The following is a 57671-nucleotide window of genomic DNA, read 5'->3' as shown; positions in this document are numbered from 1 at the left end:
TTCGGGCTGCAACCACATCGAGGCCGAAGAAATTGCCCGCGAGGAACTCTGCCGCGGACTGCACTTTTCACCCTACAACACGCTGGTAAACATCCTCTGGAGGGAATTCGAGGCGGAGATTCCCGAGGATACCGCCCGGCAGGCGGCTCTACGCCTGCTGCCCCTCTGCCGCGGGGTGCTGGAGAAGTACGACCTCACGGACGACTTCGCCGACACGCCCGACTACGAACTGTTCTATACCGAACTGACGGGAACCGTCCAAATACTTCTCGAAGATGGCATTCAATAAGAAAACCCACCTCCGCCAGAATATCGACGCGCTGAAGACGGCCTTCACGCTCGACAGGGAACGGCGGGCGCCGACTCCCGAAGAAGAAAGGACACTCGGCGCATACAGCGGCTTCGGCGCCATCAAGGAAGTGCTGGAAAACCCCACCGGGAAACCGGACAAGGACGGCATGGCAACGCTCGTGGCCGAGTTGCACGAGGTCATCAGGGCGAACACCCCCGACGAACGGGAATACAAGCGCTACATGGACGGGATCAAGAACTCCGTCCTGACGGCTTTTTACACGCCCCCGAAAGTGGCAGACGCCATCGTGGAGGCGATATGGGACACGCGGATCGTCCCCAAACGTATTCTTGACCCCAGTGCGGGAACGGGGGTTTTCGTCAGTGCCGTGGATTTCCACGCCCCCTATGCGGAGATCACCTGCTTCGAGAAAGACCCCGCCACGGGGTTGATCCTGAAGCACCTGCACCCCGAAAAACGGGTGCGGGTACAGGGATTCGAGCGCATCGAACCCAAATACGCCGGTTACTACGACGTGGCCGTGAGCAACATCCCTTTCGGGGACGTGGCGCTCTTCGACCCGTTCTTCTCCACCCATACCGACCCCGTGCGGCGGCAAGGCACACGGGCGCTGCACAACTATTTTTTCATGAAGTCCGTCGATATGGTACGCGAGGGCGGCCTGGTGGCATTCATCACCTCGCAGGGAGTATTGAACGCCGAGCAGGGACGCCCCGTGCGCGAGTGGCTGATGAACCGCTGCGAGCCCGTATCGGCCATCCGGCTGCCGAACAACCTCTTTACAGAACACGCGGGGACGGAGGTCGGCAGCGACCTGGTTATCCTGCAAAAGAAAGCCGCCACGGGGGAACTGTCCGAACGGCAGCGGGATTTCATCGAATCCCGCAAGCTGTCGAACGGCATCCGGATAAACAACCTTTTCCAGTCGTTCGACAGGGTGATCCATACCGAGGCCAAAGTAGGCAAAGACCCCTACGGCAAACCGGCGATGGAGTTCACCCACGCGGAGGGCGTGGACGGCATCGACCGGGAGATGCGGCGTATGCTCTCGGAGGATTTCAACCGGCATTTCAACGAGAGTTATTGCCTGGAACATGCTCCGGAACAGACACCCGGTACACCGGAGCGGGAATTGTCCCGTCCCCGTCAGGCGGAACGCCAGCGTGCCGAAAGACACGAGCCCCGCCTTGCCGGAGAAATCGTCAAGGAGATTATCGCCGATGCCCGTAACCTTCAGCAGCAGCGGGAAGAGGAGGAAAAACGCCGCGTCGTCGCCGAAATGGCGGCACAGGGCTACCATGTCGATACCGAAACCGGGGAGATTACCCGAATCGAAAACAAACCCGGACAAGTGTTACCGGATTCTGCTGCCACACCCGCCGGAGAACCGACCGGGGAGGATCTGGCCGACTTCGGGGCCTGGTCGAAAGAGCGGGAGAATCGCTTGTGGGAGCAGCACCCGCCGAAACCCGAAGATTTCGGCATGGCAGATACTCCCGTGCAGCACGTGGGCGGAATAACGGAACCGAAACCGCGGGAGGGCTTCGCCGGGTCGCTTTTCGACACGGTGGAAACGGCGGCTCCCGTACCTGCCACCCAAGCTGCCGAACCGGTAAATGTGCAGCAGGAACCGTTGCTGACGCTCTACGATCTGTTCGGCTTCAGCGCCGAGGAGCGGCGGCAGGCAGAACTCGGTATATCCAAGAAAAGGAACAGCCGCCGGGGAGCAAAGCGGAAGACGCCCCGACAACCCTCATTATTCGCCCCGGCCTCCTCTCCGGAGGAACAGAAGAGCGAAATGCCGAAAACGACGCCACCGGAGCGTGATCCCGAAGACTTGTATGCCTCCCTGAACTGGGAGGACAACCCGCCGATCAACGGCTTTTACGAGATGATGATGTCGCTTACCCCGGAACGGAGGGCGGAATTGCGCCGACAAAGCGCCCGGCAGCAGGAAACCCCGGAACAGCGGGAACGGCAGGCGGTACGCCCCCCGACGGAAGCCCCGAAAGGCAAACGGAAACAAGCCGCCGGTACGCCGAGAACGGGCGGCCTGTTCGACACGCCGGACAATCCAGAGGAGGAAGAACCCGGTAAAGAAATGCCGCAGATACGGGAGGCGGATATGAAACCCCGACCGTTCGAGGGGGAGGTCGCCCCCTATTTCCGCGAGGGAACACTCGTCACGGACGGACAAAACCGGGTCGGCTACCTGCGGGAGACTGAATCCCTGCAACCCATGTTCCACCCGCTGGAACTCACGCCTGCACAACGGACGAAAGCCTCCATGTATATCGAGATACGCGATGCCTATTACCACCTTTATAACAACGAGGCGGAAACGCTGACGGCGAACCCCGCCCTGCGGGAGATGCTCAACCGGCTTTACGACAATTTCACCGAACGCTTCGGACGGCTCAATGACAAACGCAACCTCGACCTGATCAAGATGGACGCGCGGGGGACGGAGATTCTGTCGCTGGAGCGTTACATCGACGGCAAGGCACGCAAAGCCGACATCTTCGAGCGTCCCGTGGCCTTCAATCCCGATGAGATCACGCACGCCGACGACGCTTCGGAGGCCCTTGTGGCCAGCCTGAACAAGTACGGCCGGGTGGAACCGCACTACATGGCCTCGCTCACGGGAACTACCGTGGAGGGAATACTCGGGGAACTGAAAGGACGTATCTATTACAACCCGGAAACGGACGGCTACGAGGTTGCCGACAAGTTCATCGCCGGCAATGTCATCGGGAAAGCCGAACGGATCGAGGCGTTCCTGCGGGAGAATCCCGACCACGCCCCGGCCCGGGAATCGCTGGAGGCTCTGCGCGAGGCGACGCCCAAACCCATCGCTTTCGACGACCTGGATTTCAACCTGGGCGAACGGTGGATTCCAAAAGGTGTTTACGAGCGTTTCGCCTCCTCGCTCTTCGATACGGAGGTGAAGATCACCTTCGCCTCCAACCTGGACGAGTACGGCGTGAAGGCGGAAGCGACGAACGTGAAGATCACGGAGCAGTATGCCGTCAGCGCGCAGACCCGTAAGTACAACGGCCTGCACCTTTTGAAACACGCCCTGCAAAACACTTCGCCCGACATCACCAAGACCGTCCTCAAATGGGTGGACGGAGAACGGCGGGAGGTCAAAGTGCGTGACGGGGAGGCCATACAGCTCGCCAACAGCAAGATAGATGAGATCCGGGGTGCTTTCCCCGAATGGCTGCGCGAGCAGTCGTCCGACTTCAAAGACCGCCTGACAGACCTCTATAACCGTACTTTCAACTGTTACGTGCGCCCGAAGTACGACGGGACGCACCAGGAATTCCCCGACCTCGACCTCAAGGGGCTGGGAATCGACAAACTGTATGACAGCCAGAAGGACGCGATATGGATGGACAAACTGCTCGGCGGCGGGATAATCGACCACGAGGTGGGCGGCGGAAAGACCCTTATCATGTGCTGCGGGGCCTACGAGAAGAAACGCCTCGGGCTGGCCAATAAACCCATGATTATCGGGCTGAAAGCCAACATCCATGAAATAGCCCGGACGTTCTGCACCGCTTACCCGATGGCCAAAGTCCTCTACCCGGGCAAGGAGGATTTCACGCCCCGGAAGCGTGAGCGCATCTTCCGGGAGATACGCAACAACGACTGGGACGCCGTGATCCTCTCGCACGAACAGTTCGGCATGATACCCCAGTCCCCGGAGATACAGCAGGAGATATTGCAGGCCGAGCTGGACTGTGTGGAGGAGAACCTCGAAGTGCTCAAAGCACAAGGCAGGGACGTTTCCCGCGCCATGATGAAAGGGTGTCAGAAACGCAAGGCCAACCTGGAAGCCAAGTTGCAGAAGGTGGCGCACGCGCTGGAAACACGCAAGGACGACGCCGTGGACTTCCGCCTCATGGGTATCGACCACCTCTACGTGGACGAGAGCCACAAATTCAAGAACCTGACTTTCACGACCCGGCATGACCGGGTGGCGGGCCTCGGAAATCCCGAGGGGTCGCAGCGGGCGCTCAACATGCTTTTCGCGCTGCGTACCATACAGCAGCGCACGGGCCGCGACCTGGGGGCGACGTTCCTCTCGGGAACGACCATCTCCAACTCGCTCACGGAACTGTACCTGCTTTTCAAGTACCTGCGCCCGAAGGAACTGGAGCGTCAGAATATCCGCACCTTCGATGCCTGGGCGGCCATATTTGCCAAGAAAACCATCGACTACGAGTTTTCCGTGACCAACGAGGTCGTGCAGAAAGAACGGTTCCGATATTTCATCAAGGTTCCCGAACTGGCCATGTTCTACTCCGAGATTACAGATTACCGCTCGGCGGAGGATATAGGGATCGACCGACCGCAAAAGAACGAGATATTGCACAATATCCCGCCGACACCCCAGCAGACGGAGTTCATAGAACGGCTGGTGCAATTCGCCAAATCGGGCGATGCCACGCTCCTGGGCCGCCTGCCGCTCTCGGAGCGGGAGGAAAAGGCGAAAATGCTCATTGCCACAGACTACGCCCGCAAGATGTCGCTCGATATGCGTATGATAGACCCCGAACTATACAGCGACCACGTGGACAACAAGGCGAGCCACTGCGCCCGTATGATTGCCGGTTACTACCGCCGTTTCGAGGCGTACAAAGGTACGCAGTTCGTATTCTCCGACCTGGGAACCTACAAACCCGGAGCGGGGTGGAACGTCTATTCCGAGATACGGCGTAAACTCGCGGAGGATTACGGCATACCCCAAAGCGAGGTGCGGTTCATCCAGGAGGCGACCTCGGAAAAAGCGCGCAAGGAGATGATCGCCGGTATGAACGCCGGAAAAATCCGCGTACTCTTCGGATCGACCGAGATGCTCGGGACGGGAGTGAACGCGCAGAAACGCTGCGTGGCGATACACCACCTGGACTGCCCCTGGCGTCCCAGCGACCTGGAGCAGCGCGACGGGCGGGGAATACGCACCGGGAACGAGATCGCCAAACTCCATGCCGACAACAAGGTGGACGTGATATTATACGCCGTCGAGAAGTCGCTCGACGCCTACAAGTTCGGGCTGTTGCACAACAAGCAACTGTTCATCCGCCAGCTCAAGACCAACAACATGGGAAGCCGTACCATCGACGAGGGGGCCATCGACGAGAAAAGCGGCATGAATTTTTCCGAGTATGTAGCCGTCCTCTCGGGAAATACAGACCTGCTGGACAAGGCCCGCCTGGAGAAGAAGATCGCCACGCTCGAAAGCGAACGCCAGGCATTCGTGCGCGGCAAATCATCGAGCCGCTACAAGCTGGAGCAGATCACGGAGAAGATAGAGAAGAACAACGACCTGATACGGCGTATCGGCAAGGATCTGGAACACTTCAAGGCCCGCGTCGAGTTCAACGAGGACGGCTCGTACCGCAATCCCGTGAAACTGAACGGGCTGGAAACCTCCGACCCCAAGCTCATCGGGAAACAGCTCAACCGTATCGCCGAAACGGCACGCACGCTCGACAGGCTCGAACCCATCGGGAGCCTCTACGGGTTCGAACTGCTCGTCCAGAGCGAAACGACCGGGAAAGACGGGCTCGACCTGGTGCAGAACCGTTTTTATGTCCGGGGTGAAGGGGATTATCTATACCAGTATAACTACGGGAATATCGCCTCCGACCCGCGACTGGCGGCGATGAACTTCATCCACGCGCTCGCGACCATCGAGCCGACACTGGAAAAATTCCGGAAAAAGAACGAGGAACTGGAGAAAGATATTCCCGTCCTGCGGGAAGTGGTGGAAAGTTCCTGGCGCAAGGAGCCCGAACTGACGGCCCTGAAAACTGACCTGACGGAAATAGACCGCAGGATACAGCAAAGCCTCAAACCGATAGAAGAGAGCGAGGGAAAGGAGGCGGAGGAGGATAACGACGTGTGCCGGGAACGGCATGACACGGCGGAAGAGCTCCCGAAGGAAGACAACACGGCGGCCCGTATTCCTTCCCGGCTGCGGCAGATTGCCGACGCCTCCGGTGGGCGCATCGTGATCGCGGGCGTGGGCAGCCCGCCGGAGAACGGCCCCGCAAAGAAAGGGATTAAGATGTAAGCGAAAAGCCGACGGAAGTACAGATTTCCGTCGGCTTTTTTCATATGCCCATGAGCGTTGTTGTCACACTTCCTGCAAGAGTGTTTGCAGCTCCTCCTGCGTGGGAAGATAGGTCATGTACTGGGCGGCGAAGACCTGCTTTTCATCTTCGGGCAGCGTATAACGGACGACCGCGTCGTTTTTCTCCGCGCAGAGGACGATACCCACCGGAGGGTTATCCCCGGGATTCATCAACTCACGGGTGTAGTAATTGACATACATCTGCATCTGCCCCAAATCCTGATGGGTCAGCTCCCCGGATTTAAGGTCTATTAAAACGAAACAGCGGGCCAGGTAATTGTAAAAGACCAGGTCGATGTAGAAATGCTTGTCGTCGAAGGAGATACGCTTCTGTCGCGCGACGAAGGCGAAGCCTTTCCCGAGTTCGAGCATCAAGCGCTGCAAGCGGCTGATGAGCAGTTGCTCCAGATCGGTTTCCAGAAAATGCTCTCCCTGGGGGATACCGAGAAACTCCAGGATATACGGGTCGCGGATGATCTCTTTGGGTTCGACACGCCCGGGTTCGGTACGGGAAATCTCCTCTTTCACGGCTTTCTTGTCTCGGCTGGCCAGCAAGCGGTCATAGAAAAGCGTGTTGATTTGGCGGTCGAGCTGCCGGACACTCCAGTTTTCCTTGACGCACTCGTGCAGGTAAAAATCACGGGCGGCATCGCCCGACACCTTGAGAAGCGTGCGGCAATGCGACCAGCTCAATTTATCACACAGCGTGTGATATTTCGGGTAGCACTGGTAAAACTGCCTCATGTACCGCAGGTTGGTGGCCGTGAACCCGTTTCCGAACTCCGCCACGAGCCGCCTGGAAAGGGTGTTGATGACAGCCTTGCCATATCCGGCACGGCCGGTTCCCTGCTGCTCGTACTCCACTATATATTTCCCTACCTGCCAGTAAGCCCTCACGAGGGTCGAATTGACATGATGTATCACCTTCGCGCGCGCTTCCTGCAAGATATGGCGCACGTTATGCAGTAGCTCTTCCTCCCCTTTGTCGGCAGGATATATTTTATCTGTTTCTTTCATTGTTCATTATTATATAGGCTTCCAAGTGCAAACATACTGATTTTACGGCAAATATCGAACGGTTGTACCGCCTTGTCGTGCCTTATTCCATGTATCTCCGCGTTTTTCCATGACGCCGGACTCTCGGGACAGGGCCTAACCGGAACCGGCAGGACGATCCTTTTTCAGCTTGCGGAAATTACTGAAGTTACGCTCGATGAACCGCAGGACGTCCGATTCCCGGTAGAAGGTCTTGTGATAGATCATCTCGTAAGGCAGCTCTCCCGAGGTGCGGTAACGCTGGAGTGTGCGCTTGCTGATATTGAGCATACGGCACAGGTCGTAATTGTCCAGAAGACGCTCCCCGTCAGGCAGGATGGAAAGCGGTTGCTCCACGTCCCCCGCGCACAGCTTCTCGATACGTTCCAGCCGTTCCGAGAGCCGCTGCATCCATCCGTCGAAATATTCCTTATCCAGAAACATGGCCTACTCCTTTGGTCGGTTTTTGCGCCGCACGGAACGCTCCTTCAGCACACGGCGGATTTCCGTGAGGGAATAATACAGCTTCCGGTTGATGGCCGAATAGGTGATCACGTGATCCGAGCGGAGGCGTTGAAGGGTACGCCCGCTGATGCCCAGGTAACGGCAGACCTGCTCGCCGTCCATCCATTCGTCGTTTATATACTCCTTATTCCATGCACGCCCCTTTTCAGGGAGAGAGGCGATTGCAGCCTCTATTTTCTCTATACGCCCGACAAGCTCGTTATAGGCTCGCGAACCGATCACTATGATTTTCATACTTCTTTGTTTTTTAGTCTGTTACAAAGGTCGGGCTTATATGGACAGCTTAAAACGAGGTCGGTACGACTTTTTTTTGATAATTTGCAGTGAACTGATTCTCAATGGTTCATGCGGTGAAGAAGGCAGTGTTTTTTACCGAAATCCGCGGCCCGTACTCGGTATTTTTATTGGCAGAAATGCGATAGCATACTGTGATTCAACGCTTAACGGTGTTCTAATCCGGACGGGGCTACAACGGAACACCCGTATCGGCTCCTTATACGGGTGCAAATACGGGCGTTCGGGAAAGTTCCTTTCGAGAGTTACGGGGGAAAACCGACCTCGGTTCTTTTGTTATATACAACGCTGATTATCAGTGTTTCTATAAGGAATAGAGTGCTTTACCGGTTCATGTTCTACTCGGAATTGCCGTTTTTCTTGTTTCGCTTCCACGTCTGCATACGTTTAAGCAGGGCCTCTTTCGCCTTGTCAAGCCACGGTGTCGGGTTGTTTCGGATTTTCATATCGCAGAATGTCCTCGAAAGGTTCATGTCGAGGTGTACGTTGAAAGCGTTGGAAATGTAGCTGGCAAGTTGCGTGAGTGGCACATTGCCGAAACAGCCTTTACTGTCGAGCAGGTAAATAAGTTCCGTCAGATCCGTCTTCGAGTCCTGCCATGTCGGACGCACGTCAGACAATGGCAGAACCATGTTCCGGAGGTTCGTGCTCTCCAGTGATTCCAATTCGCCCATAAGATAAACCGACAACATATCGTTGGCCAGGATTTTCGCCACCTTGAAATCCGCGTTTGTCGAAAACTGCGGGTCGAGTTCATAGTAGAAGGTTTCCAGGTATTGCTCCGTGTCGGTCTGCCCGCGCAGGAAATAGAGGCTGTCCAGGTGTGTAGCGCCGCTGCGGAAATAGCGGATAAAGTCGAGGCGTTTCTGCGTGTACGCGTTGATGGCCCGAACATGGGCGCCCAGGTACTCCCGTTGTGCCTCGATACTTCCTACCGGACGGTTCATCTCGATATTGTAGAGCTTGCGGTAATAGATCAGACGGCAAAAAAGACGAGGTTTGATTTCTTTGAAGAACTTTATTTCCTCGTCATCGTTTTGAAAACGGTAGCCGATGATATATTGTTTCAAACGGTCGAACGCTTCTCCCAGGACACGTGACGCTTCAAGCGACTTTTTCAACACGTCGGTATCCCGCGATTCGATACGTTCGATACTCCGCAGGACTTCGCTGTTTAATTTTTCTATAAATGCAATCATAATCCGTCTTGTTACTTTCGCGTATAAAGTTAGCGAATCGAAAAACCGGCGGATTACGATTTTTATCTTTCTCTTCGTTTTTTTATCACGGAGCCGATTTTAATGTCAGATCCGACCTTCCTGGCGGATGGAAGTGGGATTGCTCCCCATATTCCGCTTGCAAAAGTCCGTAAAGTGGGATTGGGCGGAGAAACCGCACATGTAGGCTATTTCCTGCAACGTGTAGTGTGTCGTCCGCAGCAACTCCCCGATACGTTCGATACGGCGCTGACGTAACCACGAGGAGGCCGAGCAGCCGAAAACCCGCTGGAAACGCCGGCGGAAGGTAATCGTGCTGGAATACCCGCAAACCCCGGCGAGTTCCGTGACGTTATCCGAGGCAAGATAATTCGATTTGACACGGGAGATGAACTCGTAATCGTCCCCCAGGTGCAACAGCTCCTCGAACTCCCCGACATCGGCGGGAGTGAGATGTTCATAAGAGGCGTCGAGCATTTTCAGCATGACAGCAGCGTTACATTCAACGGGCATACCCAATGTCTTACGGGCTTCACGCAGGTAATTCTTGAACCGCAGCCGCAGCGTGTCGTGATGCGGGTAGGAACACTCGGACAGAATGGTGCAAACCGTCCGCAGTTCATCGACACAACAGTAGCCGAAATACCACGTTACAAGACGCTCGACGTAATGGACGACATGAAATTCCTCCGAAAGCATCAGAAGAAGCAGGAACGGGGTGAAATCCTGGTATTCCCTCGTTATGGGACGGGGTGCTTCGTCAAGCAAGGAGGCGATGTCCCGCATCAGCAGAGAATCTCCCGAGTACGCTTTTATTTGTTCGGAACTGCGGGCATAATCCCGGTAACGCGATATGACCGCCGACAAAGCATTGAACTTCACGGCGTGAACGCCTTCTATAAAGGAAGGGCGAAGACTGTTGTAAATGGATAAGTCGGTTTGCATAAGTCATTTCTATAAAACGGAGCCGCATCCCCTTGTTGCCAAAACTCCGCAAGTCGTTACTTATGAACCGCTTGGAACACGGTACGAATCCTAATTACAAATATATCGCATCTGATAATCCGGAACAAATATCAGCAGGTAAAAATGAAAATAAACCTCGTTATTTTTGATTATTACCTGCAATAATATTATATTTGCAAACAAATAAGAGTTGTTTGACAGCATGAGAAATATAGTGTATCAAAGCACTTTACCAATTTCTTATCCGTTGCCCATTCTCATGCGAGTTTCTTTTAATCTATTTGTAGTCAATTAAATACCTTCAGACTACATCAAATATACAAAAAACTTTTATCTCCCGGTAGTTTATCAATAAAATGTCACAGTTGTCAGTCGCATTGCACCACTTTCATCCGATATTTCTAAGGAGATTATCACACGGCTGAAATTATTTTCTATTTTTGTGAAAAATCAAACCATCATAGAAACATTATGAAGAACAAGTTGCTTTTTTCCCTATTATCGGGAATGTTCCTGCTGTGTGCCTGCTCCACCGGCACCAAAGAAAACGCTTCGGAAAAAGTATCGGATTCCCAACCGGTAATCACTCCTTCTGCCGTCATGACCGAAACCATCATGAGCCGGAGAAGCATCCGGAAATACAAGCCACAGACAGTAGAAAAGGAAAAGTTGAACCAGATTGTGACAAACGGCATTTGGGCTCCTAACGGACAAGGACGTGAATCCTGGCAGATCCGTGTGGTAAGCGACCCGAAGCTGCTCTCGGCCATCAACGAACGCTACGGAAAGCCCTTTGCATACGGTGCACCTGCCGTAGTCTTCATCGGTTTTGACCCGCAATACGACCTGTCACAGGTAGACTGCGGACTGCTGGGAGGAAATATGATCCTGACTGCCCAGTCAATGGGAATCGGTTCGTGCTGCCTGGGCGGCATTGTCCGCTTCCTGAAACAGCCGGAAAACAAGGACCTGCTCCAGCAACTGCAGTTGCCCGAAAGTCATGAACTGCTTTATGCCATTGCTTTCGGATACCCCGATGAAAGTCCGAAAGCCAAGGAACGGCATACCGACCGTATCCAGTATATAGAATAAACTCACTTTCGGTAAACCTGCAGTATGCCCAACAGGATACCTGACCACAATAAGCAGGAACCACAATAAAAAAATCCCGCCATTCGCATTCTTCCGAAGCAGAAATGGCGGGATTTCTATTTTATAACGACTGCCTGACTCTAAAGCAACCGCTTAGAAATCGAATTTTTCCATTTTCATTGAAGCCAGCTGTTCAATCTGGGGAACCAATGAAGTGAAATGACTTGTCTTGGAATGGACAGCCAATGACGCTCCCCCCTTCCAGGTTTCACAAATCATCAGTACATCCGGACGGGTTGCACTCTCAAATACATCGTAAGCGATACAGCCTTCGTCGTTCAGAGATGCTGCAGCCAGTTCTTTGGCAAGAGCAATCACCGCTGCACGGTCTTTCTCTTCCTTTACCTGAATAAATACATTCAATCTAATCATAGTTATAAATTTTAATTACCATTCTACAAATTTACCGCGAGCCTTACGTTCTTTCAGGATTGCAGCCAGACGCTTGTTCTTGGATGAAGCAATGTATTTACGACCAAAGATATTCGGAATAGCTACTCCCAAGGCAATACACATAATCACCAAACCTGAATTTACTCCACTTTCAATGGCCTTCATCAGCGGTGTTACCTGATCGATTGTCTGCACGTTCATATTGATCAGACCAAACAGCATGCGGTACATCAATACTCCCGGAATCATCGGAATAACCGAAGGAATCGTCAGTACGTGGCCCGGTACATGGAACCAGTGAACGGCCTTGACAGCAATCAGGCTGACGAGCACTGAACCGGAGAACGAACCGATAACCAGACCCATGTCAAGACCGATGTTGTCGGTACTTGGACCCAGGTTGACGAAGTTACGGGTACAAACGGCAATGATTCCACCGATAGCCACCACCCACAGCAGACGGCGCTGGATATTGAAAATCATAGAGAAGCCCATTGCAGAGATGGCTGCAGCAATCGCATATTCCCAGTAAGCGTGGTGCGGTACCATACTGATGGTCGGGAAGAAGTCGGCAATGTGACAGAGCTTCACCGCAAAGGCGATACCGAACGCCATGGCAGAAACCATCAACAAGGTATTTACCGCCCGGACAACTCCCACCTGAATGTAATTGTCGAGCATATCGTCCACAAAGTTGATCAAAGGCACACCCGGCACAATGAACAGGGCACAAGCCAACAGCGGATGCCAGGGAGTGGAAGTCCATTCCTGTGGAAGCAGCGTGCTGGCCCAAGCCAGAATCGTAGAAACAAAGGCCGCAATGGCAATTCCCATATAGTGATTCAAGCCAGACTCGTTGCATTTATGACGCACACGCATTCCGATGATGGCTGCCAGCGAAGCATAAAGGAAGGCAACCCAGTCGCATCCGAACTGAATACAGAAACCGCCACAGGCAAAACCGGCACCGATGGCTACCTGCCACGGAGTATAATTGCGTTTTTTGGTGCGGATCTTTTCAAGTTCTTCCTCATACTTGTCCAATGTGTAATCTTCTTCAATAGCCCGCCATGAAAGCTTGCTGACTTCCGAAATGGCAGTCATGTTCACTCCATGTCCTTCTATTCTCTGGAATTTAGTAAAAGAATAATCTCCATCGCTCACGTTTACCATCAGCATGGTAAAGCTTACGTTGATATGGAGTTTCTCTTCAGGGATACCCAAATAGGCTGCAGTACGCTTCATATTGCGTACAACGCGGTTGGTATCAGCCAAACTTTCCACCAATAATTTACCGGTGCGCAACAGGAGGTCCACTCTACGATGCAACAGCTGATCGTGAGCTTTCAGTGTAGTCTCTAATCGTTTCTCTAATTCCATTAAACTATTTTTTATATTAAAAGCAAATCAGGTTATTTTTCGGCGTGCAAAGTTAAGAAAAATATCTTTTTAATTCGTATCTTTGTAGCCTGAAAAAGCCCATTGATGAACAATTTATCGCGTATAGAAAATGAGCAGAAAATTATAGAGCAGATGATCAGGCTCTATTGCCGGAAAAAAGAAGGCAACAAAGAGTTGTGCCCGTCTTGCCAAGAATTGCTGGCATATAGCCGGCAACGGCTGGAACGTTGTCCGTTCAAAGCGCACAAAGGCACGTGCCGACTCTGCAAGATACACTGCTACAAACCTGAGATGCAGAAGCGGATCAGGGAGGTGATGCGATACTCCGGACCCAGGATGCTTCTCTATCATCCGGTGGCTGCCCTGCGGCATCTTTGGATGGAACGGGGAGCCGGATAAACACCTTTCTGTGGATTTTTTCTACAATACACAAACTGACTTCCTCAATATACACAATACTAAACAAATACAACAGACGGATTATCAACAAATTAAGAAATACACTGTTTTTGGCACACACATTGCAGGTGTATTCTTGGCATCTAAAAACATTTAATACTTGAACTATATGAAACGCTTCTTAACAAAAAAGGAATTGAAGGTAAAAAGAAAACAAACAATCTACGCAGGTATCTGTATTGTTGTAACTATTGCACTTTATTTGTTTTTTACCCGTGAGAAAACTGTAGAGAATGAACCTCCTGTGGTATGCGTAATGCCTGCCCAGAAACAGGATGTGGAAATCTATGGCGAATATGTGGGACGTATCCGTGCACAGCAGTTTGTAGAAGTACGGGCCCGGGTGGAAGGTTTTCTGGAACAGATGACTTTCGAAGAAGGTACATATGTAAAGCGCAACCAAGTGTTATTTGTTATCAATCAGGACCAGTACCGGGCCAAGGCCGACAAGGCACGTGCCCAGCTGAAGAAGGATGAGGCACAGGCACTGAAGGCACAACGCGACCTGGAACGTATCCGTCCTTTGTACGAGCAGAATGCAACCAGCCAGCTGGATCTGGACAACGCCATCGCTGCCTACGAAACGGCAGTGGCCAGTGTGGGCATGAGCAAGGCCGACCTGGAACAGGCTGAACAGGAGCTGGGTTATACAATTGTACGTTCTCCGATTTCCGGACAGATCAGTGAACGCCATGTCGACCTGGGAACACTGGTGGGCGGAAGCGGAAAGTCGCTGCTGGCTACCATCGTAAAGAGTGATACAATCCTGGTGGACTTCAGCATGACGGCACTGGACTACCTGAAGAGTAAGGAGCGTAACGTGACATTGGGACAGAAGGATTCTACACGTTCCTGGCAGCCGACGGTAACCATTACACTGCCGGACAACAGCATCTATGAATATAAGGGTCTGGTTGACTTTGCGGCACCGCAGGTAAATCCGAAAACCGGAACCTTCTCTGTACGTGCTGAACTCGCCAACCCGGAACATGTGCTGCTCCCGGGACAGTTTACCAAGGTAAAACTGCTGCTGGATGTACGGGAAAATGCTACGGTAGTACCGCAAAAGGCACTGATCATCGAAAAGGGAGGAGCTCACATCTTCGTGGTAAGACGCGACTCTACGGTTGAGCGCCGCTTCATCGAACTGGGACCTGAATTCCAGAACGACGTAGTAGTAGAACGTGGTCTGTCGGCCGGTGAGATGATTGTCAGCGAGGGTTATCACAAACTGACTCCAGGAATGAAAGTCCGCATGACTCCGGACAACCAGGGTGAAGCCACCAAAGAAGAAGAAAAGAATTAACGGACCCCAATCACGAACGAACTTATGAAAGTCAATTTTTTTATAGACAGACCTATTTTCTCGGCTGTCCTCTCCATACTTATTGTGATAGTGGGTATCATCGGTCTGATGATGCTTCCTATCGACCAGTATCCGCAGATTACCCCGCCGGTGGTGAAGATCAGTGCTTCTTATCCGGGAGCAAGTGCCGTAACGGTATCACAGGCCGTGGCTACCCCGATTGAACAGGAGTTGAACGGTACTCCGGGCATGATTTACATGGAATCCAACAGTTCCAACTCGGGAGGTTTCTCGGCGACAGTGACTTTTGATATTTCAGCCGATCCGGACCTGGCGGCTGTGGAAATCCAGAACCGTATCAAACTGGCGGAATCACGACTTCCGGCAGAAGTAATACAGAACGGTATCTCGGTCGAAAAACAGGCCCCCAGTCAGCTGATGACCATCTGTCTGACCTCGGATGACCCGAAATTCGATGAAATCTACCTGAGTAACTTCGCTACCTTGAACGTACTCGACCTGCTCCGCCGTATTCCGGGGGTAGGTAGAATTTCCAACGTGGGTGGACGTTATTATGCCATGCAGATCTGGGTGGATCCGGCCAAGCTTGCCAACTTCGGCATGACGGTACAGGATGTACAGAATGCATTGAAAGACCAGAACCGTGAATCGGCAGCCGGTGTACTCGGCCAGCAGCCGGTAAGCGGCATCGATATCACCATTCCGATTACGGCACAGGGACGTCTGTCTACCGCCAGACAGTTTGAGGAAATCGTATTGCGTGCCAACCCCGACGGCTCACTGATCCGCTTGCGCGACGTCGCACGCATCTCGCTGGAAGCTTCTTCATACAATACCGAAAGTGGTATCAACGGAGGCAATGCAGCGGTGCTCGGTATCTATATGCTTCCGGGAGCCAACGCCATGGAAGTAGCCAACAGTGTAAAGGAGGCGATGAAGGATATCAGCAAGAACTTCCCGGAAGGACTGGAATACAACATTCCGTTTGATATGACTACGTATATTTCTGAATCCATTCATGAGGTATACAAAACCCTGTTTGAAGCACTCGTGCTGGTAATCATCGTCGTATTCCTTTCTTTGCAGAGCTGGCGTGCGACACTGATTCCGGTGGTTGCCGTACCGATTTCGCTGATCGGAACCTTCGGTTTCATGCTGATATTCGGCTTCTCTTTGAATATGCTTACCCTGCTGGGACTGGTATTGGCCATCGGTATTGTGGTGGACGATGCGATTGTGGTGGTGGAAAACGTGGAACGTATCATGGAGGAAGAGCACCTGAGTCCGTATGAGGCTACCAAGAAGGCCATGGACGGACTGGTGGGAGCGGTCATCGCGACCTCACTGGTACTGGCAGCCGTATTCGTTCCGGTAAGTTTCCTTTCGGGAATTACGGGACAGCTCTACCGCCAGTTTACCGTGACCATCGTAGTATCAGTATTGCTCTCTACGGTAGTTGCGCTTACCCTGAGCCCGGTGATGTGTTCACTGATTCTGAAACCGACTGACCCCAACAAGCCGAAGAACCGTGTGTTCAGAACCATCAACCGCTGGCTGGGAATCGGTAACAACAAATACATTGGCTGGATTCAGCATACGGTGAAACACCCTAAACGCGTAATGGTGGGCTTCGGTATGGTAATCGTGCTGATTTTTGTCATGCACAGACTCACTCCGACCAGCTTCTTGCCGATTGAAGACCAGGGATATTTTACAGTCGAACTGGAATTGCCGGAAAGCAGTACCCTGGAACGGACCCGTGAGGTAACCGACCGCGCAGTGGACTTCCTGATAAAGAATCCGGCAGTAGCCTATGTACTGAATGTAACGGGTAGCAGCCCCCGTGTCGGTACCAACCAGGCACGAAGCCAGCTCACCGTTATTCTGAAAGGATGGGAAGAACGCAGCAATACAACCATCGATAAAATCATGGATGAAGTGAGAGCGGAATTCAAGGACTATCCGGAATGTAAAGTGTATCTTTCTACTCCTCCGGTAATCCCAGGTCTGGGTACTTCGGGTGGTTTCGAAATGCAGTTGGAAGCACGTGGTGATGCGACTTTCGAAGACCTGGTACAGGCTACCGATACGCTGATGTATTATGCATCACAGCGGAAAGAGATTGCAGGACTTTCTTCTTCACTGCAGGCTGAAATTCCTCAGTTGTATTTCGATGTGGACCGCGACAAGGTAAAACTGACAGGTGTTCCGATGGCGGATGTGTTCTCAACCATGAAAGCCTATACCGGTTCGGTGTATGTAAACGACTTCAACATGTTCAACCGTATTTACCGTGTATACATCCAGGCGGAAGCTCCTTACCGTGCACACAGAGACAATATCGGTCTCTACTTCGTGCGGGGAGGTGACGGCGATATGATTCCGTTGACTTCACTGGGAACCACCAGTTATACAACCGGCCCGGGTAGCATCAAGCGTTTCAACATGTTTAATACTGCCGTGATACAGGGAACTGCAGCAGCCGGAGCAAGTTCCGGACAGGTAATGGAAATGCTGGAACAGATTGCACAGGAGAAGCTGCCGAACAACATCGGAGTGGAATGGAGTGGCCTTTCTTATCAGGAAAAGAAAGCCGGAGGACAGACCGGAATTATCCTTGCACTGGTATTCCTCTTCGTATTCCTCTTCCTGGCCGCACTTTATGAAAGCTGGACAGTGCCTATCGCCGTACTGATTTCACTTCCGGTTGCCGTATTGGGAGCCTACGTGGGAGTTACCCTCTGCGGACTGGAAAATGATACTTATTTCCAGATTGGTCTGGTAATGCTGATCGGACTTGCGGCAAAGAATGCCATCCTGATCGTAGAGTTTGCCAAAGAAGAAGTGGACAAGGGACGTGACCTCATCGAATCGGCACTGCATGCTGCCAGACTGCGTTTCCGTCCTATCCTGATGACTTCACTGGCATTCATCCTGGGTATGCTTCCGATGGTTATTGCGAGCGGTCCGGGATCGGCCAGCCGTCAGGCAATCGGTACCGGTGTATTCTTCGGTATGATTGTGGCCGTTACAGTGGGAATTTTGCTGGTTCCGTTCTTCTTTGTAATGATTTACAAGGCAACCAACAAACTGAAGACTAAAAAAGCAAACTAACTCCAATAAGTACGAATTATGAAGTTCAACATATCAACCTATCCGATTATCCCGATCTTATTTGCAGCGCTCTTCCTGAGCAGCTGCAAAATAGGGAAACAATATACGCGCCCGAATCTGGAACTTCCGGAGACACTCGACAGCATGAGCATTGACTCGACTTCCATCGGTGATTATCCCTGGGAAGAACTGTATACCGATACCATTCTGCAGGGCCTCATCCGAAAGACATTGACCTACAACAAGGACATGCTGATAGCGGCTGCCCGCATCAAGGAACTGGCTGCGATGAAACGGATTGATTTTGCCAATCTGTTCCCGGCATTCGGCGTTAAGGGATATGCAGAGAAAGAAGGAGAAAATTACGGTGGTAACAATTATAAGAGCAGCAATGAGGTAGACCTGAAGTTCGGAGTGAGCTGGGAAATCGATTTGTGGGGTAACCTGCGCTGGGCGAAAGACAAAAGCATGGCAGAGTTCATGGGGTCTGTTGAGAACCAGCGGGCACTGAAAATGAGTCTGGTGGCTCAGATGGCACAATCGTATTTCGAACTGGTAGCCCTGGACAATGAGCTGGCCATCGTCAAGAAGACAGTGGACGCGCGCCGCGAGAGTCTGCATCTGGCACGTATCCGTTATGAGGGAGGACTTACCTCGGAAACGGCTTACCGGCAGGCTCAGGTGGAGTTGGCAAGAACCTCTACCTTGGTTCCTGACCTGGAAAGAAAGATTACGCTGAAGCAGAACGAGATTGCTTTCCTGACCGGTGAGTATCCTCACGAAATCCAACGTGCCAGTCTGCCGGAAGACGTACTGCTTTCTGCCACACTGCCCATGGGACTTCCTTCTTCCCTGCTGGAACGGCGTCCAGACATCCGCCAGGCTGAACAGGCGGTAATCGCAGCAAATGCAGCAGTGGGAGTCGCTTTTACCAACCTCTTCCCCCGTCTTACCCTGACGGCTTCGGTAGGTAGTGAAAGTGCGGAGTTTGCAGACTTCATCAAGTCGCCTTATCACCTGCTGAGTGCCACTATATTGCAGCCTGTATTTGCAATGGGTAAAAACCGGGCACTGGTGAAAGCCAAAAAGGCTGCATGCGAACAGGCTGCCTACAATTACGAGAAGGTAGTGCTGACAGCATTCAAGGAGGCTTATAATGCAATTGCCGAATTCAACAAGATAAAGGAGATTTATGAAACCCGCCTGCGGTTGGAGCAGTCTTCGAAAATTACACTGGATCTGGCCCAGCTGCAATACTTGAACGGAGTAATCGGCTATCTGGACTTGCTGGACGCTCAGCGTGGTTACCTGGATGCACAGATCGGATTGAGCAACGCAATCAGAGACAAGCAGATTACACTGGTCAACTTATATAAAGCACTGGGAGGCGGCTGGCAAGAATAAGACAGCAGGCTGAGTGCCGTAAAACAGTCGTTCTATACAGACATTATCATTATTTCATGCACACTTGAAGAATAACCATCCGGCGGATGGCTTATTCAGATTTTCACAGAAAACCCCGGAAGCAGCTTAGTGTTACTTCCGGGGTTTTATTATGAGTCATCTTTGGCTGTCGGGAAATTCTCCCATCCACTCAAAGGGAAATTAGTCTTTCTTTCCAAAAATCAGCAACGAATCACGGGCGGCAGCCTTCGTCGTCCAATCTTCGGGAACAAACTTCCAATGATTCAGCGGTTGCGGTTTCAAGGTACCGGCCTTTTCAATACATTCCATCAAATAATAGCGCAAATCTTTTTCCGTAGAGAACAAGATACGTTTTGAAAGTTCTTCCTTGGGAATACCGGCTCCCTTGGTCAGCAAATCACCTCCGCCGTTTCCACGATACGAATTGACAGCCACCGTATAACGCTTGTCCAGTGAGAATGGCGTACCGTCGGCCATTCCTGAAATCACGATTTTTTCTCCCTGTGGCTTTGTCACATCCACTGTATAAAGAATGCCGGCAGCCGAATCAAAGTTGAAACTGGGGTTCTTGAACCATCCGAAATGATCGGGTTCGTCGTTCAGCAACAGCAGATGATCGTCCGCAGATTCCATCCGGTTGGTCCACAAGGTGTACGACATTTCCAGGAAATCCTTGATTTCCTTTCCGGTCAGTTCCATGGTATACAGCAGATTCTCAAACTTATACAGGTTGAACATATCGCTCATGTAGATATCTCCTTCCTTGATTTCTGCCGTAGCCGACAACGGAGCACAAAACGAAATGTCGGCTCCCGTGATATCCAGCTGAAGCTGATGGATTAAATCAATAAAGGCAGAAGGACCGAAAAAGGCATCTTTTGACGAAATCGTATGGTCGATGGAACCGATTTTACGGGAAACAAACTGCAGGGTAGCCTCATACTGCGACTTGAACTCTTCCATGAATTTCTCATCTGCGCCATACTGTGTCATATCGACCAGATTACCCTCCAAGGACTTGGAAGCAATCTTTCCGTCCTTGACCTTCAGGCGCACGGTTACGTCCGACACCAGTCTCGCAGCATTCGACGGGTCGATGATCAATACTGAGTCTCCCACTGCATTCACAATTTTCTCACAGCGCTTCACGTGGTCGTGTCCCATGAAAATCACATCAAAACCGGGTACGTTACGGGCTACTTCCCCTGAACCGTTTTCTATGATACCATCCAGCTTGTTGCTTTCCGGACCTGCATGAAAGAGACCGACCAGCACATCGGGCTTCTCATCACGCTGAATGATTTCCACCCATTTTCTTGCACAGGTCTCCATATCCTCGAAACGCAGTCCGCTCCACAGATTCTCGGGCAACCACGAAGGAACTCCCGGAGTAATCATTCCAAGGACAACGACCTTTACTCCTTCCCTTTCAAAAACTTTATAAGGAGGAAGATATGGTTTCCCGGTATTGACGTCAATCACATTGGCCCCCAGAATCGGGAAGTTACACTGACGGATCCAGCGGTCATACACTGCATGCCCGGTCTCAATGTCGTGATTTCCTACCGTTCCCACATCGTATTTCATATAATTCAGTATGGCAGCATTCACATGCACCGAGGTCGTATCAATGTAGTTATAATAATAAGCCACCGGCTGTCCCTGGAGAATGTCTCCATTATCCATCAGAAGCAAACGGTCGCCATATTCCTCCCTCAACTCATTCACATAAGAAGACACAGAAGCCAGACCTCCCTTCAAGGGGCGGTTTCTGATAAAGTCATAAGGGAAATAACTGCCGTGTACGTCACTGGTCTCCACCATCTTCAACACGATTTCCTTCTCATCGGATGCCGCACACAAGGTGGCACCCAAGCTTAACAAAGCTGCCATACAAACTGCAAGTTTCATTTTTCAAGTTTGGTTTAGTTTAGCTACAAAAATAACAAAGTATCAATTTTCCTCCAACTCCGATACCGGAAATTGCCAGTAAAAAAATCATGAATATCAAAAAAATACCGGAAAGAATATGCATTCCTTCCGGTATGTCTCCCTGTTCTACTCAAAAGAAACTTCCAACTTCCGGTAATCAGTTGAACAGTTTGAATCCGATAAAATAGGTACGTGGCTGACTCGGGCCGTACACGTACTTCGAATCACGGGTAGCCCCGGCATCCAGGTCTTTCTGATACGAATTGAAAATATTCTGTACCCCTCCATTCAACTGAAGTTTCAGGTGATCGTTCAGCACAAAAGTATAGTTCAGTTTCAAATTCAAATCCATAAAGTCCGGTGTACGCTCCATCCGGTCTTTCTCAATATATCCGGCCATATGAGGAACCCACATTTTTCCGGTATATACTCCCGACAAAGAAGCATCGAAATTCTTCAGCGGAGAGGTCGAGAAAGTAAAGTAACCGTAATAATCCGGCGTACGGGTCATGGTGGTAATCAATGAAGCATCGGGATCCTCACTCCATTTTACTCCCTCTGTGTATCGGCTGCGCTGTGCCGTGAATCCCAGCTGCAACTGTGCCTCACGCCCATGGGCAATCTTATAATCGATGTTCGCTCCATATACCCGGGCACCACGTCCGTTGCGGCGTTCGTGCACTTCTGCCCTGGCCTCATCGTCATAGCCCACAGGTTCCAGATAAAACACATCATTCAATGCTGTATAGAAACCTTCAATCAACAGATTCGACTGGAAGTGACCGAAATTGAATCCCCAGTCGATAGAACCGCTGAAACTGTTGGAACGCTCCGGCTTCAACCCTTCTGCCACACGGATCAGCACCATATTTCCTCCTACTGCTGCCACATGAAGGTCCTCATCGTAAGCCTGAGGGGCACGGAAACCTGTCGACCAGGTCAGGCGTCCCTGGAATTTCTCTGAAGGCTTCCACAACGCATTGATACGCGGACTGAAAATCAGTTTTTCCACCAGATTATGCTTGTCCAGACGGAATCCGGCCAGAATCGTGAAGTAATCCATCTTCCACTCATTCTGCAGGAACGCACTTCCTACCTTCACATCCTGCTTCAGGTCACGCTGATATCCCAGCATCTTATCGTGCAACGAGTTATACTGGTACTCCACTCCACCGGTAAACGTAGCCGGAGCAAAAAAACAACGGTCCATATTGCCGACATACATCGCACCTCCCACAGCCGTCAGGTCCTTGGTACTTCCATAAGCATTCAAATCCATGCCACTGCCATAATAACTGTTGCGGTCAATGTGCTGCAACGAGGAATATACCGACAGTTTATGCTTGTACTCGCGGAAGAAAACATCGTAAGTCAGTCCCCCACTGTTGATAATATGCTTGGTCTGCTCCGTAATGTCCGTTTCATGAGGCTGCAAGTCGAACTTGTTTCCTCCACGGCGGAACTCGTTGGTAGTATGATACTCCAGACTGATACGGCTGAACTGAGTAGGACGGTAATACGAACGCAGTCCGAAAGTATTCATATTCAGTTTACCCAGTTCTGAAAAACCATCACCGTTGGCATCGTACGGATTACGGTTCCGGTAAGCCTGATATACGGCAATACCATACGAATTGTCAGAAGAAACCAATGAGGCATTGGCCGATACATTCTGTTCCCAGGTTTTGGCATCCAAGCCCGACAACGTAGAAGCAACCTGGAAAGAGTTATTGACCGGGTCTTTCGTGATGATATTAATCGTACCGCCTACCGCATTGGCACCGAACAAGGCAGATCCGCCACCGCGTACCACTTCCACACGTTCAATCATGTTGGTCGGAATCTGTTCCAGACCGTATACTCCCGAAAGGGCACTCATCACCGGACGGCTGTTGATCAATATCTGCGAATAAGGACCTTCCAGTCCGTTGATACGGACCTGCGAAAATCCACAATTCTGACAGTTATTCTCCACCCGCAGTCCCGACTGGTAATTCAGCGATTTAGACAAGTCGGTCGAATTGACCATCTCAAACAGTTTGTTATTCATTACATTAACCACCACAGGAGCTACCTTCCGGCTGGTTTCATTCCGGTTGGCAGAAACCACCACCTCATCAGTCAGGATACTCTCCTCCTCCATCACGAAATGCATGTCTACCGTAAACTCCTTGCTCACCGTCACCTTCTTGGTCTGAGTGCCGTAGCCCATCACCTGAGCCTTCAGCGTATACTTGCCTGCCGGTACGTTCTTGAATCTGAAATAACCGTCCTGGTCCGTCACAGTTCCGTCTCCGATTTCTACTATCAGTACAGCCGCATAAGGAATTCCTGCTTCCGTACCCTTTTCAATCACATGTCCGGTAATTACATTCCCCTCCTTCACCGGAGATGAGATTTCCGGCATAGCCAGTCCTACCAGGCTACAGCATAAGCCCAGCAGACAAGCAATATATTTTTTCATCTTTAATTATCTGATTTTATAAATAATAATACAGCGTATTCCTTTATTTCCAGAACAGCCATGACAGTGTCTGGCATCATTTCCTGATACCTTAAACAAACCATACCTCAATCCGCCGGTTGACCTGCGGATTAATCGGAATACGACATCTGGTCATTGCCTGCCATCAGGAACGACCTATAAAACAAACTTTTATCAAATAAGAAAAGAGACGGGAGGGGCACGCAGACTGATGGTCCCGACCAGACCAGTGGATACCTGCTGTGCAGTCCATGCCTCATCCAGCGAATATAAAAGAGGAAGTGACACATGTGCAAGCTCCAGCGTTTCGGGTTCCAGAGAACCGAATACCGAAAAAGTCTGCAATACCAGCAGCTGGCCTTCGGTATGAGTGTGTGCCTTCTTGAAAGGATGGGAGTGAACCAACATCACGCCATTGATCACGTGCACGTGTGCAAACAACGTTATGCTTGCATAATAGATGGCAAACAGACTCAGGAGTCCCATTGCCCACACGCGAAAATATGTACGGACTTGCTTCAACATCATCGGTTGGCAAAAATACGAAAATTCATTGAGATGGTAAAATTTTCAGCATCTTTTCAAGCGTAACTCTCAGATACACAAATACCAATTTTTAGGTATTGCCCTGCTTTACCCCACTCCATACCTTTGCAAAGAAAAACAAACATTAACAAACCTTTTAAAAATACTTTTCAATGAAAGCAAATCATGTACTTGCAGCAGTCGCTGTTGCGTTGTGCTTTACTGCATGCAGTAAGAACGACGGTCCGGAAACTCTTATACCGGCAGAACGAAAATCGGTAGAAAACCTTGATGTGACCAATTATGGAAAATGGACTTATATCAATCTGAATACCGGGGAACACAAACAGTATGATGATTGCAGTGAATGGATATATACCGACGGTACAACCGTTCCTGCGAAAGCCCAGCCGGAAATAGACATTGACTGGCACATCGCTGTGCACCGCTATGAAATCAGGACCAACGGCGGAGAAGTGCTGGACACCCAGACTACCGACATGAACGCGGTTTCCTCACTGCCGGCCGGCACTTATGTGGCAGATGAATCCATCACCCATGAAGACAAGGAGTTCCCCATTATTACCGATATGTCAAAAATGATGGAAGGAAATGTAGGTTATGCCCGTACAGCCACCATCAACCGCACCTTATGCAACTGGGTCACCAAAAAGGAAACGGGTGCCATGCCTCCGGTCATTTACACCCCGAACAACCATGTATACGTACTCAAAAACAAAGACGGCAGCTGGAGCAAACTGCAGTTTACCGCAGCCGGTAACACCGAGACCAACAAAAGCGGCTATCTCACATTCTCTTACGAACATTATCCAATGAAATAAGCCCAATGAGAAAAATACTTTTTATCTTTTGCATACCCCTGCTGATGATAGCTGTCATCGCCAGGGGTAATGTTCCGGAAAAAGGCGGCAGAGAAGCAAGCTACCCGTATATCATAAAAGGAATCATTACCGATGAACACAATGCTCCGCTACCCGGGGCTTCCGTAAAAGTGCTTGGAACCACCTTCGGCGCAGGAAGCGACAGCCAGGGAGAGTTCATCATACGAATGGAAAACACTACCCAACGCACCCTCAATGTTTCCTTCGTCGGATACCAGCCACAAGAAATCACCATTACTCCTTCTCTGTCTCCAGCTCCTTTGTATATCCGGTTGCAGCCTTCATCCAACCAGTTGAATGAAGTAGTGGTTACCGGAACCTTCATCGAAAAGCCCTTGAAGGAAGTTCCCGTACTGACCCGCATCATTACGCAAAAAGAGATACAGGCACTGAATCCCATGAGCATTGAAAACCTGCTCCAGTACGAATTGCCCGGACTGCAGATCGGGTACAACTCCATGAGCCAGTTGCCGGAAATCACCTATCAGGGAATGGGAGGAGAATACATTCTTTTCCTTATCGACGGAGAACGGGTCAGCGGTGAGGGGGCCGATCACAATGTAGATTTCACCCGGTTCAATATAGATGACATCGAGCGTATTGAAGTCATAAAAGGTTCACAGTCTACCCTGTATGGCTCCAACGCCCTCGGCGGGGTAATCAACATTATCACCAAGACTGCCGACCGCCCCTTTACCGGCAACCTGAGTGCCCGGTATGCAGGAACCGACGGACAGAAATATACGGTATCTGCAGGAGCCCGGAAAAACCGCCTCACTTCATACACCAGTCTCACGTGGCGCCAACGGGATACTTACTGCATCGAAGACGGCGGTGAAAGCAGTGAGACGGGAGGAGTACGGTCTTCTACCGTCTACGGATACAATATCTGGAATGTCTCGCAGAAACTGGGATATACCTGCAACGAACACCTGAGTGTCGACCTGAAAGGCAGTTTCTATCACAACCAGCGTGACCTCATGGCCGGCAAGCTGTATCAGGATTATTTCATCGATTATTCAGTCGGAGGGAAAATCAAGTACCTTCCCAGAGAAGGACAGCAACTGACTTTATCTTATACATACGATAATTACAAAAAGGATAAGGATTATCTGAAAAGCGACAAGCGGAGTACCGATTACCGGAACATTACCCAGACTCCACGACTGGATTATACGGGAAAATTCGGGAATCATACGGTCAGCATCGGATTCGAAGGAAACATGGAGTATCTCAAGCATTATATGCTGAAAGACAGTTCGCATGTAGCCAACAAGGCGTATAGCTTTTACATACAGGAGGACTGGCAGCTCCACGAGCAACTGAATCTGATTATCGGACTCCGCAGTGATTATCATGAAAAATATCACCTGCACCTCACCCCGAAGTTGTCGGCCCTGTGGCATCCTGCTCCATGGCTTACTCTCCGCGGTGGTTACTCACAGGGATTCCGCTCTCCTTCCCTGAAAGAGCTGTATCAGGAATACGATATGGGAGGACTGGGTATCATGATGCTTTACGGTAATCCCGACCTGCAACCGGAAACCAGTCATCAGTATTCGCTTTCCGCCGAATTCACCCAAGGAGGATTGAACGTATCGGTGTCTGCCTCACACAACCGTTTCCATCACAAGATTGCGTTGCTGCCACTCAATGACGGAACCAGAAACCAGCGTTACGAGAATGCCGACCGAAGCCGGACTACCGGAATTGAAAGCATCGTACGCTACAGTTTCGGACAGGGTATCGTACTGACAGGTTCCTATGCCTATACAGATGACTATCAGGAAATCGATGGAAAGAACACTTCGTTTGTACGGCCGCACAGCGTGACATTCAATGCCATGTACCATCGGAAATTCGGTCAAGTGGGTATCAACTGCTCTTTGAACGGACAATGGTATTCCCGACTGGAAACCTATTCTTTCAGTTCTACGAAAGATGACTATACCCTGTTCTCCTTCGACCCGCGTCTGGTATGTTCACTGAACATGGGGGCTACTCTGCCTCGGGGAATATCCCTAAATCTAGGTATCGACAACCTCCTGAACCACAAAGACAAGGCAGCCGACAGTTCCATACAGGTGCCACAAAGAGGAATCAGTCTGGTAGGAACCCTCCAGATTAACCTGACCGACATGTGGAAACTGTAACTGCAGACGGGAGTAAAAACGGACACATTCAACTAACGCATATAAAGACTATAACCATAAAGAGTATGACAAAAAGAAAAAGAAAAAAGTATCTGAGTCTGGCCGGAGGACTGATTGTCCTGGCCTTCTCACTGGCCGGAGCCTGGAACCTCTGGTTCGGTACAACGAAAATAGGATTCCTCAATTATCAGGTGATCAATCTGGGAGAGATTGCAAAGGCAAACCACAATCCGTTCATCCGGATTGCGGAAATAACGACCGACCAACTTGATAACCTGGAGAAATATGACATGATTTTCATCAATGGGATGGGGCTCCGGATTACGGAAGAGCAAAGGGAAAGAATCGAGCAGGCAGCCACGCGGAACCTGCCGGTACTGACGACTGCAGCCACCAATCCGGCCAACAATATCTGCTCGGTGGATTCTGTGGCCAATACAGTTTTGCGGGATTACCTGGGAAACGGAGGAAGACGGAACTATCAGAGCATGCTGAATTACGTGCGCAAATACATCGACCGGAAAATCATTTCCATTCCCGAGCCGGAAGCGGTAGTCGAGGCTTCCAGTGAAATGCTTTATCATGCCGATCCTGCACATCCGGAAGACGAAGTGCTGGGGTTCAATACGGTGCGTGAATACGACGACTTTCTGAAAAAACAGGGACTCTGGAAGGAAGATGCTCCGCGTATCGTACTGACCGGACAGATGGGAGAACCGGCCGACCTGATACGGAAGTTGGAAGAAACAGGAAACCGGGTTTATCCGGTGCGGAACATGCGCATGTTCATCCAGTTCCACCAGATTGATTCAGTTGCCCCCTCTGCCGTCATCAACATGGCACACGGCCGGATGGGAGACTACATCGTAGACTATCTGAATCAGCAGAACATTCCTTTGTTCTCTCCGCTGAATGTGAACCGCCTGGTTGCAGACTGGGAGAAGGATGACATGGGCATGAACGGCGGATTCCTGTCGCAGAGTGTGGTTACTCCGGAAATTGACGGAGCCATCCGTCCTTTCGCCCTCTTCGGTCATTATATCGACGAAGAAGGACTGCAGCGTGCCTATGCCATTCCGGAGCGACTGGAAACCTTCGTGCAGACTGTCAATAATTATATCCGCCTGAAGAGCAAGCCGAATTCGGAAAAGCGGATTGCCATTTATTATTATAAAGGTCCCGGACAGAATGCGCTGACTGCCTCGGGCATGGAAGTGGTTCCTTCACTGTACAACCTGCTTGTCCGCCTGAAAAAGGAAGGATACAAGGTAGACCATCTGCCGGCCAGCAGCCAGGAACTCGGCAAACTCATTCAGGCACAGGGAGCCGTATTCAATCTGTATGCCGAAGGGGCTTCCGACCGCTTCATGAAAGAAGGGAACCCTGAACTGATTACCAAAGAACAGTATGAGCAGTGGGTCGGACAAAGTCTCCGTCCTGAAAAATACGCAGAAGTAGTGGCAGCCCACGGAGAGTTTCCGGGGAATTACATGGCTACGGAAGACGGCCGACTGGGAGTGGCACGCATCTCTTTCGGCAACGTGGTACTCTTGCCTCAAAATGCAGCCGGTACCGGTTCCAACTCGTTCCAGATGGTACACGGGACCAATGCGGCTCCTCCACATCCCTACATTGCCTCCTACCTGTGGACACAGTACGGTTTTCAGGCAGATGCACTGATTCATTTCGGTACGCACGGAAGTCTGGAATTTACCCCTAAAAAACAGGTGGCTTTGTCGAGTCTGGAATGGCCCGACCGGCTGGTGGGGGCACTTCCGCATTTCTACATCTACTCCATCGGCAATGTGGGAGAAGGCATTATCGCCAAACGCCGGTCGTATGCCGGACTGCAGTCGTACCTTACTCCGCCTTTCATGGAAAGTAATGTAAGGGGGATTTATCGTGAACTGAACGAGGCCATCAAAAACTACAACAATCTGCTGGGAGAAGAGTCACGCAACGAAACTCGGCTCGACCGTGCTTCACTGGCGGTAAAACGTCTGGCTGTGGCACTGGGCATGCACCGGGAACTGGAACTGGACAGTCTGCCGACCCGCCCTTATACGGAAGAGGAAGTGGCCCGGATTGAAAGTTTCGCCGAGGAACTGGCCAATGAAAAGATAACCGGCCAACTGTATACGCTGGGAGTGCCTTATGAGAAGGAGCGTATTGAATCCAGCGTATATGCCATGACGGCCGAACCCATTGCCTTCAGTCTGCTGGCGCTCGACAAATGGAGGGGAAAGGCTGATCCGATGACTGAAAAGCACCGGACCCTTTTCACACAGCGATACCTCACACCTGCCAAGGAAACGGTAAGGCAATTGCTGGCAAATCCATCGGAGGCAACCGACAACCGGATATGCCGGCTGGCAGGTATCAGTACCGAAGAGTTGAACGAGGCACGTGAAATAACCCGTTCACAGAAAAACCCGGAAGGGATGATGGAGATGATGCGGCAGATGGCAGAAATGGGTGGAAGCCGTCCCGAAGCCTCATCACAGGCAGATGAAAAAAGCCAAGGACATCCGAAAGGCATGGCAGACATGATGGCCATGATGAAGAAAAAGGAATATACCAAGGAGCAGAAACAAAAGGCTGCGGCCATCATGGAAATCGAGCGTACGGTCAAGAATGTCATCCATTACCGCAACGCCCTGCTCGAAAGTCCGGAAAACGAACTGAAAAGTCTGGTCAACGCCCTGAACGGAGGCTATACCTCTCCTTCTCCGGGAGGAGATCCGATAGCCAATCCCAACACCCTGCCTACCGGACGCAACCTGTATTCCATCAATGCGGAGGCTACCCCATCGGAGGCAGCCTGGGAGAAGGGTGTCCGTCTGGCCAACCATACCATCGAGATGTACCGGAAACGGCATAACGACTCCATTCCACGGAAGGTGAGCTATACCCTGTGGAGCGGGGAATTCATTGAAACCGAAGGAGCTACGGTGGCTCAGATCCTGTATATGCTGGGAGTGGAACCGATCCGGGATGCGTTCGGACGTGTCAATGACATCCGTCTGATTCCTTCCAAGGAACTGGGCCGTCCGCGTATAGACGTAGTGGTACAGACCAGCGGACAGTTGAGAGACCTGGCTGCTTCCCGCCTGTTCCTCATCAGCCGCGCTGTGGAAATGGCAGCCAATGCCAAGGACGATACGTACGAGAACCAGGTGGCTGCCGGAGTGGTGGAAACCGAAAGGGTCCTGATTGAAAAAGGACTTACGCCTAAGGATGCGCGGGAAATGGCTACCTACAGGGTATTCGGAGGCATGAACGGCAATTATGGTACCGGCATCACCGGTATGGTAGGATCGGGCGACCGCTGGGAAAGTGAAAAGGAAATCGCTGCAACCTACCTGAACAATATGGGAGCGTATTACGGCAGTGAGAAAAGCTGGGAGACTTTCCGCAAGTCGGTATTCGAGGCTGCGCTGACTCGCACGGATGCCGTCATCCAGCCCCGTCAGAGCAATACCTGGGGAGCACTCAGCCTGGACCATGTTTATGAATTCATGGGTGGAATGAACCTGGCGGTCCGCAACGTCACCGGAAAGGATCCGGATGCTTACCTGAGCGACTACCGCAACCGCAATCACGTGCGGATGCAGGAGGTCAAGGAGGCCATCGGTGTGGAAAGCCGTACCACCCTCTTCAATCCGAACTATCTCCGCGAGAAGATGAAGGGAGAAGCCACCTCAGCCAGCGGTCTGGCCGATATCATCCGCAATACCTATGGCTGGAATGTCATGAAGCCCAAAGCCATCGACAACCGGATGTGGAATGAAATCTTCGAAGTCTACGTAAAGGATAAGTTCCACCTGGGCATGAAGGATTTCTTCGAGGAAGCGAATCCGGCAGCCTTGCAGGAGATTACTGCCGTCATGATGGAAACTGCCCGGAAAGGCATGTGGAAAGCCAGTGAATCGCAGTTGAAGGAGGTAGCTGCCCTGCATACGGAACTGGTCAACAAGTACAATCCGGGATGTTCGGGCTTTGTATGCGACAACGCCAAGCTGCGCGAATTTATTGCAGCCCGCACCCAGCCTGAGGAAGCGGCCCGGTACGAGAGCAAAATCAATGAGGTGCGCGAAGCCGTCAGTGAGGCCGGCGACAAAGGCATGGTCATGAAAAAAGAAGAGATGCGTACCTCACAGGCCGAGGCAGAAACCCAGATGCTGAACAACGGTATCGTAGCCATCGTAATTGTCGGTGTGCTCATCGGACTGGTAGTGGTCATCCGCCGCAAACGTAATACACAGAAATGATATGCAAACAATTGTCTTGGTACTGATGATACTGGTCTGTTTCAACTTCATGTTGAAGCAGACCTACTGCAAGCGCTGGGTCGTCGGCGGAGTCTCCGCCGCCTGCGCCTTGTTTACCGGTTTGATGTGGCCGTATGCCATCGAGCAGTCGAAGACACAGATTGCCGACTGGCTGGCAAACCCGTCACTGATGCTGGATACTTCGGTCATCCTGAGCATCGAGGTCTGTCTGCAGCTCAGTTTCTGTATGCTGGCGGTCCACATGATGAACGGAGGCACCGCAAAGCCGCGTACGTTGTGGACATACCGTATCCTGCGCGGATTTCCGGGGTTGCTGGTATTCCCTGTGCTATTCAGTGGACTGACAGCAATGATTTTCAGTTTTCCGGGAGTTTCCTTCTCCGCACTGGCCTGGAGCATGGCTGCCGGAATATTGGTGCTGATTCCTGCAGGAACCCTCTTTCTCCGCTGGCTGTTGCCGGAAAAGGAACTGCGGCTGGAACTGTTGTTTCTGACCAATTCCCTGACTGCCATTCTGGGGATTGTCGCTACGGTCAACGGGCGGACAGCCGTAAAGGGTGTGGGAGAAGTGGACTGGACGGCATTCGGCGGATTACTGATACTGGTAGTGGCAGGAGGTATCCTGGGAATGTGCATCAGAAGATACCGGCTCCGGCGACTTCACTCACGGGATTATTAAAATTTATTTTACATTATACAACTATTAAACTGAATCATTATGAACTACATCTCAGACATTTTATATTGGATTTCTACCGGACTGCTGGTTCCGGTCATCGTGTTGCTGATTATCTTATTCATCCGTTCGCTCCTGCTCATCGGCAGTTTCTTCGGACAGTATGTAGCCATACGGAAAACCGAAGCCTTGCTGAAGCAAGAGTTCGACCAGCTGACTCCCGATACGGTTGCCGGACTGGGTGAACGGCTGCCCGAACGCGCGGGAACCCTGGTCATCGGCTACATCCGCCGGATGCTGGAAACCGGAAAGAGTCAGGCACACCGGCAGCGCCTGCTGGCCGATTACGAGATCATGGCCGATAAGGACCTGGCTATCTCTAAGACACTCAGCAAGATGGGGCCGATGCTGGGACTGATGGGTACGCTGATTCCGATGGGTCCGGCCCTCGTCGGACTGTCGACCGGAGACATTTCGTCCATGGCCTACAACATGCAGGTAGCCTTTGCCACTACGGTAGTCGGACTGTTTGCGGCTGCCATCGGGTTCATCACCCAGCAGGTAAAGCAGCGCTGGTATTTGCAGGACATGACCCATCTGGAGTTTCTGGCTGAACTGTTGAACGAAAACAAGAAGGAATCATGAAGCGGAATTTATTGAAGAGAGAAGAAGACAACGACCCGATGAGCGTGGTCAGCAACCTGTTCGATGTGGCCATGGTATTTGCCGTAGCCTTGATGGTGGCCCTGGTAAGCCGCTACAACATGACAGAAATGTTCAGTCAGGAGGATTTCACGATGGTCAAGAACCCCGGAAAGGAGAATATGGAGATTATTACCAAGGAGGGAGAAAAAATCAACAAGTATACCCCCAGCCAGGACCAGTCGTCGAAAAACGGGAAGAAAGGAAAGAAGGTGGGAATTGCTTACGAACTGGACAACGGAGAGATTATCTACGTACCGGAGGAGTAGACAAAACCGGCTTTCACATTCAAAAACTAAACGAAAAAAATGAAATCATGTATGCAAGACAATTCATATGCTTTCTTCTCCTGTGGGGATGTTTGCTGGCAGGTGCGCAGACTCGTCGTCTGACAGGGAAGATTTTTGACAAAGACCATCAGCCGCTGCCCGGGGCAACCGTTCAGGCAGGCAATACTTCGTACGGTGCCATTGCCGATGCGGAAGGCCGTTATGAGCTCATCGGTAAATGGAACAAGGGAACGATACTCAAGTTTTCCTTTATCGGCATGAAGCCGAAACTGGTCACTTACAACGGTGAACGGCAGTTGGACGTGCAACTGACCGAAGACATGAATCAGATGGAGGAAGTGGTGGTGACCGCCAAGACCAACATCAACGAGATTGACCTTCGGGCAAAAGCGGGAGTGGTGCAGACGGTCGACCTGAAGCGAATCGAAAGCAAGCCGATGATCGACCTGGGACTAGCCCTGCAGGGAAGTGTTCCGGGACTGATGATTACCAATACCGGCGACCTGGGTTCGGACCCGCGCATCCGTATCCGCGGCAACACTTCGCTGCGCAAGGGGAACACCACCAACGAACCGCTGTACGTAATGGACGGACAGGTCATCAGTCCGGAGACCTTCTATAACCTCAACCCGGCCGACATCAAGGATATCAAAGTACTGAAGGATGCGGCTTCGTGTGCCCTGTATGGCATCAAGGCAGCCAACGGAGTACTGGAAATCAGTACCCACCGGGGGAGCAACGGACATACTACGGTAACCTACAGCATGGATATGGGGGTGACTACCCGCGGACGGCGCGGAGTGAAGATGATGGACAGTGCCGAAAAGCTGGAACTGGAACGGCTGTTGCAGAATCCGGCTACGCCCGGTTACCGGTACAGTGCCGATTATTACCAGAAGTATTATCCCGATGCACCGGACCTGCAGGAGATGATCCGCTACGGTGAAGCCCGGCTGGATTCGCTGAGGGGGATTCAGACGGACTGGTTCAAGGAGCTGCTCCGCATCAACCTGTACCAGAAACATAATGTCAGCCTGCGTGGAGGCAGTGAACAGACTTCTTATTACCTGTCGGCCAATTATACCCGCCAGGGAGGACGGTTGCCCGGCAACGACAAGCAGCGCATGAGCATGCGCCTGAACCTCGACCAGCGGCTCGGAAAGATAGGTTACCTGATGATGGGGGTAACGGGAGGTTATGCCCGTACGGATACGCCCAACGGTACTTCCTCCGACCCTTCGGCACTGATTTACAACCTGAATCCGTATGAGCAGCCCAACGGTGCCGAACTGGTTTCTTATCCGGGAAGGAGTTATTTCGACCTGATGAACCAGTACAGCGAACAGAGTACTGCGAAGGATGCAGGGGCAAGTGCGACACTGACGCTGAATCCGCTGGCGGGACTGGATGTCGCTGCGGTAGCCGGACTGGATTTTCTCCTGGGGGAAGTCCAGCAGTTCACTCCTTCCACTTCGTATTCGGAAACGACCATCGGAGTACCGGAAATCGAACGGGGCATCTACAAAAAATCCAAGAACGTGACTACCAATCTCTCTGCCAACGTGCGTGTCAATTACAACCGGGTATTTGCCGGAAAGCACGACCTGACAGTGGGGGCCAACATGGATTATTACCTGACACTGTTGGACAATGTGGGAATTACGGGGTACGGAGTGGGAACCATCAATTCGTCGTCGGCCATCAACCAGTCGCTTTCGGGCAACCGGAAACCGGCGGTTAGCGGACTGAAGGATAAGAGTGCGCAACTGGGGTTCGGAGGGGTCTTCGGATATACGTTCGACGGTACGTACGACCTGTATGCGACGTACAAGGCGGATGCTTCTTCCATCCTGCCGGCCGACAAGCGCTGGAACAGTGCCTGGGCGGTGAGTGCGGGATGGACGCCTACCCGGTATGCGTTTCTGGAAGACCAGAAGGTGCTGACTTACCTGAACCTCAAGGCATCGTATGGGTATACGGCCAATTTGAGCGGTGTATCGGTGTCTTCTACGGTCGCTACCTTTGCTTTTTCGAACGGAAGTTACGAGAACCAGCGGCCGCTGGATTTCATTACGCTGTACAACAAGGACCTGAAGCCGGAACAGACCAAGTCGGTGGATGTGGGACTGCATATCGGTCTCTTCGACCGGGTGGACATCAGTCTCAACTGGTACAACCGGCGTACGGAGCAGGCATTGCTGGATGTGCCTATCCCCTCTTCTACGGGATACACTTCCCTGCAGCGGAATATCGGAGTGCTGCAGAACAAGGGGTATGAGATTGCGGTCAACGGACGTATCCTGGACAAGGGCGACTGGCTGCTGAGTCTGGGAGTCAATTTTTCATACAACAGCAACAAGGTGCTCGACCTCTATTATGCCGACAAGATTTACATCAGTGAGCAGTCGCTCCTGCCCGATTACGAGGTGGGAAAGGCTTTCGACATGCTCTACGGACCGCATTCGCTGGGAATCAATCCGCTCACGGGCTATCCGGTGTTCCGGACGGCCGACGGAGGAGAAAAACAGGCAAGTGAGGTACTCGAGGCGGAAGACATTGTGGCCCTCGGTCACCTGACTCCCCCCTGTACGGGAGGCATCAACTTCAGTCTCAGTTACAAGTCGTTCGACCTGAATGCCGACATGTATTACGTAAAGGGAGGCATCCAGCCGTTCAACTATTCTTACGTGCGCAATCAGGACAATGCCCACCGGAACGCAGTGTCGGGGCAGACGGAGAAAATGTGGTTCAAGCCGGGAGACGAGGAAAAAGCATATTCCAATCCGTTTTATACCAATGCCACGGCAGAGGATAACCTGAGCCTGTACTCCAACTCGCTGACGGTAGGAAAAAGCGACTACCTGAAGCTTTCCATGGTTTCTCTCCGGTACCGGCTGCCGTCGCGTTTCCTCCGCCGCAACCTTCCGTTTGTGAAATACGCCAGTCTGGCCCTGCAGGGGTCCAATCTCTTTACCTGGACAGCCTACAGCGAGTCGGACCCCGAAAGCGGCACCCTCGCCGGAAGTCAGCAGCCCATTTATACGGTCAATGTCAACCTTACCTTTTAAGTCACCGCACCAAGTGCTAAAAACAGGAACGTCCTATGATGAAAAAAATACTACTATCTGCCACCCTGCTGTGTTGCCTGAGTGGCTGTACCCTGAATATTCCGCCAGCCGACCAGTATTCCGACCCCGACGCGATTACCAGCGTCCAGTCGGCCCGCTCGCTGCTGACCTCTGCCTACATGCTTTATCCGCACTATGAGTTTGAGTTGTCGGTACTGGGCAACGATTTCTGTCCGGCCTCGCTTATCAGTTATCACATCGACCTGAAAAACCTTTACCTGTGGCGGGAAGATAAAATCACGCAGACCGCCGAGACCCTCTGGCTGGGATACTACAATACCATCGCCAGTTGTGACGTACTGCTGGAGCGGCTGGATAAGGTACTGACTGGGAGTACGGAAGAAGAAGGTCAGAAACAGGCCGTATATGCGGAGGCAAAGACCCTGCGGGCCCTGTGTTACTTCCAGTTGCTGCGACTGTTTGCCCCGGCTTACGGCAGTAATCCGGAAGCGGACGGTATCGTTCTGAAATCGCAGGCAGGACTGGAGTTCCCTCCCCGCTCCTCCATCCGTCAGTGCACGGAATTCATCCGAAGCGAACTGAAGGAGGTAGCAGGAATTGCCAACCGGCCATCGGCCAACGGATGGCTGTCGCAACAGGCAGTGAAGTATCTGCAGGCCGAAGTGGAACTGTATGCCGGAAATTACGGTGCGGCAGCGGCCTTTGCCGAAGAGGTACTGAAGCAGGCCACCGAAGAGATGTACCGGAACAATTCCAAGCTCTGGCAGGAAGGCCAGTTTGAAGGGCGCATCTTCGCCTTCTACAGTTCGGGCAACTATTATACCGACATTCAGTACAAGGAGAAAGAAGGCGATTATTTCGGCGTCAATCCGGAACTGGACTTCTCCGGCAAAGACAACCGGAAAGCCTATACCCTGTATCCGTTTTCCCTGGACGGCAGCGAACGCATGCTGTTCGGCAAGTACAACCGGAACCACAAGGAGGGGCTCAAAAACACGTACATCAATGTCATGCGCTATTCCGGAGCCGTCTTCATCGCAGCCGAGGCCTACAGCCGGACGGAGGGAAAAGAAGAAGCGGCCCGGTCACGGATCAATACGTACCTCCAGGCCTGCGGTGCCGAAACGCTCGCAGCTTCGCTGAAGGGTGCCTCACTGACCCAGGCCATCCTGAAAGAGAAATACAAGGAGTTTCTCGGAGAGGGAAGCAACTATTTCGACCTGAAGCGTACCCGCACCGTCCCCCTGGAAAGGAAGGACGTATGGGGCACACAGTCGGTTGCCGCCATTGCTGCCGACGACTACCGCTGGACCTTCCCCATCCCCCGTTCGGAGTACCGCTACAACGAGCAGGTCACCCAGAACGAGGGCTGGCCCCGGTCTGTCACTAATTAACTGTCTCTAAACCGAAACGATTATGAATAGAAGAATACTGATGCCGGCGGCCCGACTGCTGGTAGGACTGTGGTGCCTGATGCTGGTCGGCTCGTGCAGTGACGAGAAAGATTACCGCAGTCATTTCCACAACTATATCCAGTTGTCCGTCAAGGGAAACCCCTCACTGAATGAGGACGAGAAACGCCCGGTGACGGTGACACTGCTATTGGCAAATACCCTGGAAGAAGATGCAGTCATCACCCTGGAACTGGCCGACAACAAGGAAGAGGTGCTCCGGCTGGAGCAACCGGAGATTGTCCTGAAAGCCGGTGAGAAAACGGCTGAAATAGCCGTCTGCTCCAACGGCAAGGGAGTACTTCAGCAACCGCACACCGTAACCTTGCGCGTGCGCTCCTTCACCGATGCCCGCATGCAGCCCTGGAACGAACTGCCTATTATCGTGAAACCGGGAAAGGAGATTCCGGAACTGAGTGAAGCCCAGCTGAAACTGATAGCGGGATACAAGGAAAAGTGGGGACTGGACCTGTTCCGCTTCATGGGCCGACTTTCCTGCCGCACGACAGTGACTTTCAATTCGGGCGACCTGGGGGTACTGTACGACAACGAGGATACACGTACCTACGAAGGAACCTCCGTCATCACCCTGAGTGAACACGCCACCGCCGACCTTCCTGTGCTGAAAATGGTATCCAACCCATTAGGCATGACCGACTTCCTGTGGGAGATGATGCGGAGATGTACGGTAGACAATGCCACCTGGAAAGACGAGGTGAACAATCCGGAACCTGCCGCCATCCTGAAAGCCATCGGATACGACGAGAAAAAGGAAACCTTTGAGGCGGTGCTGGATGAAATCCGCCTTCTTCCGCAGAAACAGCAGGTAACCTTCCTGAAACCGGTCATGACCTCCCCCGGAAACGAGGAGCATGAGATTGAACCTACCTGGACTACGGTGGTGCCTTTCCAGTACCACTTCAGTGCGTGGGACCGCTTTCTTCAGGAGGCAGAAAAACAGGCAACCTATACTTTCCGCGAAGGAGAGGTGACGGTAGAAAAACCGCTGAAAGAGGCCCCCGAAGCCTATCAGTTGAACCCGGTCTTCCACCTGACCTATTCGAACCTGGACAGCGACGGATGGGAAGAAGGAAACTTTGTGACTCCCACTGCCTCATACAATCTGGAAAAAGGGACCCTCAGTTTCATTTTTCCCTGGGACTGCCAGATTTCTTCGGGAGGCTATACACAGATCCGGACAGTCTACACGCTGCAGCAACCGGAAAAATCCCGTGAGTAAGGCTTCGGAATAGCAAATGCCAAAAGATTCCGGAAAAACATTCTGTAATCTTTTTACAGACATAAGTCATCCTGCGTAGATGAAAAGAAGCACGCTTCAGGACAAGCAATTGGATTTCCGGTGCGGATTTTATAATCAGCGCCGTGAACTGATAAAACCCAACCGTTAATCATTCAGTTGACGGCCCGGAGAAAAATATATTCTGTTATACTTTTCTCTTTGTTTGCCCTGATGCACATGAATTAACCCTTAAAAAGTCAACTTTCAATGAAACGAACAAACCATATCCGCCGCTGTCTGCCTGGTATACTGGGAGGAATTGGCATCCTTTGTGCACAGTTCGTGCAGGCAGCCCCGTTCATAGGCGCCGACAGCATCTCACTTCCGGCAAACACAACCGAAGGCCGGCTCTCCAACGGACTGCATTACCTGATACTGCCCAACGGGAGTCCCGCCCATACCGCCGAATTCCGCCTCATCATGCGACTCGGATCGGCACAGGAGGCAGACGACCAGTTGGGTGCCGCCCACTTTCTGGAGCACATGGCCTTTGCCGGTACCCGTCATTTCCCCGGCCGCTCCATGATTGAGTATTTCGAAAGCCTGGGAATGAAATACGGCCGGGACATCAATGCGGTGACCGGCTACGACCGTACCGTCTTCATGCTCACCGTTCCGATGAATCCAGCCGACACAAGAATCGCCGACAGTACCCTGCTGGCTGTAAAAGACTGGCTGAGCGGCATCCGTTTTGAGGAAGAACGTACCCGGAAGGAACGGGGAGTGATTCTCGAAGAACTGAGGGGATATGACATTGGGGACCCTTTCTATTCCCTCAAGATCGGACAAAACCGCTTTGCCTCGCGCATGCCGCTCGGAAGTGCCGAAGACATCTGCCGCATCGACCGGAACAAACTGAAGGCTTTCTACCGCCAATGGTATACGCCCCAGCTGGCCAGTCTGGTAGTGGTGGGCTGTGTAGACCCTGCACAGACGGAACGCAGCATCCGGAAACTCTTCGGAGACCTTCCAGCACGCCCGGTCAAGGGATATTGTACGTATCCGCTGACCTACGACGGGGGAATCCGGATACAGGAAGTCAGAGACAGTCTGCCCCGGAATTCCGAACTGGAGCTGATCATTCCCCATCCGGGAGTGGTGGGAAAGGACCTGACCGGCACCTGCCGGAAAGAACAGGGACGGCTGCTGGTGAGGATGCTGAACAAGCGGCTGGACTTGAGAAAAATGTCTGCTTCGGTATCAGACAACTGGTACCTGTCGGACAAGAACCACTTTGTACTGTCGCTTTCGGGTAAGGACAAAGCGGACCTGCTGGAACAGCTTACCCGCCTGAGCGGTGAACTGCATTATGTGACAGAAGAAGGATTTTGTCCGAACGAAATGGAAAACGGACTGGCCGGCCTGCTGGAAAGTCTGCCGGAGGTTTCTGACGGACAAACCTCGTCTCAATGGTGTGAGGATTTTACCGACTATGTACTCTCGGGCGAACGGTACATCCATTCCGCCGGAGAAAGAGAGCGCCTGAAAGAACTGCTGGCACAGACCACCAGCGAGACCCTGCAGGAGATGCTGGACGAATGGCTCGGATTTCAGCAACAGCATTTGCTGGTGGCCTACCGCAACAATGGGAAAGGCTGTGAGAAACTGACCGAAAAGGAGGTGGAAGAGGCTTGGGAAGCCGGAAAGCGGTTGCCTGTATCAACCTTTGTCTTCCAACTGGACCAGTGTGAGGTTCCGAAGCAGGACACTCCCCTGTGCCTGTCGAAGGCTCATCCTTTCCGTCCGGAGGAGGTACTGGAAGAAAAGGTCTACCCCGACATGAAGGTGCAGGAAATCAGACTGCAAAACGGCATGAGGATTTTGCTGCGTCCGACCACGGACTCACAGAAGACCTTGTATCTCACGGCCTTTGCAAGGGGTGGTACCGCCGATCTGCCGGCCAGGGACTATCATCGGCTGGAAGGAGCGGCAGGATACATGGAAATGGGAGGCATTGCGGCGGTAGACTATGATACGCTTACGGCCTACATGAGTCAGGAGGAAATCTCCCTGAACCTTTCCATCGGCAACCACTGGCATGAGCTGATGGGCATGGCTCCGGCGGAACGTTCGCAGGAACTGTTCAACCTGATGTTTGAAAAGATGCATGCTCCGGAACTGCGGTACGGGGATTTTGAGGAAATCCGTCAGGAAGAGCTGGAAGGATTCGGGAAAGAGACCGTACTGGGACAGATGCTGAAAAGGGCTTCCGACCGGATGTTAAGCCAGCGGCTGGACTCGCTGACGGGCAGTGCCCAGACCGTGCAGATTCCGCCACGCACCCGGAAGGATATCGAGGAACTGAATCTGGATGAAATGGCGGCTTATTACCGTTCGCTGTTTACCTGTCCGGCAGGGATGACGCTGGTCATCTCGGGAAATTTCGAACCGGAACTTGTGAAACGGCAACTGGTGGCTACGTTCGGGCGGATGAAAGTGTCGGTTCCGCCTCAGCAGTATCATAACCGCCCTTTCCATTTTCCACAGAAAACCTATGTGGAGGCTTTCCCGAACGAAAATGAGACCCAGACTTTGCTGGAATATGTGTTCGGAGGAAACTACACTCCCTCGCTGACCGAGACGCTGACCCTGAAACTGGTAAGAGATGTCCTGCAGGCACGACTGCTCCAGGTATTGCGCGAGGAAGAGAACATCGTGTATTCGCCGTATGTGTCGCTGTTCTATCAGGGAATCCCGCAGCAGACCTATTATTTCGACCTGTCGGCATCGGTGGAGGTGGCCAATACAGAACGGGCAGAAACCCTGTTGCTGCAAATCGTTTCCGACCTCCAGCGTCACCCCATCGGCCGGGAGGAACTGGAACACATGAAACGTTCGTTTCTGGTGACGAAGCGGCAGGTCCTCAGTGACGATGCCCCTTCGGAATGGAGAAACACCCTGGTCAACCAGTTGAAGAACGGGGAGTCGCTGGACGATTTCGAGCAATATGCGGACTGCCTGCACAGGATTACTCCCGAACGGATGCAGCAGGCATTCAGGAAATACCTGAACCCAAAGCGCTACATCCTGCTCTATCAGGGAAAGCATTTGAAGTATAACTCATCAATTAAGTGACTTATGAGAAAACAGTTTATGACCTTATTTGCGAAAAAGATAAGTATGATATTGGGACTGCTGTGTGCCACGGCATGCAGCCTGAGCGCCCAAAGCGGTTACAAGAAAGCCTATACCCTGTTTGATGCGCAGGGAAAGGAAATCGGATACGACGAACTGATTGAAGGACTGGCCGCACCGGAGGTGGTCTTCATCGGCGAGATACACAACTGTGCCATTACGCACTGGCTGGAACTGGAGATTACACGCTCGCTGTATGCCCTGCACGGCGATTCACTGACCCTGGGAGCGGAAATGTTCGAAGCCGACAACCAGCTGATCATGGACGAATACATGCACCGTACCATTTCGTACGAACGCTTTGAGGAGGAAGCCAGGCTGTGGCCCAACTACAGCACCGACTATTATCCCTTTGTGTTTTTTGCCAAGGAGCACCGCATTCCGTTCGTGGCGACGAATGTGCCGCGCCGCTATGCGAATGTGGTCAAGGAAAAGGGCCTGGCATACCTGGACTCGCTCTCGGAGGAAGCCCGGCGCTACCTTCCTCCACTGCCTCTCCGGTTTGAAGCACAACCGGAACAGGAGGGAATGTTCGGCATGATGCATGCCCTGGGAAAAGGAGGAGCACAGCCGGAGTTTCTGGCACAGGCACAGGCGGTAAAGGATGCGACCATGGCATGGTTCATTGCCCGTAACCTTCGGCATAAGTTCCTGCATTTCAACGGTAATTTTCATTCCGACCGTCGGGGCGGCATCATTCCCTATTTGCTGGAATACCGTCCGGGGACTACACTGAAAACGGTCTGTGCGGTACGGCAGGAAGACATCAGTCAGCTGGAGGAGGAACATCTGGGAAGAGCGGATTATTACATCTGTGTTCCCGAAGACATGAGCACGAGCTACTGATTCTCCGTGCCGGCATTCCCCGGCAGACAGATAAATCAAATCAGGCAGGATCAATGAAAAGGGGCAGCTGATATCCGACCAGCTGCCCCTTCGCTTTTCTTTATGCAAACCGGAGCAAAAATCCTCCGGTACGTATTCACGTCTTAATTCAAACCTCTGTTCTTGATCAGTGCCTCTGTTCCAGGCTCTTTTCCTCTGAAGTTCTTGTACATATCCATGGCATCGTCAATGCCTCCCGGAGTCAGTACATAAGTACGGAACTTCGTAGCCAGGTCCTGATTGAACAGGTCTCCCGATTCCTTGAATGCCGCAAACGCATCCGCGTCGAGCACCTCAGCCCACATGTAGCTGTAATAACCGGCCGTATACCCTCCACCCATCGTATGGTTGAAGTAAGTCGTACGGTAACGTGCCGGAATCTGCTTCAGCAATCCGCGCTTAGCCAGCGTTTCCTGTTCAAACTTCATCACATCCAGGTCGTCGGGCACCTGAGTCAGCACATGATAATCCATATCGAGGAAAGAAGCTGCCAGGTATTCCACCGTAGCAAATCCCTGTCCGTACTTGCCGCTCTTATCCAGTTTTTCGATCAGTTCGGCAGGAATCACCTCACCCGTCTGATAATGCTTGGCATATACCTTCAGCACTTCAGGTTCGAACACCCAGTGCTCCATAATCTGTGAAGGCAACTCCACGAAATCACGGGGTACACCGGCTACACCCAGGTAATGTACGTCGCGGAAGAGATTATGCAGTCCGTGACCAAACTCATGGAACAATGTGGTAGCCTCATCCGGGCTCAGCAAAGCCGGCTGGCCTTCCACCGGCTGCGTAAAGTTGCATACGATGGTAACCACCGGACCCAGGCGCTTGCCTTCCGCATAAGTCTGCGGACGGTACTGTCCACACCAGGCTCCGCCACGCTTGCTTGCACGCGGGAAATAGTCCATATAAAGCACACCCAGAGAAGTTCCGTCCTTATCCTTGCACTCGAACGCTTCTGCATCCGGATGCGGCAACGGCATATTCTGCAGTTTGGTAAAGGTAATGCCATACAGTTTGTTGGCTACATAGAAAGCTCCTTCGCGCACCTGATCCAGCTGCAGGTACGGACGCACCTGATTCTCATCGAGGTTGAACTTCGCCTTTTTGGCTTTTTCAAAATAATATCTCCAGTCCCAGCCTTCAGCCTCGAAGCTTTCCCCACTCTTGGCAATCTCTGCCTGAATGTCCTTCAATTCTTCCTTAGCCTTCTTCAGCGCCGGAGTCCATACCTCGTTCAAGAGGCGGTATACATTGTCCGAATTATGCGCCATACGGTCTTCGAGCACGAACGAAGCATAGTCCTTATAGCCCATCAGCTGTGCCTTTTCCAGACGCTTCTGAACCAGCTTGCGCACCACTTCCTTATTGTCAGACGCATTGCCGTTGTTGCCGCGGTTGATATAAGCCTTGAAAATCTGTTCACGCAACGCCCGGTTGTCGGCATACTGCAGGAACGGCATCACGCTCGGATTGTGCAGGGTAAATACCCACTTTCCTTCTTTTCCGGCTTCCTTGGCAGCCGCTGCCGCATTGTCGATCAATGCCTGAGGCAGACCCGACAAATCTTTAGAGTCGGAAACCACCAGTTGGAAATCATTGGTTTCCTTCAGCATGTTCTGGCCGAAAGTCAGCTGCAGCATCGAAATCTCGCTGTTCAGTGCACGCAGGCGGGCCTGCTTCTCCGCATCCAGGTTCGCACCGCCTCTGACAAAACCCTTGTAAGTCTCTTCCAGCAACTTCTCCTGTTCCTTGTTCAGGCCCAGTTCTGCCCTGCGTTCGTAAACCTGCTTTACACGTTCGAACAAACGCGGATTCAAGTTGATGTCATCGCTGTGCTGAGAAAGCAGCGGAGACATCTCACGGCTCAGTGCCTGCATCTCGTCGGAAGTATTGGCACTGTTCTGTCCGAAGAATACATAGCTGACCTTATTCAGCAGACTTCCGCTTTCGTCAAGTGCGGCAATGGTATTGTCGAAATCGGGCATGGAGCGCTGATTGATAATGGCTTCCACTTCCTTTTTCTGTTCTTCCATTCCCTTCAGAAAGGCTTCCTTGTAATGTTCCAGCTGAATGTCTTCAAAAGGAGGCACTCCAAACGGAGTGGTGTACGTCGTAAAGAAAGGGTTTTCCTGTACCTCTTTCTTCTGTGAACCGCCACAGGCACAGAGAGCCAGTGACAGTCCGGCGATTAACCAAGTTTTGTTCATAGAAAAATAAAATGTTTGACTAAATTATAAACCCAAGGGGCAAAGATACACAAAAAAGCGAAATAATAAAAACCGGATTTTGCCCCTTCCCCGACCGTCGCATATCAAAAATTATGCTATCTTTGAACTTTTGATTCTCCCCGCACGGACAAAGGCACGGAAAACCGCAGGAAAGGCTACCGGAATTCCGGAAGGAAACTGCCCTGTCTGCCGGAGAAAGCACAGTAAACAACAGATTGTCAAATTTATATTCATTAAAAAATCAATTATTCAGATTTCAGTATGGAAGAATTTATTCCGATGATTGCCGCTGCCCTGAAACTGCCGGCACATCGTGTTGAGAATACCTTGAAACTGCTTCAGGGAGGAGCTACCATCCCGTTCATCAGCCGCTACCGTAAAGAGGCTACCGGCGGACTGGATGAGGTGCAGATTGGCGAGATCAATACCCGCTATGAGAAGTTCTGCGAACTGGCCAAGCGGAAAGAAACCATTCTGTCGACCATCGAAGAACAGGGAAAACTGACGGATGAACTTCGCCGGCGCATTGCCGAATGCTGGGACAGCACGGCTCTGGAAGACATCTACCTGCCGTTCAAGCCCAAGCGCAAGACACGCGCGGAAGCAGCCCGACAGAAAGGTCTGGAACCGTTGGCCGTACTGCTGATGATGCAGCGCGAACAGAACCTCCCGGCCAAGGTCCGGAGCTTTGTCAAAGGCGAAGTGAAAGACGAAGAGGAAGCCCTGAAAGGAGCCAGAGACATCATCGCCGAACAGGTGAATGAGGACGAACGCGCACGCAACCTGATGCGCAACCAGTTTTCACGTCAGGCAGTGATCTCGGCCAAGGTGGTGAAGGGAAAGGAAAAAGAAGAAGCGGCACTGAAATACCGGGATTACTTCGATTTCAGCGAACCGCTGAAGCGCTGTACCTCTCACCGCTTGCTGGCACTGCGCCGCGGTGAGGCCGACGGCATCCTGAAGGTCGGCATCACCCCTGCCGATGAAGAGGAATGCACCGACCGCCTGAAACGCCAGTATGTACGCGGTACCGGGGACTGTGCGGCACAGGTGGAAGAGGCCGTATGCGACGCCTACAAACGACTGCTCAAGCCTGCCATCGAAACGGAGTTTGCCGCATTGAGCAAGGAAAAGGCCGATGAAGAAGCCATCCGTGTCTTTGCCGAAAACCTCCGTCAGCTCCTGCTGGCAGCTCCTCTGGGACAGAAGCGTGTCATGGGAATCGACCCGGGATTCCGCACCGGATGCAAGGTGGTCTGCCTGGATGCACAGGGAGCATTGCTGCACAACGAAGCCATTTATCCGCATCCCCCCAAATCGGAAACCGCACTGGCCGCCCGCAAGCTGGTCAAGCTGGTGGAACAGTACAAGATTGAAGCCATAGCCATCGGTAACGGAACAGCCAGCCGGGAAACGGAACAGTTTGTAACCGCACAACGTTACGACAGGGAAATCCAGGTATTCGTGGTCAGCGAAGACGGGGCCTCCATCTACTCGGCCTCCAAAACCGCCCGTGAAGAATTTCCCGACTACGACGTAACCGTCAGAGGAGCCGTATCCATCGGACGAAGACTGATGGACCCGCTGGCCGAACTGGTCAAAATTGATGCGAAATCCATCGGAGTGGGACAATATCAGCACGATGTCGACCAGAGCAAGCTGAAGGCATCGCTCGACCAGACCGTAGAAAGTTGCGTAAATCTGGTAGGTGTCAACGTAAACACTGCGAGCAAGCACCTGCTGACCTATGTGTCCGGCCTGGGCCCTACCCTGGCACAGAACATCGTGGATTACCGTACGGAAAACGGAGCCTTCCACTCCCGCAAGGAACTGCTGAAGGTACCCCGCATGGGAGCGAAGGCCTTTGAACAATGTGCGGGTTTCCTCCGCATACCGGGAGCCGAAAACCCGCTGGACAATTCGGCCGTGCATCCGGAAAGTTATGCCATTGTGGAACGGATGGCCAAAGACCTGAAGTGTAAGGTGAAAGACCTGATAGCCGACAAGGAATTGCGCAGCCGGATACGGATAGAAGATTACGTCAGCGATACGGTCGGACTGCCTACACTGACCGATATCCTGCAGGAACTCGACAAACCGGGACGCGACCCGCGCCAGCAGATTGAGGTCTTTCAGTTCGACCAGCACGTACGTACGCTCGACGACCTGCAGGAAGGTATGGAACTGCCGGGTATCGTGACCAACATCACCAATTTCGGCTGCTTTGTCGATATCGGCATCAAGGAAAACGGTCTGGTGCACATCTCACAACTGGCAGACAAGTTTGTCAGTGACCCGACCAGCGTAGTAAGCATCCATCAGCACGTACGCGTAAAAGTACTGAGCATCGACCACGAACGGAAGCGCATCCAGCTGACCATGAAAGGATTGAGCAAATAACCAACGGAAGAAAACGGTCTGTCACCTTCCCGCCGGAAGGACAGACCACAAAAAAACAATCCCGGACATTACTGATTTTGCAGTCAGCAAGTCCGGGATTTCCTATTTTAAAACTATTGCAACAAAAAATTATTTCAGGTTGTCATTCGTCAGCAACTTTCCTTTATACTCACCGGTCAGTGTGTGCAGGAAGGCTACCAGACGAGCCGTTTCCTCTTCGCTCAGGTTCACGCCCACCTCGTACTTGGCCATGTCACGCACGGCTTCTTCCAAAGTCTGCTTGGTACCGTCGTGGAAATAAGGAGCCGTCAGTGCGATGTTGCGGAGTCCGGGCACCTTGAAGCGGTGCATATCGCGTTCCGTCTTCGTCTCCTTGTTGCGTCCGTGGTCTTCGAAAGTGATTTCCGTATTCCGGTCGGCAAAATAATCCGCCTTGATACCCATCAGTTCGTACGACTGTCCACCCAGGTTCTCACCCACGTGACAAGTTGCACAGTTGTACTTCTTGAACAATTCGTATCCGGCAATTTCCTCAGCAGAAAGTGCAGCCATATCCCCTTTCAGGTACTTGTCGAAACGTGAATTCGGAGTCAGCAGCGTACGTTCGAACTCCTGGATGGCATCGGTAATGTTCGCCTCGGTAATACCGTCGGGATATACCTCGGTAAAGGCCTTTTTGAAACCTTCATCCTCGTTCAGGCGGGCACAGATATCATCGAACGACTTATGTGCCATTTCAACCGGGTTCAAAGGAGGTCCTCCGGCCTGAGCAGCCAGGGTAGCCGCACGTCCGTCCCAGAACTGTACAAAGTTATAGTGTGCGTTGAAGACAGTCGGCGCATTCACTCCACCTTTCTGTCCGCCTACACCTTCCGAGAACTGCTTGTTGTCGACACCACCGGTATTCAGCGCGTGGCAGGTTGCACAAGACACCGTATTGTCGACCGACAGACGTACATCGTGGAACAGCAAGTCACCCAGTACCACCTTACGCATGTCTACTGCCACTGAATCTTCCACCGGACGAACCGTCTCGTTGGCAAAATCGGCAGCAGCCAGGCGGTTCGGATAAGCCTGTGCACGTGTGTTACGGATCCAGTCGAGCGCCAGAGTCTTTTCCGAATCAATCAACGAAGATCCCCAGTGCACCAGGTAATACTTGGCCATAGGCATGGTACCGTCCTGGATTACCTTTTCCACCTTTGCCAAATCCACTTCCGAAACCTTTCCTCCAGCCTCAATGGCAGCCACCATCGGTGCAATATCGAACGAACGGTATCCCAGACGGATATCCTCTCTCACCAAATCACCCGCCAAAGGCAGAGAAGCATAAAAAGGAAGTTTCGGATTTGCCACGTGACATTCCATACATCCCGAATTTGTCAACAATTCCAACATCTGTTTGTCGGCCGGCAAATCCGCCGAAGGCGGCTGATTCACCAAACGATAAGTTACTGCACCGCCAGCGACAATCACCAAAGCGGCCAAAAAGATCTGCTTTTTCATGTTTCTTTGTTTTTATGATCAAAAAATCAATTAGTTGCTGTCCGATTATATAAATGCACACTCTGCTGTGCCGCCGGCAGGTAATTCACCCCGTACCAGCACATCTGGAGTGTCAGGAAACTTCCGATGAGAATGAGATACAGCGTACGGGGCCTTGACTTTCCCCAAAGCCGCAGGTGTATATACGTCAGATACCCCGCCCAGGTAATCGCTGCCCAGGTCTCCTTGGGATCCCAGCTCCAGTAATTTCCCCAGGCATCCTTTGCCCAGATGGCTCCGGTCAGCATTCCTACCGTCAGAAAGGCCGTTCCGGTATAGATAAGTTCGTCGGCCATGGAAAGGTAGCTCTCCTCGTGGCGGAAAAGTCCCACACACGAAAGCATGAAGGCACAGCCCAGTACGGAATACGAAAACATATATACCGTCACATGCGGAATAAACCACACACTCTGCAGCGCCGGCATCAGCGACTGGTCGTGAATCTCCGGCTTCAGCAGGTTGATGACGCAGAAGACCACTGCTACCACCGTGGAAAACGACAAGATCCACCGGTATCCCCATCTCCAGTAAGTCAGCATTCCCGAAATACCCATGAAGAAAGAATACCACAGACGGGTCTCACCCATGGTGCGCAACGGAGGACGCTGCAGGGAAATCCACAGACCGGCAATAAAACACGAGAATACCAGCGTACCGCAGAGGGTAAGCCACAAGGCCGCCTTACTGCGCGAATCGGTACGCAGGGAAACCAACGCTCCGGCCAGCCAGCAGACAGCAGCCGGTATCACAAACCAAATAAAATTATCCCATGTAATCATTTCTGCAACTTCTTTTTATTCACCGGTCCTTCAACAAACAGCAGTACGCCTCCAATCAGCGTCAGCAAGATACCTGCCAGCTGCACGTACTTCCAGGGTTGGCGGACAATCTGCAGCACACAATAGGCAGTCTGTCCGCTTTTACGCTCATAGCCTGTCAGATAAATGTCCTCTCCCCAGCGATAGGAATAGGGATGATTGACCTCTAGACGGGCCGTATCCTTTCCGGCACGTACCTCCGCTTCATAATGACGGGGCATGCCGTTCTCATAATAATCCGCATCAAAACTCAGCAGTTCCAGCTCATAATCCAGGTAAACCACCTTACCGTCCATCGAATATGCCCGGCTGGAAGCCTCTCCCTTCAGTACCGGGATACGCAGGTTCTGACAGTCGGCCGAACCGAAAAATCCGGCAAACAAGGCCAGCCAGAGTCCCGCATGATTGGCCACAAAGCGCCAGCGGAACTTCCGGGCTCTGAATGCTCCACGATAGGTCACCAGTGCCAAATGGGTAAGCAGCAAGAACAATATTGAGACAAATATCCACGAGGTCATGAAGTCGTAACAGCCCAGGCTTCCCCACAAACCGGTTTTCGCAGCCGCTTCTTCAGCCGACAGCTGAGGGAACAGACCGATCACCATGCAACCGGCGATAAACGACACCAGGGTAAATACCGTCATGGAAGGAGACAGTAAAAAGCGGATGGCCCGTCCTTCGCGGTAATCCTTATACCACATCCACAAAGCAAAAAGCCATAATGCCGCTACAAGTAAATTGACCGGATAGGCGAAAAAGCGGAAAGGTAGATTCCCCACCGCTACCTGAAGCAAGGCAGCTACCGCCAGATATCCTGTGAAAAATATAGTTTCAGCCCGTCTCATTATAGTTTTGTTAGTTTCTGGATGCAAATATATAAGTTTTCATTAATGTATTCAAATTTTCAATTAACAAAAATTGTATTTATTACAACCTGTGTATTTCCTCCCGTTACAGGAAAGAATTTCTCAGTTTTACAATGAAAATCCTTTCTTTCCGGCACTTTTTCCGGAATTTGGGAAAAACTGCAAAAAGTTATATTTTTGCGTGACATAATTCATCTACAGATATGAAAAAAGACGATGTAACACAAGAGGCTCCCGTCTGTGCCTGGTTTGTCTTCAACAACGGACAAGTGTTGATTGAAAAAAAAGCAGACGGATACCACATTCCCTGTTCTTCCCTTCCCCCGACTGAAGTTCCCGTAGGAAGCACCATACACACCATCGGTTACCTGAACGAATACCTGGCCAAAACCTATGCGATATACCACCCGGTACCCGGCAACGAAGACAGTCCGCGGATGATGAAAGACCTGAGGGCTTCTTACGACGTATTGCCTTTAGAGGAGTACAACAAGGCCGGAAAGGCTTCGCAGATACTGAACTGGGACAAGAACAGCCGCTATTGCCCGATGTGCGGAGTACCGACCACACAGGTCTCCCCCATAGCCAAGCGCTGTCCGGAATGCCGGCAGGAATTCTATCCCCGCATCTCACCGGCGGTGATTGTACTGATCAAGAAAGAAGACAGTATATTATTGGTACATGCCCGTAATTTCAGGGGAACCTTCAAAGGACTGGTAGCCGGATTCCTGGAACCGGGAGAAACACTGGAGGAATGCGTACACCGGGAAGTCATGGAAGAAACCGGGCTCCGGATCAAGAACCTGAAATATTTCGGCAGTCAGCCCTGGCCCTATCCCAGCGGTATCATGATCGGATACAGTGCCGAGTATGAAAGCGGAACCATCAAACTGCAGGATGAAGAGCTGAGCGCAGGCAACTTCTACCGGAAAGACAATCTTCCGGAAATCCCCAAGAAACTCAGTATCGCACGAAAACTGATCGATGCCTGGCTGGAAGGAAAAATCTAGATAGGGACATAAAAAAACCGGCTTTTCCACCCTCGGAAAAGCCGGTCTGTGATGAGTTATGATAAGCCTTCAGTCAAATTAGATACCCAGGTCTTTCTTAACGGCTTCCACTTTTTCCATAGCAGCCGCGTCAGCGCTGGCATAGCACTTCGGACATCCCATTTCACCCTTGATTTCCATATAGAACTTGATTTTCGGTTCTGTTCCTGAAGGACGTACAGAAACCTTGGTACCGTCTTCTGTGAAGAACTGCAGTACGTTAGAAGGTTCCGGCATATCCAGTGCAGTTACATTACCTTCTCCGTCGGTTGCCTTCAATGTCTTGTAATCCTTCATCAAGGCTACCTTAGAACCACCCAATGACTTAGGAGGACATGCACGGAAGTTTTCCATCATGGCCTTGATTTCATCGGCACCGCTCTTACCCGGTTTAACTACATTGACAGTCACTTCTTTAGAGAAACCATACTCTACATAGATTTCCATCAATACATCATACAGTGTCTTGCCCTGATCCTTAGCCCAGGCACAGATTTCAGCCAGCAAAGAACAAGCAGAAACGGCGTCTTTGTCGCGTACGAAATCTTCAGCCAGGAAGCCGTAGCTTTCTTCACCACCACCGATGTACTGTTTTACACCTTCGTTCAGACGGATCTGACGTGCAATCCATTTGAAACCGGTATAGCAGTCGTACATTTCAATATGATTCTTGTCGGCAACAGCCTTGATCAGTTCAGTAGTCACAATGGTCTTCACGATGAATTCATTACCTTTCATCTTACCCATTGCGATGCGGTTCTTGATGATGTAGTACAGGAAGATCAAGCAAGTCTGGTTACCGTTGATCAGTACCCATTCGCCCTTGCTGTCCTTGCAAGCCATACCCACACGGTCGGCATCCGGGTCAGAAGCCATCACAATGTCGGCATCGATTTTCTTGGCCAGGTTGATAGCCATGGTCAGTGCTTCCGCATTTTCCGGATTCGGAGATACTACTGTCGGGAAGTCACCGCTCTTCACCATCTGTTCTTCTACACAGTGAACATTTTCGAAGCCCCACAATTTCAGAGACTGCGGAATCAGCATCATACCTGTTCCGTGGATAGGAGTATAGACAATCTTCAGGTCTTTCTGACGCTTGATGACTTCCGGATCGATAGAAATGGTGTGAACCATGCGCAGGTATTCATCATCCACTTCCTTGCCGATGATCTGGATCAGTTCCTTGTTGCCTTCAAACTTGATGTCAGAAGCAGAAGCAATCTTATTTACTTCGTCAATGATACCCTTATCGTGAGGAGCCAATACCTGAGCACCGTCGTCCCAGTAAGCCTTGTATCCGTTGTATTCCTTCGGGTTGTGAGAAGCAGTCAGAATAATACCGCTCTGGCATCCCAGGTGACGGATGGCAAATGACATTTCCGGAGTCGGACGCATGTCTTCGAACAAATATACCTTGATACCGTTTGCAGAGAAGATGTTGGCAGAGATTTCAGCAAACAGACGGCTGTTGTTACGGCAGTCATGTCCTACTACTACACTGATATCTTTCTTGCCTGCAAAGCATTTATTCAAGTAATTTGACAATCCCTGAGTGGCAGCACCTACGGTATAGATATTCATACGGTTAGAACCTACACCCATGATACCACGCAAACCACCTGTTCCGAATTCCAGGTCCTTATAAAAAGCCTCGATCAAATCAGTCTTATCTGGATTTTCAAGCATGCGTTTCACTTCTGCCTGAGTTTCGGCATCGTAAGCCGGAGTCAACCATTTCTGAGCCTTGTCAGAACACAGTTTAATCAATTCTTCATTTTCCATGATTTTTCAAATTTATGTTGTTAATGTTTTCCGTGATTTAAGTATTTAGCAATACACAAAAGTAAGCCATTCATTGTAATTATCCTAATTATTCGACACAAGTTTTTTCCCAAATAAGCCAATAAAAAGCCCGTTTAGTAATTTTAGTGTAAGGATTTACTACTTTCTTCTTATTTTCAAACCTCATTATCAAAAACAAAGATTCTTCTTTTACATTGGCTCATTCCGGCGCAAGGGAATGGCCGGACACATTACTGCCCGCATTATTTGCACAACACAATTTTATGTTGCATCTTTGCCATCGGAAAAACAGACATTCTTTACACAAAATCATGAGAAGCTCAATCTACATTCTTGATAATCATCCCATCATAGCAGAAGGATTAAAACATCTGCTTGAACAGGAAAACAAATATCAGATATGTACCGGGAACCGTCCGCCTGAACTATACAACTATCTGAACAGTCAGCCTTGCGACCTGCTGATAGTCGACTACGAACTGGATAATCAGACGGCACTGGACATCCTCAATTATTTAAAAAGAAAATCAATTCATATACCCGTCGTGGTTTATACCATGCACACCGAATTCTGGATCATCAAGCTGCTGATCAAGGCGGAAGTCAGCGGAATCGTGATAAAGAATGACAAGACAGATGAAATCACCAAAGCGGTAGAATCCATACTCGTCAGTCAGAACAAGTATTATTCCCATACTGCCCTGAACATCATACTGTCCATCATGGGAGACCAGTCTGTATCCGACTCCATCACGTATGTGCCCAGTCCGAGAGAAAATGAAGTAATCGATATGCTCTCGTGCGGACTTACTTCCGACGAAATAGCACAGAAACTGAACCTCAGCAAGAATACGATTGATACGATCCGAAAAAACATATTATTAAAAAGCGGAGCCACCAATGTTTCGCACCTCATGCGTATAGCTTTTATAAAAGGATGGATAAAAAAGTGAAAAAAATTACCTTATTACTGATATGCCTGCTCGGAAGTCTTGTCTGCCGGGCCGAGAAAACCAGTTTCAGTCAGCTGATTGAGACTTTCGGAGACAATGGAGAATATGCCCGGATGGATTCTGTATACCAGCTGGCAGTCCGTCACCCCGATTACCGCAACGACCTGTTCCTGGCACTGGACATTGACATCACCTACGGTACTTATCTCAATGCCAAAGGTGATTATTCTCAGGCACAGACCGTATTCAGCAAAGCCCTGAAGAAGACTGAACAGCTCAAGGCCCAATCACTCAAACCGGCAGAACGGCATTCCGTAACGGTTTCGGAAGGCATTGCCAATTACGAAAGAGCCTTCGGATACTGGCAAAGCAACCAGCTGGATTCGGCAAGGAATTACGTTCAGGAAGGAATCACGATTTTTGAAGCGCTCAACGATTCCACCTATATGGCAGAATCTTACAACCTGTCGGGGGCCATCAACCGGAAGTCTTTCATGCTGGACAAGTCCATTTCTTCGTATAAACAGGCATTGAACATTACGGAAAGCCAGCACAACTATCCCTTGTCGGCCATTATCCTGTCGAATATTTCGGTACTGTACAACGAACTGGAAGAATTTGAAAAAGCGATACAGTTTTCCCGCCGTATCTTTTCCTATCCGGTAGATACGACTTCCATCGACTCGCGTATCGTTCACATTTCGCAGTTGTGCAACCATGCCATTCTGCTCATTAACCACAACCGGGTCCAGAATGCATTCGACAGTCTTCAGGTGGCCAGTCAGGAGATACAGGAAAACATGCCCGACGGACTCAAGCTGTATGTCTATACCAATTACGCACGGGCATTCAGGGAACTGGGAGAAACCCGGCAGGCAATACAGTACTACCAGAAAGCCATGAAATACAAGGACCGGACTTCGAATGAATACAACAAGGCCAACCTTGATTATCTTTATGGATATATGCTGCTTCATGATACCGATTCGCTTACCAAGGCCCATCAGTACCTCACTAAGGCCGTGAACTTTTACCGGGAAAATCCGAACCGCCTGCTGGTGGAGTCGTTGTTCGCACTTTCGGAAGCGGAAATGAGACTCAATCATCCGGCCAAGGTATATGCACTGGCACTCGAGGCGCATGAAGCCGAAAAGAACCTCCAGACCCGAAGTTTCCACAACCGTTTGTCGGGATTCGAGGCCGAACTGAAGACCAAAGAGAAAGACCTTCAGATTGTACATCTCAAGAACATACAGGCCGAACAGAAGAATGCGTATCAGACCAAAATCTATACCGCTGTCGGAGTACTGACTGCCACGGTTCTGCTGATCATCATCCTGGTCATCAGCATGCGGAAAAGAAGGATTGCCTTCCGGTTCAAGCAGATGGAACTGGAAAAACAGATCAAGGAAAAGGAAATGCAAAGCCAGCTGCTGGTCAGTGAGATGAACAAAAAGATGACCGACCAGTACCTCAACGGGCTGGAGGACAGCAACAACCGGATTTCCAGGGAATTGCATGACGGCATCTGCAACGAACTGCTGTCCATGCAGATGAGTGTCAACCAGACCAGCACCGAAGCACTGACCGGACAGATCCAGTCCATACGGGAAAGCCTCAGAACCCTGTCACACCAGTTGTCTACCCCGGTATTCGACCACATCAGTCTGCACCAGATACTTTCCATCTACATGGACCGGCTGAAACACCAGGAAAACCTGAAAATCCATGCCTATATAGAGGAGGATATCAGTAAACTGAAAATCTCTTCCGACAAAGTCCTGAACATTTACAGAATCATCCAGGAATGTATCTCAAACATCCTCAAGCATGCCCATGCCCAGAACGCGTATGTCACCGTCAGCATCGTACAGGAGAATATCGATATCATCATTGAAGACGACGGAAAAGGGTTCCCCGGCAACGGAACATACAGTTCGCACGAAGGACTGGGATTAAGAAGCGTCAAAGAACGTACCAGCAAGCTTCAGGGACATTACGAAATCGAATCGACCGAAGGAAAAGGAACCTTCATCCATATATGGTTCCCGTTCGGGGCATAAAAAATAATTTGCTTTGGTGCAATTTCTGAATTTACGCCTAAAAACAGAAATGCCCAAAGCAAATCTTTTTAAGAGGAAGGCCACGTTACGAATCGAATAAAGACAGACAAGGGATGATTCATTAAGCCATGTACACCTTCCTCCGCACTAACCTTCTTAAAATGAAGATATAGATAAATTATTTCTATCACAAAGATAGAACAGTTTTCATAAAAAAGAATTCCCATAGGGATATTCAGTAAATGTCCCTAAAAAGTAAGGTGGCATATAAAGTCGATAGAGTATAATCACTTTATATGCCATTGCTATTGCCCTTTTTCTGTGTTTTTTCATATAATCCTATCAGTTGGACAT

General features: G+C 51.2%; 37 protein-coding genes (1 of these 37 running past the window's edge). 22 read left to right on the top strand and 15 right to left on the bottom strand.

Going from position 1 to position 57671, the window contains the following annotated elements; translation table 11 throughout:
* Both H3001_RS06930 and H3001_RS06925 read left to right on the top strand, forming a co-directional pair.
* A protein-coding gene (locus H3001_RS06930) for a DUF1896 family protein (RefSeq protein WP_004295482.1) crosses the window boundary here: on the top strand, positions 1-289 show its 3' portion. The gene continues 161 nt to the left of window position 1, outside the view; 289 of the gene's 450 nt are visible here — the last part of the coding sequence; the start codon falls outside the window, past its left edge; the stop codon is at positions 287-289.
* Entirely contained in the window at positions 276-6398 is a 6123-nt protein-coding gene (locus H3001_RS06925) for a helicase-related protein (protein ID WP_117543495.1), read from the top strand. The genes H3001_RS06930 and H3001_RS06925 overlap by 14 nt, the downstream gene beginning before the upstream one ends.
* A gap of 63 nt (positions 6399-6461) precedes the next feature.
* Here the strand turns inward: H3001_RS06925 and H3001_RS06920 are convergent, their stop codons facing one another.
* From H3001_RS06920 to H3001_RS06900, 5 genes are all read right to left on the bottom strand, one after another.
* On the bottom strand, positions 6462-7475 hold the full coding sequence (locus tag H3001_RS06920) for a PDDEXK nuclease domain-containing protein (protein WP_004319206.1): 1014 nt from the start codon (positions 7473-7475) through the stop codon (positions 6462-6464).
* Between the two features lie 135 nt (positions 7476-7610).
* Entirely contained in the window at positions 7611-7937 is a 327-nt protein-coding gene (locus H3001_RS06915; RefSeq protein ID WP_004295487.1) for a helix-turn-helix domain-containing protein, read from the bottom strand.
* A 3-nt stretch (positions 7938-7940) separates the two neighbouring features.
* A complete protein-coding gene (locus H3001_RS06910; protein WP_004303820.1) occupies positions 7941-8252 on the bottom strand; it encodes a helix-turn-helix domain-containing protein in 312 nt (103 codons plus the stop codon).
* A 398-nt stretch (positions 8253-8650) separates the two neighbouring features.
* The gene (locus H3001_RS06905) at positions 8651-9511 is read right to left on the bottom strand and encodes an RteC domain-containing protein (protein WP_181214488.1); all 861 of its coding nucleotides are present in this window, start codon (positions 9509-9511) and stop codon (positions 8651-8653) included.
* A 105-nt stretch (positions 9512-9616) separates the two neighbouring features.
* On the bottom strand, positions 9617-10474 hold the full coding sequence (locus tag H3001_RS06900; RefSeq protein WP_004294809.1) for a helix-turn-helix transcriptional regulator: 858 nt from the start codon (positions 10472-10474) through the stop codon (positions 9617-9619).
* 492 nt (positions 10475-10966) lie between these two features.
* On the opposite strand from H3001_RS06900, the gene H3001_RS06895 reads away from it, so the two are divergent.
* Positions 10967-11587, top strand: coding sequence for a nitroreductase family protein (locus tag H3001_RS06895; RefSeq protein ID WP_181214487.1), 621 nt, complete (start codon positions 10967-10969; stop codon positions 11585-11587).
* A gap of 153 nt (positions 11588-11740) precedes the next feature.
* On the opposite strand, the gene H3001_RS06890 is transcribed toward H3001_RS06895, so the two are convergent.
* Both H3001_RS06890 and H3001_RS06885 read right to left on the bottom strand, forming a co-directional pair.
* A complete protein-coding gene (locus H3001_RS06890; RefSeq protein WP_178245303.1) occupies positions 11741-12019 on the bottom strand; it encodes a putative quinol monooxygenase in 279 nt (92 codons plus the stop codon).
* A 15-nt stretch (positions 12020-12034) separates the two neighbouring features.
* Positions 12035-13420, bottom strand: a complete 1386-nt coding sequence (locus H3001_RS06885) for a threonine/serine exporter family protein (RefSeq protein ID WP_178245301.1) — start codon at positions 13418-13420, stop codon at positions 12035-12037.
* A gap of 105 nt (positions 13421-13525) precedes the next feature.
* Between H3001_RS06885 and H3001_RS06880 the strand changes: the two genes are divergently transcribed.
* The 4 genes from H3001_RS06880 to H3001_RS06865 all read left to right on the top strand — a co-directional run bounded on the left by H3001_RS06880 (position 13526) and on the right by H3001_RS06865 (position 19745).
* Positions 13526-13840 (top strand): nitrous oxide-stimulated promoter family protein, encoded by a 315-nt coding sequence (locus H3001_RS06880; RefSeq protein ID WP_178245299.1) that lies wholly within the window; start codon positions 13526-13528, stop codon positions 13838-13840.
* A 169-nt stretch (positions 13841-14009) separates the two neighbouring features.
* Complete coding sequence (locus tag H3001_RS06875; RefSeq protein WP_178245297.1) at positions 14010-15206, top strand: efflux RND transporter periplasmic adaptor subunit; 1197 nt, start codon at positions 14010-14012, stop codon at positions 15204-15206.
* 24 nt (positions 15207-15230) lie between these two features.
* Positions 15231-18341, top strand: a complete 3111-nt coding sequence (locus tag H3001_RS06870; RefSeq protein ID WP_181214486.1) for an efflux RND transporter permease subunit — start codon at positions 15231-15233, stop codon at positions 18339-18341.
* An 18-nt stretch (positions 18342-18359) separates the two neighbouring features.
* Positions 18360-19745 carry an efflux transporter outer membrane subunit gene (locus H3001_RS06865; RefSeq protein WP_178245293.1) on the top strand — a complete coding sequence of 462 codons (1386 nt, stop codon included), beginning with the start codon at positions 18360-18362 and terminating at the stop codon, positions 19743-19745.
* A 201-nt stretch (positions 19746-19946) separates the two neighbouring features.
* Here the strand turns inward: H3001_RS06865 and H3001_RS06860 are convergent, their stop codons facing one another.
* The 3 genes from H3001_RS06860 to H3001_RS06850 all read right to left on the bottom strand — a co-directional run bounded on the left by H3001_RS06860 (position 19947) and on the right by H3001_RS06850 (position 24711).
* On the bottom strand, positions 19947-21677 hold the full coding sequence (locus H3001_RS06860; protein ID WP_181214485.1) for a bifunctional metallophosphatase/5'-nucleotidase: 1731 nt from the start codon (positions 21675-21677) through the stop codon (positions 19947-19949).
* Positions 21678-21855: 178 nt separating this feature from the next.
* On the bottom strand, positions 21856-24162 hold the full coding sequence (locus H3001_RS06855) for a TonB-dependent receptor (RefSeq protein ID WP_181214484.1): 2307 nt from the start codon (positions 24160-24162) through the stop codon (positions 21856-21858).
* Between the two features lie 195 nt (positions 24163-24357).
* Positions 24358-24711 (bottom strand): hypothetical protein, encoded by a 354-nt coding sequence (locus H3001_RS06850; RefSeq protein WP_181214483.1) that lies wholly within the window; start codon positions 24709-24711, stop codon positions 24358-24360.
* Between the two features lie 170 nt (positions 24712-24881).
* On the opposite strand from H3001_RS06850, the gene H3001_RS06845 reads away from it, so the two are divergent.
* From H3001_RS06845 to H3001_RS06795, 11 genes are all read left to right on the top strand, one after another.
* Positions 24882-25550 (top strand): HmuY family protein, encoded by a 669-nt coding sequence (locus tag H3001_RS06845; RefSeq protein WP_178245285.1) that lies wholly within the window; start codon positions 24882-24884, stop codon positions 25548-25550.
* 5 nt (positions 25551-25555) lie between these two features.
* Complete coding sequence (locus H3001_RS06840) at positions 25556-27763, top strand: TonB-dependent receptor (RefSeq protein WP_246368516.1); 2208 nt, start codon at positions 25556-25558, stop codon at positions 27761-27763.
* Positions 27764-27828: 65 nt separating this feature from the next.
* Positions 27829-32034: a cobaltochelatase subunit CobN gene (locus tag H3001_RS06835; RefSeq protein WP_181214482.1), complete on the top strand. Its 4206-nt coding sequence runs from the start codon at positions 27829-27831 to the stop codon at positions 32032-32034.
* 1 nt (position 32035) lies between these two features.
* The gene (locus tag H3001_RS06830) at positions 32036-32734 is read left to right on the top strand and encodes a hypothetical protein (protein ID WP_178245281.1); all 699 of its coding nucleotides are present in this window, start codon (positions 32036-32038) and stop codon (positions 32732-32734) included.
* Positions 32735-32773: 39 nt separating this feature from the next.
* Positions 32774-33376 carry a MotA/TolQ/ExbB proton channel family protein gene (locus H3001_RS06825; protein ID WP_178245279.1) on the top strand — a complete coding sequence of 201 codons (603 nt, stop codon included), beginning with the start codon at positions 32774-32776 and terminating at the stop codon, positions 33374-33376.
* Positions 33373-33702, top strand: coding sequence for a DUF2149 domain-containing protein (locus H3001_RS06820; protein WP_178245277.1), 330 nt, complete (start codon positions 33373-33375; stop codon positions 33700-33702). The genes H3001_RS06825 and H3001_RS06820 overlap by 4 nt, the downstream gene beginning before the upstream one ends.
* A gap of 47 nt (positions 33703-33749) precedes the next feature.
* The gene (locus tag H3001_RS06815) at positions 33750-36791 is read left to right on the top strand and encodes a SusC/RagA family TonB-linked outer membrane protein (protein WP_178245275.1); all 3042 of its coding nucleotides are present in this window, start codon (positions 33750-33752) and stop codon (positions 36789-36791) included.
* Between the two features lie 35 nt (positions 36792-36826).
* The gene (locus tag H3001_RS06810) at positions 36827-38206 is read left to right on the top strand and encodes a RagB/SusD family nutrient uptake outer membrane protein (protein WP_178245273.1); all 1380 of its coding nucleotides are present in this window, start codon (positions 36827-36829) and stop codon (positions 38204-38206) included.
* A gap of 22 nt (positions 38207-38228) precedes the next feature.
* A complete protein-coding gene (locus H3001_RS06805; RefSeq protein WP_181214481.1) occupies positions 38229-39503 on the top strand; it encodes a DUF4929 family protein in 1275 nt (424 codons plus the stop codon).
* A 267-nt stretch (positions 39504-39770) separates the two neighbouring features.
* Positions 39771-42638 carry a M16 family metallopeptidase gene (locus H3001_RS06800; protein WP_181214480.1) on the top strand — a complete coding sequence of 956 codons (2868 nt, stop codon included), beginning with the start codon at positions 39771-39773 and terminating at the stop codon, positions 42636-42638.
* Positions 42639-42683: 45 nt separating this feature from the next.
* Positions 42684-43544, top strand: coding sequence for a ChaN family lipoprotein (locus H3001_RS06795; RefSeq protein WP_246368518.1), 861 nt, complete (start codon positions 42684-42686; stop codon positions 43542-43544).
* A 143-nt stretch (positions 43545-43687) separates the two neighbouring features.
* On the opposite strand, the gene H3001_RS06790 is transcribed toward H3001_RS06795, so the two are convergent.
* The gene (locus H3001_RS06790; protein WP_181214479.1) at positions 43688-45796 is read right to left on the bottom strand and encodes a M3 family metallopeptidase; all 2109 of its coding nucleotides are present in this window, start codon (positions 45794-45796) and stop codon (positions 43688-43690) included.
* A gap of 282 nt (positions 45797-46078) precedes the next feature.
* Here H3001_RS06790 and H3001_RS06785 point away from each other — a divergent pair, with 282 nt between their 5' ends.
* The gene (locus tag H3001_RS06785) at positions 46079-48217 is read left to right on the top strand and encodes a Tex family protein (RefSeq protein WP_181214478.1); all 2139 of its coding nucleotides are present in this window, start codon (positions 46079-46081) and stop codon (positions 48215-48217) included.
* Between the two features lie 129 nt (positions 48218-48346).
* Here H3001_RS06785 and H3001_RS06780 read toward each other — a convergent pair whose 3' ends face one another.
* Genes H3001_RS06780 through H3001_RS06770 form a run of 3 tightly spaced genes read right to left on the bottom strand, consistent with a single transcriptional unit; the run spans position 48347 to position 51425 of the window.
* A complete protein-coding gene (locus tag H3001_RS06780; protein WP_181214477.1) occupies positions 48347-49723 on the bottom strand; it encodes a cytochrome c peroxidase in 1377 nt (458 codons plus the stop codon).
* Between the two features lie 26 nt (positions 49724-49749).
* Positions 49750-50541: a cytochrome c biogenesis protein CcsA gene (gene ccsA / locus H3001_RS06775; protein WP_181214476.1), complete on the bottom strand. Its 792-nt coding sequence runs from the start codon at positions 50539-50541 to the stop codon at positions 49750-49752.
* On the bottom strand, positions 50538-51425 hold the full coding sequence (locus H3001_RS06770) for a cytochrome c biogenesis protein ResB (RefSeq protein WP_178245259.1): 888 nt from the start codon (positions 51423-51425) through the stop codon (positions 50538-50540). The genes ccsA and H3001_RS06770 overlap by 4 nt, the downstream gene beginning before the upstream one ends.
* Positions 51426-51649: 224 nt before the next feature.
* On the opposite strand from H3001_RS06770, the gene nudC reads away from it, so the two are divergent.
* Entirely contained in the window at positions 51650-52456 is an 807-nt protein-coding gene (gene nudC, locus H3001_RS06765; protein WP_178245257.1) for an NAD(+) diphosphatase, read from the top strand.
* Between the two features lie 78 nt (positions 52457-52534).
* Here the strand turns inward: nudC and H3001_RS06760 are convergent, their stop codons facing one another.
* Positions 52535-54280 carry a phospho-sugar mutase gene (locus H3001_RS06760; protein WP_178245255.1) on the bottom strand — a complete coding sequence of 582 codons (1746 nt, stop codon included), beginning with the start codon at positions 54278-54280 and terminating at the stop codon, positions 52535-52537.
* A gap of 332 nt (positions 54281-54612) precedes the next feature.
* Between H3001_RS06760 and H3001_RS06755 the strand changes: the two genes are divergently transcribed.
* Both H3001_RS06755 and H3001_RS06750 read left to right on the top strand, forming a co-directional pair.
* Complete coding sequence (locus H3001_RS06755; RefSeq protein WP_178245253.1) at positions 54613-55254, top strand: response regulator transcription factor; 642 nt, start codon at positions 54613-54615, stop codon at positions 55252-55254.
* A complete protein-coding gene (locus H3001_RS06750; RefSeq protein ID WP_181214475.1) occupies positions 55239-57317 on the top strand; it encodes a tetratricopeptide repeat-containing sensor histidine kinase in 2079 nt (692 codons plus the stop codon). The genes H3001_RS06755 and H3001_RS06750 overlap by 16 nt, the downstream gene beginning before the upstream one ends.
* Positions 57318-57671: the final 354 nt, after the last annotated feature.

Origin of the sequence: Phocaeicola faecicola (assembly GCF_013618865.1) — a bacterium.
Classification (GTDB): Bacteria; Bacteroidota; Bacteroidia; order Bacteroidales; family Bacteroidaceae; genus Phocaeicola; species Phocaeicola faecicola.
This window is presented reverse-complemented; position numbering and strand designations above follow the sequence as displayed.

Excerpts from the sequence above, each read along its gene's own strand:
- H3001_RS06925 (WP_117543495.1), top strand. The coding sequence starts at position 276 with ATGGCATTCAATAAGAAAACCCACCTCCGCCAGAATATCGACGCGCTG.
- H3001_RS06920 (WP_004319206.1), bottom strand. The coding sequence starts at position 7,475 with ATGAAAGAAACAGATAAAATATATCCTGCCGACAAAGGGGAGGAAGAG.
- H3001_RS06915 (WP_004295487.1), bottom strand. The coding sequence starts at position 7,937 with ATGTTTCTGGATAAGGAATATTTCGACGGATGGATGCAGCGGCTCTCG.
- H3001_RS06910 (WP_004303820.1), bottom strand. The coding sequence starts at position 8,252 with ATGAAAATCATAGTGATCGGTTCGCGAGCCTATAACGAGCTTGTCGGG.
- H3001_RS06905 (WP_181214488.1), bottom strand. The coding sequence starts at position 9,511 with ATGATTGCATTTATAGAAAAATTAAACAGCGAAGTCCTGCGGAGTATC.
- H3001_RS06900 (WP_004294809.1), bottom strand. The coding sequence starts at position 10,474 with ATGCAAACCGACTTATCCATTTACAACAGTCTTCGCCCTTCCTTTATA.
- H3001_RS06895 (WP_181214487.1), top strand. The coding sequence starts at position 10,967 with ATGAAGAACAAGTTGCTTTTTTCCCTATTATCGGGAATGTTCCTGCTG.
- H3001_RS06890 (WP_178245303.1), bottom strand. The coding sequence starts at position 12,019 with ATGATTAGATTGAATGTATTTATTCAGGTAAAGGAAGAGAAAGACCGT.
- H3001_RS06885 (WP_178245301.1), bottom strand. The coding sequence starts at position 13,420 with ATGGAATTAGAGAAACGATTAGAGACTACACTGAAAGCTCACGATCAG.
- H3001_RS06880 (WP_178245299.1), top strand. The coding sequence starts at position 13,526 with ATGAACAATTTATCGCGTATAGAAAATGAGCAGAAAATTATAGAGCAG.
- H3001_RS06875 (WP_178245297.1), top strand. The coding sequence starts at position 14,010 with ATGAAACGCTTCTTAACAAAAAAGGAATTGAAGGTAAAAAGAAAACAA.
- H3001_RS06870 (WP_181214486.1), top strand. The coding sequence starts at position 15,231 with ATGAAAGTCAATTTTTTTATAGACAGACCTATTTTCTCGGCTGTCCTC.
- H3001_RS06865 (WP_178245293.1), top strand. The coding sequence starts at position 18,360 with ATGAAGTTCAACATATCAACCTATCCGATTATCCCGATCTTATTTGCA.
- H3001_RS06860 (WP_181214485.1), bottom strand. The coding sequence starts at position 21,677 with ATGAAACTTGCAGTTTGTATGGCAGCTTTGTTAAGCTTGGGTGCCACC.
- H3001_RS06855 (WP_181214484.1), bottom strand. The coding sequence starts at position 24,162 with ATGAAAAAATATATTGCTTGTCTGCTGGGCTTATGCTGTAGCCTGGTA.
- H3001_RS06850 (WP_181214483.1), bottom strand. The coding sequence starts at position 24,711 with ATGATGTTGAAGCAAGTCCGTACATATTTTCGCGTGTGGGCAATGGGA.
- H3001_RS06845 (WP_178245285.1), top strand. The coding sequence starts at position 24,882 with ATGAAAGCAAATCATGTACTTGCAGCAGTCGCTGTTGCGTTGTGCTTT.
- H3001_RS06840 (WP_246368516.1), top strand. The coding sequence starts at position 25,556 with ATGAGAAAAATACTTTTTATCTTTTGCATACCCCTGCTGATGATAGCT.
- H3001_RS06835 (WP_181214482.1), top strand. The coding sequence starts at position 27,829 with ATGACAAAAAGAAAAAGAAAAAAGTATCTGAGTCTGGCCGGAGGACTG.
- H3001_RS06830 (WP_178245281.1), top strand. The coding sequence starts at position 32,036 with ATGCAAACAATTGTCTTGGTACTGATGATACTGGTCTGTTTCAACTTC.
- H3001_RS06825 (WP_178245279.1), top strand. The coding sequence starts at position 32,774 with ATGAACTACATCTCAGACATTTTATATTGGATTTCTACCGGACTGCTG.
- H3001_RS06820 (WP_178245277.1), top strand. The coding sequence starts at position 33,373 with ATGAAGCGGAATTTATTGAAGAGAGAAGAAGACAACGACCCGATGAGC.
- H3001_RS06815 (WP_178245275.1), top strand. The coding sequence starts at position 33,750 with ATGTATGCAAGACAATTCATATGCTTTCTTCTCCTGTGGGGATGTTTG.
- H3001_RS06810 (WP_178245273.1), top strand. The coding sequence starts at position 36,827 with ATGATGAAAAAAATACTACTATCTGCCACCCTGCTGTGTTGCCTGAGT.
- H3001_RS06805 (WP_181214481.1), top strand. The coding sequence starts at position 38,229 with ATGAATAGAAGAATACTGATGCCGGCGGCCCGACTGCTGGTAGGACTG.
- H3001_RS06800 (WP_181214480.1), top strand. The coding sequence starts at position 39,771 with ATGAAACGAACAAACCATATCCGCCGCTGTCTGCCTGGTATACTGGGA.
- H3001_RS06795 (WP_246368518.1), top strand. The coding sequence starts at position 42,684 with ATGATATTGGGACTGCTGTGTGCCACGGCATGCAGCCTGAGCGCCCAA.
- H3001_RS06790 (WP_181214479.1), bottom strand. The coding sequence starts at position 45,796 with ATGAACAAAACTTGGTTAATCGCCGGACTGTCACTGGCTCTCTGTGCC.
- H3001_RS06785 (WP_181214478.1), top strand. The coding sequence starts at position 46,079 with ATGGAAGAATTTATTCCGATGATTGCCGCTGCCCTGAAACTGCCGGCA.
- H3001_RS06780 (WP_181214477.1), bottom strand. The coding sequence starts at position 49,723 with ATGAAAAAGCAGATCTTTTTGGCCGCTTTGGTGATTGTCGCTGGCGGT.
- ccsA (WP_181214476.1), bottom strand. The coding sequence starts at position 50,541 with ATGATTACATGGGATAATTTTATTTGGTTTGTGATACCGGCTGCTGTC.
- H3001_RS06770 (WP_178245259.1), bottom strand. The coding sequence starts at position 51,425 with ATGAGACGGGCTGAAACTATATTTTTCACAGGATATCTGGCGGTAGCT.
- nudC (WP_178245257.1), top strand. The coding sequence starts at position 51,650 with ATGAAAAAAGACGATGTAACACAAGAGGCTCCCGTCTGTGCCTGGTTT.
- H3001_RS06760 (WP_178245255.1), bottom strand. The coding sequence starts at position 54,280 with ATGGAAAATGAAGAATTGATTAAACTGTGTTCTGACAAGGCTCAGAAA.
- H3001_RS06755 (WP_178245253.1), top strand. The coding sequence starts at position 54,613 with ATGAGAAGCTCAATCTACATTCTTGATAATCATCCCATCATAGCAGAA.
- H3001_RS06750 (WP_181214475.1), top strand. The coding sequence starts at position 55,239 with ATGGATAAAAAAGTGAAAAAAATTACCTTATTACTGATATGCCTGCTC.